The sequence below is a fragment of the Rhizobium giardinii bv. giardinii H152 genome, from assembly GCF_000379605.1.
In the GTDB taxonomy this organism is placed as follows: domain Bacteria; phylum Pseudomonadota; class Alphaproteobacteria; order Rhizobiales; family Rhizobiaceae; genus Pararhizobium; species Pararhizobium giardinii.
Window position 1 is genome coordinate 167,652 of sequence record NZ_KB902757.1, and the last position, 54,667, is coordinate 222,318.

The 54,667-nt window shown below is 61.9% G+C and carries 53 protein-coding genes and 1 pseudogene (1 of these 54 running past the window's edge); 25 read left to right on the forward strand and 29 right to left on the reverse strand.

All coding sequences use genetic code 11. The features are described 5' to 3' along the window. Positions 1-1,893 carry the 3' portion of a methyl-accepting chemotaxis protein McpU gene (gene mcpU / locus A3AY_RS0133900; protein ID WP_026204111.1) on the forward strand. Its footprint begins 213 nt before the window's first position, so only the last 1,893 of its 2,106 coding nucleotides appear in the window; the start codon falls outside the window, past its left edge; the stop codon is at positions 1,891-1,893. 119 nt (positions 1,894-2,012) lie between these two features. Here mcpU and A3AY_RS0133905 read toward each other — a convergent pair whose 3' ends face one another. Beyond that, positions 2,013-3,263, reverse strand: coding sequence for a class I SAM-dependent RNA methyltransferase (locus A3AY_RS0133905; RefSeq protein WP_018330114.1), 1,251 nt, complete (start codon positions 3,261-3,263; stop codon positions 2,013-2,015). Beyond that, the gene (locus A3AY_RS0133910) at positions 3,260-4,066 is read right to left on the reverse strand and encodes a TlyA family RNA methyltransferase (protein WP_018330115.1); all 807 of its coding nucleotides are present in this window, start codon (positions 4,064-4,066) and stop codon (positions 3,260-3,262) included. The genes A3AY_RS0133905 and A3AY_RS0133910 overlap by 4 nt, the downstream gene beginning before the upstream one ends. 457 nt (positions 4,067-4,523) lie before the next feature. Between A3AY_RS0133910 and A3AY_RS0133915 the strand changes: the two genes are divergently transcribed. Further along, the gene (locus A3AY_RS0133915; protein ID WP_026204112.1) at positions 4,524-6,626 is read left to right on the forward strand and encodes a methyl-accepting chemotaxis protein; all 2,103 of its coding nucleotides are present in this window, start codon (positions 4,524-4,526) and stop codon (positions 6,624-6,626) included. Between the two features lie 54 nt (positions 6,627-6,680). Here the strand turns inward: A3AY_RS0133915 and dxs are convergent, their stop codons facing one another. From dxs to A3AY_RS0133950, 7 genes are all read right to left on the reverse strand, one after another. After that, positions 6,681-8,591, reverse strand: a complete 1,911-nt coding sequence (gene dxs / locus A3AY_RS0133920) for a 1-deoxy-D-xylulose-5-phosphate synthase (RefSeq protein WP_018330117.1) — start codon at positions 8,589-8,591, stop codon at positions 6,681-6,683. A gap of 167 nt (positions 8,592-8,758) precedes the next feature. After that, positions 8,759-9,682: a pirin family protein gene (locus tag A3AY_RS0133925; protein ID WP_018330118.1), complete on the reverse strand. Its 924-nt coding sequence runs from the start codon at positions 9,680-9,682 to the stop codon at positions 8,759-8,761. Between the two features lie 117 nt (positions 9,683-9,799). Continuing rightward, a complete protein-coding gene (locus A3AY_RS0133930; RefSeq protein ID WP_085995090.1) occupies positions 9,800-10,060 on the reverse strand; it encodes an exodeoxyribonuclease VII small subunit in 261 nt (86 codons plus the stop codon). Positions 10,061-10,062: 2 nt separating this feature from the next. Beyond that, entirely contained in the window at positions 10,063-10,989 is a 927-nt protein-coding gene (locus A3AY_RS0133935) for a histone deacetylase family protein (protein ID WP_018330120.1), read from the reverse strand. Between the two features lie 122 nt (positions 10,990-11,111). Further along, the gene (locus A3AY_RS0133940) at positions 11,112-11,675 is read right to left on the reverse strand and encodes a biotin transporter BioY (protein ID WP_026204114.1); all 564 of its coding nucleotides are present in this window, start codon (positions 11,673-11,675) and stop codon (positions 11,112-11,114) included. An 84-nt stretch (positions 11,676-11,759) separates the two neighbouring features. Continuing rightward, positions 11,760-12,383 carry an energy-coupling factor transporter transmembrane component T family protein gene (locus tag A3AY_RS0133945; protein ID WP_018330122.1) on the reverse strand — a complete coding sequence of 208 codons (624 nt, stop codon included), beginning with the start codon at positions 12,381-12,383 and terminating at the stop codon, positions 11,760-11,762. Then, positions 12,377-13,057 carry an energy-coupling factor ABC transporter ATP-binding protein gene (locus A3AY_RS0133950; RefSeq protein ID WP_018330123.1) on the reverse strand — a complete coding sequence of 227 codons (681 nt, stop codon included), beginning with the start codon at positions 13,055-13,057 and terminating at the stop codon, positions 12,377-12,379. Before A3AY_RS0133950 ends, A3AY_RS0133945 begins: the two co-directional genes overlap by 7 nt. 115 nt (positions 13,058-13,172) lie before the next feature. Here A3AY_RS0133950 and A3AY_RS0133955 point away from each other — a divergent pair, with 115 nt between their 5' ends. Together A3AY_RS0133955 and A3AY_RS0133960 are read left to right on the forward strand one after the other, a co-directional pair. Further along, a complete protein-coding gene (locus A3AY_RS0133955; protein WP_018330124.1) occupies positions 13,173-14,372 on the forward strand; it encodes a winged helix-turn-helix domain-containing protein in 1,200 nt (399 codons plus the stop codon). A 370-nt stretch (positions 14,373-14,742) separates the two neighbouring features. Continuing rightward, positions 14,743-15,009 (forward strand): hypothetical protein, encoded by a 267-nt coding sequence (locus tag A3AY_RS0133960; protein ID WP_026204115.1) that lies wholly within the window; start codon positions 14,743-14,745, stop codon positions 15,007-15,009. 251 nt (positions 15,010-15,260) lie between these two features. Here A3AY_RS0133960 and ribB read toward each other — a convergent pair whose 3' ends face one another. From ribB to A3AY_RS0133975, 3 genes are all read right to left on the reverse strand, one after another. Further along, the gene (ribB, locus tag A3AY_RS0133965) at positions 15,261-16,361 is read right to left on the reverse strand and encodes a 3,4-dihydroxy-2-butanone-4-phosphate synthase (protein ID WP_018330126.1); all 1,101 of its coding nucleotides are present in this window, start codon (positions 16,359-16,361) and stop codon (positions 15,261-15,263) included. A gap of 16 nt (positions 16,362-16,377) precedes the next feature. Beyond that, a complete protein-coding gene (gene aroC / locus A3AY_RS0133970; RefSeq protein WP_018330127.1) occupies positions 16,378-17,475 on the reverse strand; it encodes a chorismate synthase in 1,098 nt (365 codons plus the stop codon). A 152-nt stretch (positions 17,476-17,627) separates the two neighbouring features. Beyond that, a complete protein-coding gene (locus A3AY_RS0133975; RefSeq protein WP_018330128.1) occupies positions 17,628-20,342 on the reverse strand; it encodes a bifunctional diguanylate cyclase/phosphodiesterase in 2,715 nt (904 codons plus the stop codon). Between the two features lie 241 nt (positions 20,343-20,583). On the opposite strand from A3AY_RS0133975, the gene A3AY_RS0133980 reads away from it, so the two are divergent. Beyond that, a complete protein-coding gene (locus A3AY_RS0133980) occupies positions 20,584-20,844 on the forward strand; it encodes a DUF1344 domain-containing protein (RefSeq protein ID WP_018330129.1) in 261 nt (86 codons plus the stop codon). Positions 20,845-20,898: 54 nt separating this feature from the next. Here the strand turns inward: A3AY_RS0133980 and A3AY_RS0133985 are convergent, their stop codons facing one another. The 4 genes from A3AY_RS0133985 to A3AY_RS0134000 all read right to left on the reverse strand — a co-directional run bounded on the left by A3AY_RS0133985 (position 20,899) and on the right by A3AY_RS0134000 (position 24,508). After that, entirely contained in the window at positions 20,899-21,483 is a 585-nt protein-coding gene (locus A3AY_RS0133985) for a histidine phosphatase family protein (protein ID WP_018330130.1), read from the reverse strand. 90 nt (positions 21,484-21,573) lie between these two features. Further along, positions 21,574-22,392, reverse strand: a complete 819-nt coding sequence (fabI, locus tag A3AY_RS0133990) for an enoyl-ACP reductase FabI (protein ID WP_018330131.1) — start codon at positions 22,390-22,392, stop codon at positions 21,574-21,576. Positions 22,393-22,620: 228 nt separating this feature from the next. Next, positions 22,621-23,736, reverse strand: a complete 1,116-nt coding sequence (locus A3AY_RS0133995; protein WP_018330132.1) for a DnaJ C-terminal domain-containing protein — start codon at positions 23,734-23,736, stop codon at positions 22,621-22,623. A gap of 319 nt (positions 23,737-24,055) precedes the next feature. After that, positions 24,056-24,508 (reverse strand): RT0821/Lpp0805 family surface protein, encoded by a 453-nt coding sequence (locus A3AY_RS0134000; RefSeq protein WP_026204117.1) that lies wholly within the window; start codon positions 24,506-24,508, stop codon positions 24,056-24,058. A gap of 116 nt (positions 24,509-24,624) precedes the next feature. Here A3AY_RS0134000 and pdxH point away from each other — a divergent pair, with 116 nt between their 5' ends. Next, complete coding sequence (gene pdxH, locus A3AY_RS0134005) at positions 24,625-25,257, forward strand: pyridoxamine 5'-phosphate oxidase (protein ID WP_268841590.1); 633 nt, start codon at positions 24,625-24,627, stop codon at positions 25,255-25,257. A 19-nt stretch (positions 25,258-25,276) separates the two neighbouring features. Here the strand turns inward: pdxH and A3AY_RS0134010 are convergent, their stop codons facing one another. From A3AY_RS0134010 to A3AY_RS0134025, 3 genes are all read right to left on the reverse strand, one after another. Beyond that, on the reverse strand, positions 25,277-26,308 hold the full coding sequence (locus tag A3AY_RS0134010) for a polysaccharide deacetylase family protein (protein WP_018330135.1): 1,032 nt from the start codon (positions 26,306-26,308) through the stop codon (positions 25,277-25,279). Positions 26,309-26,421: 113 nt separating this feature from the next. Beyond that, complete coding sequence (gene tldD / locus A3AY_RS0134020; RefSeq protein WP_018330136.1) at positions 26,422-27,837, reverse strand: metalloprotease TldD; 1,416 nt, start codon at positions 27,835-27,837, stop codon at positions 26,422-26,424. Positions 27,838-27,915: 78 nt separating this feature from the next. Further along, entirely contained in the window at positions 27,916-28,455 is a 540-nt protein-coding gene (locus tag A3AY_RS0134025) for an invasion associated locus B family protein (protein ID WP_018330137.1), read from the reverse strand. Between the two features lie 432 nt (positions 28,456-28,887). Here A3AY_RS0134025 and coxB point away from each other — a divergent pair, with 432 nt between their 5' ends. The 12 genes from coxB (at position 28,888) to rnhA (ending at position 38,580) form a co-directional block, all read left to right on the forward strand. Further along, a complete protein-coding gene (gene coxB / locus A3AY_RS0134030) occupies positions 28,888-29,772 on the forward strand; it encodes a cytochrome c oxidase subunit II (protein ID WP_026204118.1) in 885 nt (294 codons plus the stop codon). A gap of 20 nt (positions 29,773-29,792) precedes the next feature. Next, positions 29,793-31,487, forward strand: coding sequence for a cytochrome c oxidase subunit I (ctaD, locus tag A3AY_RS0134035; protein ID WP_018330139.1), 1,695 nt, complete (start codon positions 29,793-29,795; stop codon positions 31,485-31,487). A gap of 106 nt (positions 31,488-31,593) precedes the next feature. Then, a complete protein-coding gene (locus A3AY_RS0134040) occupies positions 31,594-32,550 on the forward strand; it encodes a heme o synthase (protein WP_018330140.1) in 957 nt (318 codons plus the stop codon). Further along, positions 32,550-32,690: a hypothetical protein gene (locus A3AY_RS38815; RefSeq protein ID WP_018330141.1), complete on the forward strand. Its 141-nt coding sequence runs from the start codon at positions 32,550-32,552 to the stop codon at positions 32,688-32,690. Before A3AY_RS0134040 ends, A3AY_RS38815 begins: the two co-directional genes overlap by 1 nt. A 12-nt stretch (positions 32,691-32,702) precedes the next feature. Further along, positions 32,703-33,311, forward strand: coding sequence for a cytochrome c oxidase assembly protein (locus tag A3AY_RS0134050; RefSeq protein ID WP_018330142.1), 609 nt, complete (start codon positions 32,703-32,705; stop codon positions 33,309-33,311). A gap of 62 nt (positions 33,312-33,373) precedes the next feature. Then, positions 33,374-34,252 (forward strand): cytochrome c oxidase subunit 3, encoded by an 879-nt coding sequence (locus A3AY_RS0134055; protein WP_018330143.1) that lies wholly within the window; start codon positions 33,374-33,376, stop codon positions 34,250-34,252. Positions 34,253-34,420: 168 nt separating this feature from the next. Continuing rightward, a complete protein-coding gene (locus A3AY_RS0134060) occupies positions 34,421-34,804 on the forward strand; it encodes a DUF983 domain-containing protein (RefSeq protein WP_018330144.1) in 384 nt (127 codons plus the stop codon). Then, positions 34,773-35,537 (forward strand): SURF1 family protein, encoded by a 765-nt coding sequence (locus A3AY_RS0134065; RefSeq protein ID WP_018330145.1) that lies wholly within the window; start codon positions 34,773-34,775, stop codon positions 35,535-35,537. Before A3AY_RS0134060 ends, A3AY_RS0134065 begins: the two co-directional genes overlap by 32 nt. A 45-nt stretch (positions 35,538-35,582) precedes the next feature. Next, positions 35,583-35,948, forward strand: coding sequence for a DUF1304 domain-containing protein (locus A3AY_RS0134070; RefSeq protein ID WP_018330146.1), 366 nt, complete (start codon positions 35,583-35,585; stop codon positions 35,946-35,948). 3 nt (positions 35,949-35,951) lie between these two features. Then, on the forward strand, positions 35,952-36,959 hold the full coding sequence (gene ispH / locus A3AY_RS0134075; RefSeq protein WP_018330147.1) for a 4-hydroxy-3-methylbut-2-enyl diphosphate reductase: 1,008 nt from the start codon (positions 35,952-35,954) through the stop codon (positions 36,957-36,959). 200 nt (positions 36,960-37,159) lie between these two features. Beyond that, a complete protein-coding gene (locus tag A3AY_RS0134080) occupies positions 37,160-38,140 on the forward strand; it encodes a homoserine kinase (RefSeq protein WP_018330148.1) in 981 nt (326 codons plus the stop codon). Next, entirely contained in the window at positions 38,137-38,580 is a 444-nt protein-coding gene (rnhA, locus tag A3AY_RS0134085) for a ribonuclease HI (RefSeq protein ID WP_018330149.1), read from the forward strand. Before A3AY_RS0134080 ends, rnhA begins: the two co-directional genes overlap by 4 nt. Positions 38,581-38,625: 45 nt before the next feature. Here the strand turns inward: rnhA and A3AY_RS0134090 are convergent, their stop codons facing one another. Further along, entirely contained in the window at positions 38,626-39,420 is a 795-nt protein-coding gene (locus tag A3AY_RS0134090; protein ID WP_018330150.1) for a DUF1194 domain-containing protein, read from the reverse strand. Between the two features lie 214 nt (positions 39,421-39,634). On the opposite strand from A3AY_RS0134090, the gene A3AY_RS0134095 reads away from it, so the two are divergent. Next, entirely contained in the window at positions 39,635-40,273 is a 639-nt protein-coding gene (locus tag A3AY_RS0134095) for a class I SAM-dependent methyltransferase (RefSeq protein ID WP_018330151.1), read from the forward strand. 34 nt (positions 40,274-40,307) lie between these two features. On the opposite strand, the gene A3AY_RS0134100 is transcribed toward A3AY_RS0134095, so the two are convergent. Both A3AY_RS0134100 and A3AY_RS0134105 read right to left on the reverse strand, forming a co-directional pair. After that, the gene (locus A3AY_RS0134100; RefSeq protein ID WP_018330152.1) at positions 40,308-41,345 is read right to left on the reverse strand and encodes an MBL fold metallo-hydrolase; all 1,038 of its coding nucleotides are present in this window, start codon (positions 41,343-41,345) and stop codon (positions 40,308-40,310) included. 46 nt (positions 41,346-41,391) lie between these two features. Continuing rightward, on the reverse strand, positions 41,392-42,054 hold the full coding sequence (locus A3AY_RS0134105; protein WP_018330153.1) for a peroxiredoxin: 663 nt from the start codon (positions 42,052-42,054) through the stop codon (positions 41,392-41,394). Positions 42,055-42,262: 208 nt separating this feature from the next. Here A3AY_RS0134105 and A3AY_RS0134110 point away from each other — a divergent pair, with 208 nt between their 5' ends. Then, the gene (locus tag A3AY_RS0134110) at positions 42,263-42,607 is read left to right on the forward strand and encodes an ArsR/SmtB family transcription factor (protein WP_026204119.1); all 345 of its coding nucleotides are present in this window, start codon (positions 42,263-42,265) and stop codon (positions 42,605-42,607) included. Further along, positions 42,604-43,083, forward strand: a complete 480-nt coding sequence (locus A3AY_RS0134115) for an SRPBCC family protein (protein ID WP_018330155.1) — start codon at positions 42,604-42,606, stop codon at positions 43,081-43,083. The genes A3AY_RS0134110 and A3AY_RS0134115 overlap by 4 nt, the downstream gene beginning before the upstream one ends. A gap of 71 nt (positions 43,084-43,154) precedes the next feature. On the opposite strand, the gene A3AY_RS0134120 is transcribed toward A3AY_RS0134115, so the two are convergent. Next, positions 43,155-43,640, reverse strand: coding sequence for a peroxiredoxin (locus A3AY_RS0134120; RefSeq protein WP_018330156.1), 486 nt, complete (start codon positions 43,638-43,640; stop codon positions 43,155-43,157). Between the two features lie 94 nt (positions 43,641-43,734). Beyond that, positions 43,735-44,541, reverse strand: coding sequence for a protein-disulfide reductase DsbD domain-containing protein (locus tag A3AY_RS0134125; protein ID WP_018330157.1), 807 nt, complete (start codon positions 44,539-44,541; stop codon positions 43,735-43,737). 198 nt (positions 44,542-44,739) lie between these two features. Here A3AY_RS0134125 and A3AY_RS0134130 point away from each other — a divergent pair, with 198 nt between their 5' ends. The 3 genes from A3AY_RS0134130 (at position 44,740) to A3AY_RS0134145 (ending at position 46,940) form a co-directional block, all read left to right on the forward strand. Then, positions 44,740-45,342, forward strand: coding sequence for a YqgE/AlgH family protein (locus tag A3AY_RS0134130; protein WP_414817373.1), 603 nt, complete (start codon positions 44,740-44,742; stop codon positions 45,340-45,342). A gap of 117 nt (positions 45,343-45,459) precedes the next feature. After that, positions 45,460-45,651, forward strand: a complete 192-nt coding sequence (locus A3AY_RS0134140) for a CsbD family protein (protein ID WP_018330160.1) — start codon at positions 45,460-45,462, stop codon at positions 45,649-45,651. A 212-nt stretch (positions 45,652-45,863) separates the two neighbouring features. Then, positions 45,864-46,940, forward strand: a complete 1,077-nt coding sequence (locus tag A3AY_RS0134145) for a zinc-binding metallopeptidase family protein (RefSeq protein WP_018330161.1) — start codon at positions 45,864-45,866, stop codon at positions 46,938-46,940. 110 nt (positions 46,941-47,050) lie between these two features. Here A3AY_RS0134145 and A3AY_RS0134150 read toward each other — a convergent pair whose 3' ends face one another. The 4 genes from A3AY_RS0134150 to thrC all read right to left on the reverse strand — a co-directional run bounded on the left by A3AY_RS0134150 (position 47,051) and on the right by thrC (position 53,377). Next, entirely contained in the window at positions 47,051-49,963 is a 2,913-nt protein-coding gene (locus tag A3AY_RS0134150) for an EAL domain-containing protein (protein WP_018330162.1), read from the reverse strand. Beyond that, a complete protein-coding gene (locus A3AY_RS0134155; protein ID WP_018330163.1) occupies positions 49,963-50,574 on the reverse strand; it encodes a GNAT family N-acetyltransferase in 612 nt (203 codons plus the stop codon). The genes A3AY_RS0134150 and A3AY_RS0134155 overlap by 1 nt, the downstream gene beginning before the upstream one ends. A gap of 77 nt (positions 50,575-50,651) precedes the next feature. After that, positions 50,652-51,953 carry a M16 family metallopeptidase gene (locus tag A3AY_RS0134160; RefSeq protein ID WP_018330164.1) on the reverse strand — a complete coding sequence of 434 codons (1,302 nt, stop codon included), beginning with the start codon at positions 51,951-51,953 and terminating at the stop codon, positions 50,652-50,654. Between the two features lie 17 nt (positions 51,954-51,970). Then, the gene (gene thrC / locus A3AY_RS0134165; RefSeq protein ID WP_018330165.1) at positions 51,971-53,377 is read right to left on the reverse strand and encodes a threonine synthase; all 1,407 of its coding nucleotides are present in this window, start codon (positions 53,375-53,377) and stop codon (positions 51,971-51,973) included. Between the two features lie 352 nt (positions 53,378-53,729). Between thrC and A3AY_RS0134175 the strand changes: the two genes are divergently transcribed. Then, positions 53,730-54,284: a hypothetical protein gene (locus A3AY_RS0134175; RefSeq protein ID WP_018330167.1), complete on the forward strand. Its 555-nt coding sequence runs from the start codon at positions 53,730-53,732 to the stop codon at positions 54,282-54,284. A 145-nt stretch (positions 54,285-54,429) separates the two neighbouring features. On the opposite strand, the pseudogene A3AY_RS41000 reads toward A3AY_RS0134175, so the two are convergent. Next, a pseudogene (locus A3AY_RS41000) lies at positions 54,430-54,667 on the reverse strand (IS4 family transposase); the annotation flags it as partial.

The following is a 54,667-nucleotide window of genomic DNA, read 5'->3' on the forward strand; positions in this document are numbered from 1 at the left end:
GCAAACGCGGCCGGCAGCGCCGCCGATCACGCGGGCCTCGTCGGCGCGCTCAAGAACGGTGTCCTGGAGAAGGAATTCCTCAGCACCTATGTCGGCGACGAGACCGGGAAATTCACCAGCTGGCCGGATTTGCCGCTGCCGGCGGATTATGACCCGCGCAAGCGCCCGTGGTATCAGCAGGCTGCCAAGGCCGATACCAGCGTACTCACCGATCCCTATATCGACGCGTCGAGCGGCGACCTGATCATCAGCGCGGCCGTTCCGGTCAAGCGCGATGGCAAGCTGTTCGGCATCGCAGGCAGCGATTTCTCGCTCAAGACCCTCGTCGACATGATCAAGTCCGTCGATGTCGGCGGCGGCACAGGTTTTGCCTTCCTCGTCAACAAGTCGGGCCAGATCCTCGTTCATCCGGACGCAAAGCTTGTCACCAAGACGCTCGCGGAGGCCTTCCCGGCAGCCACGCCGTCGATCTCCTCCTCGATCATGCCAACCGATCTTGGCGGCAAGCCGATGCTCGTCAGCTTCGTGCCGGTCGCCGGCCTGCCTTCGGTCGAATGGTATGTCGGCTTCGCAGTTGATGCCGATCTTGCCTATTCCGCCGTCGGCCAGTTCCGTATCGCCGCAACCATTGCCACGCTTCTCGCCGTCGGCGTGATGATCGCCTTCCTCGCGACATTGCTCAGCCGCCTCGTCATCCGCCCGGTCACCGATATGACGCGTGCGATGGAGCGGCTTGCCAGCGGCGACCTGAAGGCTGAAATTCCCGGCCAGGAACGCCGCGACCAGATCGGTTCCATGGCCGCCGCCGTCGCCGTCTTCCGCACTAATGCCATCGAGCGCGTGCGCCTCGAAGGTGAAGCCGACGCCGGTCGTTCGCTGTCGGAAAAGGAGCGCTGCGAGCGCGAAGCGCTGAAGGCGAAGGAAACCGCCGACATCCAGCAGGCCGTCGAAGCGCTGGCGACCGGTCTCGGCCGTCTTGCCGACGGTGACCTCGGTTACCGCATCTCCATTCCTTTCGTCGCGCATCTCGACCGCCTGCGCGCCGACTTCAACAACTCCGTCTCCAAGCTCCACGACGCGCTTCAGGCTGTCGGAACCAATGCCCGGGCAATCGATGCCGGCGCCAGCGAAATCCGCCATGCCGCCGACGACCTTGCCCGCCGCACCGAACAGCAGGCCGCCTCCGTCGAGGAGACCGCCGCAGCACTCGAGGAAATCACCACGACGGTCAAGGATTCGGCCCGCCGCGCCGAGGAAGTCGGCCAGCTGGTCGCCCGCACCCGCGCCGGGGCGGAAAAGTCTGGCGAAGTCGTCCGCGACGCCGTCAACGCCATGCAGGGCATCGAGAAGTCGTCCGGTGAGATCAGCAATATCATCGGCGTCATCGACGACATCGCCTTCCAGACCAACCTTCTGGCGCTGAATGCGGGCGTCGAGGCAGCACGCGCCGGTGACGCGGGCAAGGGTTTTGCCGTCGTTGCCCAGGAAGTGCGCGAACTCGCCCAGCGCTCGGCCAATGCGGCCAAGGAGATCAAGGCGCTGATCACCACGTCGGGCCAGCAAGTTCGCGCCGGCGTGGCGCTGGTCGGCGAAACCGGCCAGTCGTTGCAGAAGATCGTTGCGGAAGTCCAGGAGATCAACGCCCATATCGGCGCGATCGTGACGGCCACCCGCGAGCAGTCGACCGGCCTGCAGGAGATCAACACGGCCGTCAACACCATGGACCAGGGCACCCAGCAGAACGCCGCCATGGTCGAGGAACAGACGGCAGCCAGCCATGGCCTCGCTTCCGAAGCCGCGGCGCTGAACGAGTTGCTCTCGCAGTTCAACCTGGGTGGCAGCCAGGTGGCACCTGTTGCACGGCGGCCGGCTTACGGTCGCCGCGCAGCCTGATCGCCATCAGCTTAAACGTCCCCTCGAAGTGCGAAACTTCGAGGGGATATTGTTTTCACGACGCGCAACGCGACACAGCGGGATCGTTCCCTCTTGGCACGTTCTGAGACGTTCCCGGGTCATTTCTCCAGCGTCGCGACCACTTCCACATGCGATGACCACAGAAACTGATCGATCGGCGTCACCGACGTGATCCGGTAACCGGCATCGACCAGAATGCGCAGGTCGCGCACCAGCGTCACCGGATTGCAGGAGACGGCGATGATTTTCCTTGCGCCGCAGCGGGCGATTTCCTTCGTCTGGACTTCGGCGCCGGCCCGTGGCGGGTCGAAGACGATGGCGTCGTAGATCTTCAGCTCCGAGGCCATCATCGGGCGGCGGTAGAGGTCGCGTTTCTCGACAGTGACCGGCTTCAGGCCTTGTGTGTTGCGGGCGGCAAGATCGAGCGCCTTCAGCGCCTTGTCCTCGCCTTCGACGGCGTGGACGCGGGCTTTCCTGGCAATCCGCAGCGAGAAGGTGCCGGAACCTGCAAAGAGGTCGGCGACACGTTTGGCCTTGCCGAGATGCGCCATCACCAGCTCCGCCATCACGTCCTCGGCCGGCTTTGTCGCCTGGGTAAAGCTTCCCGGCGGCGGCGAGACGGAAACGCCGCCGAAATCGATGACGGGCTTGACCGGCTCGACCAGGATTTCGCCGTTGAGGCTGAGACGGGCCACACCCTTTTGGCCAAGAACGGTTTCGACCGCCATGCGCCGCTGCCGGTCGTCCATCTTGTTGATGCCCTCGAAAGCAAGGTCGAGGCCGGAGAGCGTTTCGAGCACGGTGATGCGGAACGGCTCGGCGCCGACGGCCATGACACTGGCGATCGTCCGGATGGTTGCAAGCCGAGACACGATGCCGGGGCTTGCGATGGGACATTCTGAGATCGAGACGATGTGGTGGCTTTCGGCCTGGTTGTAGCCGAGCAGCAGTTCCTTCTCGGTCCGCCGTGCGGTGAACACCGTGCGCCGGCGTTCACCGGGATGGGCAAGCACCAGCGGTGCAACCTCGGCCTGCAGCGCTTTCGATTTCAGCGCGTCAACGACCAATTGACGCTTGAAGTCCTGGTAGAGGCTGTCGCTCGCATGCTGCAGGCTGCAGCCGCCGCAGGCGCCGTTTTCGCCATCCGGTCCGAAATGCCGGCACTTCGGCTCGACGCGGTCCGGCGAAGGATCGGACATCGACATCACCGTGCCCCTGTCCCTGTTCACCGCCAGCGCCACCGTTTCGCCGGGCAGCGTGAAGGACACATAGACCGGCCCGAACGGGCCGCGGGCGATGCCGTCGCCGGACATGCCAAGCTTCTCGATGGTCAGCGTCTCGGTGCTCATGCGTCTTGGTCCAAGGGGGCGTCTTCGTCCAAGGGGGCGTCGTCGTCCAGCGGCTTGCGGCCGGCCAGAAGATATTCCTCGTTGCCGTCGCCGCCGGAGATCGGCGAGGGGATGAGGCCGAGGCTTTCCCAGCCCATGTCCTCGATGAGCCAGCGCTCCAGCTCGGCGGCAACGGCGGGCGCGCTGTCCGGATCCTTGAGCAGGCCCGCCTTGCTGACGGCCTCGCGGCCGGCCTCGAACTGCGGCTTGACCAGAAGGATGCAATGGGCGCCGGGCTCGGCAAGGTCCAGCGCCGGCGGCAGGGCGAGCTTTAGCGAGATGAAGGAGACGTCGGAGACGACGAATGAAATGGCATGGCCGTCGAGATGATCCTCGTCCAGCACCCGGGCATTCAGCCCCTCGATGTTGGTGACGCGCGGATCGGCTTCCAGCCGCGGGTGGAATTGGCCGTGGCCGACGTCGATCGAAATCACATGCGCTGCGCCGTTGTGAAGCAGGATTTCCGTAAAGCCGCCGGTCGAGGCGCCGATGTCGAGACAGTCCAGCCCCTCCGGCGACAGCTTGAAATGTTCCAGACCCGCCTTCAGCTTCAGGGCGGCGCGCGAAACATAGGCCTGGACCGGATCGTCGATGCCGATTGTCACATCCTCGGGAAAGGTGGAGCTTGGCTTGGTGACCGTGCGGCCATTGACGGTGACAGTGCCGCGCTGGATCGCATCGCGGGCGCGCGAACGGCTGGCGACAAGCCCCAGGTTCAAGAGCAGCTGGTCGAGGCGGACGGTGGTTTTCGGTTCGTTTGACATGGCCCGTCATGGCGCGTCGAGGCCCGTATGGCAAGGCTTATGGGCGGCTCCGGGTTAAATAATACCGCGTCGAGGGTGGGCCTTGCGGAGGCGAAAGGCGGAAACCGAGTTGTGCTGATGCCAGCCGATGGTCGTTCCGGTGCGGTGCGATGCGCGCATAAACGGCGAATTGACGTCCGCTGCAGTTGAAAGCGCTCCCACAATTCATGAGAATTTCTTTCATGATTCGTTAATTCGAAAATACTAACTTTAAAGAACTCAAGCCGTGCGCCGATGGCGTCCACGGTACCGGTCCATGCTGCTTCCGGTGAATCTGCCCAAAGCGATTGCTTCAGCGGCGCATTCTGAGTGCCTTCCGGCGACAGCCGAGATCCGGCGCAATGTCCCTGCAATTTTTTCTCACGTCCACACCGGCGACGCGGGGCTGCCGCGCATGCCTTGCGAATTGGAGTTTCACATGCGGTTCAAGTTGTCCCACAAGATCGGCCTCCTCGTCCCGATCGCCGTTGCCGGAATTTTGTCGATCGTCGCCATCTTCTCCGTCGAAAAAACGATGGAGCAGACATTCCGGGACAAGGAAAGGGCAATCCAGGCGTCCGGCAAGGCGCTGCTGGTGCTGGAAAACAAGCTGCTTGAGGAGCGCCGCGCCGAAAAGGATTTTCTCTTGCGCAAGGATGCCAAGTCCATTGCCCGTCATGCACAGTTCGCCGCCGAGGCCCATGCGCAGTTGGACGCGCTGAAGCAATCAGTCACCGACGCCTCCGTGCAACAAAAGCTGCTGGCGATTTCCGCAGGTTTTGATGCCTATCTCAACCAGTTCAAGGCGTTGGTCGATGCCAATTCCGCGCTGGGCCTCGACCCGTCGACGGGGCGCGAGGGGGAGATGCGCGCGGCCGTCCATTTGATCGAGGAACTGCTGAAAGCAGTCCGGGACACCGAACTCAAGGTCAGCATGCTGACGATGCGGCGGCATGAGAAGGATTTCATCATGCGTCGCGATGCCAAATACGTGGCAAAGCACGAGACGGAAGCGAAGGCCTTTTCTGCATTCGAGCCGGCCCGTTTCGGTTCGAAGGACGCGTATGACGCCATCATGAAAGCGCTCAACGCCTACCAGTCAGCCTTCAAGGACTATGTTGTGGTCGCCGAAACCGAGAGCGAGGCTCGCCAGAGCGTTTCCAAGGCATTTGCGGATATCGAGCCGATCTTCGAAGAGCTAACCGTGCAACTCGACGCTATCCGCAAGGCAGCCGAGGTGGAAAATGCCGAAATGGCTGCGCGCATCGGGACGCTTGCCGCTGCCGCGGTGCTCGCGGCGATCCTGGTTCTGGCGCTGACGGTCTATCTGGTCGGCCGCTCGATCTCCAAACCGATCATCGCGACGACGCGGTCCATGACCGGGCTTGCCGATGGCGATGTGACATCCGTGATTCCCTATGTGGGGCGCAAGGATGAGATCGGAGAAATGGCCGGCGCCGTCGAGGTTTTCCGGCAGGCAGCGATCACCAACCGCCGCCTCGAAGAAGAGGCTCAATCCGCCCGGGCACGGTCCGAAGCCGACGGCATCCGCTTGCGTGAAGAGGCGGAAGCTGCAGCGCAAGCGCGCCTGCAGCAGGCAACCTCCGGTCTTGCAGCCGGCCTGCGCCGGCTCGCCAGTGGTGACCTCTCGTTCCAGCTCGTCGAACCCTTTTCTCCCGATTTCGAAACGCTGCGCCACGATCTCAACGCCGCGGTCAATCAATTGGGCGGTACGCTTTCCGCCGTTGCCCTATCGGCGAGTGCGATCGACAACGGCACCCGTGAAATCAGTTCCAGCTCGGACGACCTGTCGCGTCGCACCGAGCAGCAGGCGGCTTCGCTCGAGGAGACCGCCGCAGCGCTCGACGAGGTAACCGTCAACGTCGCCAATTCCTCCAAGCGCGCCGATGAGGCCCGCACCGTCGCGATTCAGGCCAATACCAGTGCCGCCCAGTCGGGTGCTGTCGTTGCCGATGCTGTCGATGCCATGCGCCGTATCGAGGAATCCTCCAGCCAGATCTCCAACATCATCGGTGTCATCGATGAAATCGCGTTCCAGACCAATCTCCTGGCACTCAATGCCGGGGTGGAAGCGGCGCGCGCAGGGGATGCAGGCAAGGGCTTTGCGGTCGTCGCCCAGGAAGTGCGCGAACTGGCCCAGCGTTCCGCCAGGGCGGCGAAAGAAATCAAGGAACTGATCCGCAATTCGAGTGTCGAAGTCGAAGGTGGCGTCAAGCTGGTGCGCGAAACCGGGGACGCGCTGAAGACCATCGAAACCTATGTCGTGACGATCAACCAGCATATGGACGCGATCGCCACCTCGGCGCGCGAACAGTCGGTCGGCCTGGCTGAAGTCAACACCGCCGTCAACCAGATGGACCAGGTGACCCAGCAGAACGCAGCGATGGTGGAAGAGACGAATGCGGCGAGCGCAACGCTCGCCAACGAGGCAAGTCGCCTGCGCGACCTGATCTCCCAATTCGTCCTGGATACCGGCAGTTCAGCAAACACGCCCGCCCGCGACAAGCGCCGGGCCGCATGAGCGCTTGAAAAAGCTGCAGAACCAAAGGCCTGCGGCGAACGGCAAGCCGGCCAATTAGCCCGCCGCCTCGACGCCGATTTCCTTTTGGCCGAGAGCGCGGAACACCGTCGCGACGATGCCGGCGCGGTCGAGGCCGGCCTTGGCATACATGGCTTCGGGCTTGGCCTGTTCCATCCAGATATCCGGCAAAACCATCGGCCGGATTTTCAGGCCATTGTCGAGCAGACCCTCATGCGTGAGGAATTGCAGCACGTGACTGCCGAAGCCGCCGACAGCGCCTTCCTCGATGGTGATCAGCACTTCGTGATGGCGGGCAAGCTGGCGGATCAGGTCATGGTCGAGCGGCTTGGCGAAGCGGGCATCGACAACTGTCGTGGACAGTCCTGCCGCGTCGAGGTCTTCGGCGGCGAGCAGACAGTCGGCAAGGCGAGTGCCGAAGGAAAGCAGCGCGACCTTGGAGCCCTGCTTCATCACCCGGCCCTTGCCGATTTCCAGAATCTGGCCGCGCTCGGGCATCTCGACACCGATGCCTTCGCCGCGCGGATAGCGGAACGAGATCGGCCCCTGATCATAGGCGGCTGCCGTGCGCACCATGTGCTTCAGTTCCGCCTCGTCAGCGGCTGCCATGACGACGAAGCCGGGCAGGGTGGCAAGATAGGTTGTGTCGAACGAGCCTGCATGCGTCGGCCCGTCGGCGCCGACGAAACCGGCACGGTCGATCGGGAAGCGAACCGGCAAGCCCTGGATCGCCACGTCGTGAACGACCTGGTCGTAGCCGCGCTGCAGGAAGGTCGAGTAAAGCGCAGCAAACGGCTTGTAGCCTTCTGAGGCAAGACCGGCTGCAAAGGTCACTGCGTGCTGTTCGGCGATGCCCACATCGAAGCAGCGGGAGGGATGGGCCAGGGCGAATTTGTCGAGCCCCGTGCCGGAGGGCATGGCGGCGGTGATGGCGACGATCTTGTCGTCATAGCCTGCTTCCTGCGTCAGCGCCTCGGCGAAGACCGAGGTATAGGCAGGGGCATTCGGCTTGGCCTTGGCCTGCGCGCCGGTGATGACGTCGAAAGTGTTGACGCCGTGGTACTTGTCGGCGGCAGCCTCCGCCGGCGGATAACCCTTGCCCTTCTGCGTCACCACATGGATCAGCACCGGCCCCTTGGAGTTGTCGCGGACGTTGCGCAGCACCGGCAGCAGATGGTCGAAGGAATGACCGTCTATCGGCCCGATGTGATAGAAGCCCATCTCCTCGAACAGCGTGCCGCCGGTCACGTAACCGCGCGCGTGCTCGACGGCGCGGGTGATCGCCCGGTCCACCGACTTGCCGAGATAGGCCGTCAGTTTCTTGCCGAGTTCGCGGAAGCCCATATAGGTGCGGCCGGAGGCGAGGCGCGCCAGATAGGCACTCATCGCGCCTGTCGGCGGGGCGATCGACATGTCGTTGTCGTTGAGGATGACGATGAGGCGCGCATCGAGTGCGCCGGCATTGTTCAGCGCCTCATAGGCCATGCCGGCCGACATGGCGCCGTCGCCGATCACGGCGATGACGTTGCGCGCTTCGCCGGAGAGATCGGCTGCGACCGCCATGCCGAGGCCGGCGGAGATCGAGGTCGAGGAATGGGCGGCGCCGAAGGGGTCGTATTCGCTCTCTGCCCGGCGGGTGAAGCCGGAAAGGCCGTTTTCCTGGCGCAGCGTGCGGATGCGGTCGCGGCGGCCGGTGAGGATCTTGTGCGGATAACACTGGTGGCCGACATCGAAGATCAGCCGGTCATGCGGTGTGTCGAAGACCTTGTGGATGGCGATCGTCAGCTCGACCACGCCGAGGCCCGCGCCCAGATGCCCGCCGGTGCGCGATACCGCGTCGACCATTTCAGCGCGCAATTCGGTTGCCAGTTGCGGCAGATCCTTGTCGTCGATCTTCTTCAGATCGTCGGGATAGGTCACCTGATCGAGAAGGGGAGTTGCCGGCATGGGGTTGACTGGCAGTTGTGTCACGCTGAAAGGCCTTCGTTCCCGCGGCTCTTTCAGGAGCCGCGATATCAAATAGGGTGTCCGCAGGAACCCGCGTCTTTAAACGGAATCGATATGGATTGCAAAAGCGGGTTTTCTTGCGGCGCAAACAAGGAGTTTAACGAATATTACCGTTCCGGCAAAGGGATAAACTCCTGGCTGTCCCCGGGCACGATGTCGAAGCGGCCGGTACGCCACTCCTCCTTGGCCTGTTCGATCCGCTCCTTCGACGAGGAAACGAAGTTCCACCAGATATGCCGGGCCGAGCCCAGCGCCGCGCCGCCGAACAGCATGACGTGACAGCCCTTGGCACCAGCCGTGACGGTGATCCGGTCGCCGGCGCGGAACACCAGAAGCTGGTTGTCTGAGAAATGGTCGCCGGCGATGATCGCCTCGCCTTCGAGGATGTAGAGCGCGCGCTCCTCCCAGTCTGCCGCGAAGGGTGCGCTCTTGCCCGGCTCGATCTTCAGATCGACATAGATCGTGTCGGAAAACACCGAGACGGGCGACCGCATGCCTTCGAACCCGCCGATGACCACCCGGCCTTCCATGCCACCATAGTTGAAGGACGGCAGGTCACGCTTTTCGGTGTGGGTGAAGATCGGATCGATTTCCTCGTATTGATCGGGCAGCGCCAGCCATGTCTGCAGCCCGGAGATCGACTGCGGCAGCCCACGCAGGTTTTCCGGCGAGCGTTCCGAATGCACGATGCCGCGCCCGGCGGTCATCAGGTTGAGATCGCCGGGCTCGATGACCATTTCCGTGCCGAGGCTGTCGCGATGTTTGATCTCCCCGTCGAAGAGATAGGTAACGGTGGAGAGGCCGATATGCGGATGCGGCCGCACGTCGAGCGCCTCGCCGGCCTTGAGCAGCGCCGGGCCCATGCGGTCGAAGAAGATGAACGGCCCGACCAGCCGGCGCTTCGCCGTCGGCAAAGCACGGCGCACCTCAAGATTGCCGATGTCGCTGGTGCGCGGAATGATCAGATGCTCGATCGCATCGCACGCCGGCGCATCACCGGCGAGGGGGTCTGGTCCGGGAAAGAAGGACATGACAGCATCCTCTCTATGGCCGAGTGGGCGGAGTTCGTTTATCGCCGCGATGATCGGCCGCTATTGCGCCCTGGGTCAACTGTTTGTTTGCCGAAAATCAGCCTGCGATTTGATTCCTCACTCCCCGTCGAGCGGCTCAACCCCCTGCGGCTTGCCGGCGCGGTCGAGCCTGATCTTTTCGATGCGGTTTTCGGCGGCGCTGAGCAGCGCCTCGCAATGTTTCTTCAGCGCCTCGCCGCGTTCGTAGATTTCGATCGACCTGTCGAGGGCGACGTCGCCGCGTTCGAGCGCGGAGACGATCGCTTCCAGCTCCTCGACGGCCTTTTCGAAGGATAGGGAGGAAACGTCGATCGCAGCGGTTTGCGGGGCGGTGGTCATGGTCATCCTCTCATCAGGCGATAGATGTGGGTGCCGGCCGATTCGGCCAGGCCCTGGAGATCGTAGCCGCCTTCGAGCAGGCTGACGATGCGATTGTTGGCGGTCTTGCCGGCGGCGTCGAGCAGCCGCCCGGTCGCCCAGTCGAAATCGTCGGCGACGAGATTGATCTGTGCCAGCGGGTCGCGGTGATGGGCATCGAAGCCGGCGGAGATCAGGATGAAATCCGGGCGGAATTCTTCGAGTGCGGGAAGCACGCGCGACTTGAAGGCCTCGCGGAAATGGTCGCTGCCGGTGTCGGGCGACAGCGGTGCATTGACGATGTTGCCGGCACCCGTCTCGGACTTGGCGCCGGTACCGGGATAAAGGGGCATCTGATGGGTCGAACAGAACAGCACCGACGGATCGTCCCAGAAGATGTCCTGCGTGCCGTTGCCGTGATGCACGTCCCAGTCGACGATGGCGACCCGTTCGGCACCATGCCGTCGCTGTGCATGGCGGGCGGCGATGGCGATGGTGTTGAAGAAGCAAAAGCCCATCGCCTGGTTTTTCTCGGCATGGTGGCCGGGCGGGCGGGCGGCGACAAAGGCGTTGTCGGCCTTGCCGGAAAACACCGCATCGACTGCGGCGACCGCGCCGCCGATGCCGGTCAGTGCCGCCTGCAGGCTCGCAGGGCTCGCATAGGTATCGGCCTCGATGGCATTGATGCCTTCCTCGGGCATGGCCGACATCACGGTGCGCAGATGCTCTTCCGGATGGGCAAGCAGCACCAGATCCTCATTGCCCTGCGGCGCCTCAAGCCGCGATAGCGACGAAAACCGCTCGTGCTCCAGCGCCAGATTGAGCGCCTTCAGCCGGTCGGGCCGTTCCGGGTGACCTTCCGGAACCTGATGTTCCAGAAAGATCGGGTTTTCGAACAGGATCGTGGTCATGGCGCAAACCTATGGCTTCGTAGGGGCAAGGTCCATGGCATAGGTAGGGCGATTGCCGCGTTTTCAACAGCGGGGGCTCGGCAAATGCCTCGTCGCCCCGCTGGAGGATTTACAAAGGCAGGTCAGGCGCGGTGCGGCAGCAGCGGATAGCCAATGAGGACCGCTCGGGCGGCAAGCGCCGCGATGGCGGCTTTCAGGAGGTCGCCGGGAATGAAGGCAAGCGAGCCTGTCGCAACGTCGGTGAGCGGCGCGCCGGTCGTCATGCTGACCCACGGCATGCCGATGGCGTAGAGCACCACGATGCCGCCGACGACGGAGGCGATGAAAAAGGCAGCGAACTGCCTGATCTCGTTCTGCCCGTCCTTCACCAGCCGTTCGGCGATCAGGCCGGTGACGTAGGTGGCGACGATCCAGCCGAGGATGAAGCCGCCGGTCGGACCCTGGATGATGGCAAGGCCACCCCTGCCGCCGGAAAGGACGGGCAGGCCGGCTGCCACGAGCAGCACGAAGAGGACATAGGCGAGCGCGCCACGCTTGGCCCCGATGATGCAGCCGGCCAGCATCACGCCCATCGACTGGGCCGTAATCGGCACGGGAATGAAGCCGAGCGTGATGGGTGGGATTAACCCGAGAACCACGATGATCGCAGTGAAAAGAGCAACAAGCACAAGGTCTCTGGTGGTCATGACGGGTCCTTTGTCCATTAGTATCTCGGATCTAAAGCGGCTTTTCTCCCAAGGGAAGCCGGTAGCGCTACAAAAGCACGCAAATCACCTGTTCCGGTCGCTCCGGGGCCGGCGAAAGCCGCGCGCGTCGATCGCCATGGCGATCGTATCGGCATCCTTGAGCGTCAGGATGATCAGCGGTGCAAGGATCGTCAACGGCCGCACCTTCAGGCCGCGGGCCCGATGCGCCTCACGGATTGCCTGGTAGTGGTTGAAGATATCGGGCACGAAACGCAGCACGAGGCCGAAGGCGAGGCCGACATCCGCGGCGCGCACCAGGCCAAGCCGGTCGAGCGGCTGCAGCAGACGGGTGATCTCGTCGATGAAGTCGCCGGTTGTGGTCGTCGCGGTCACGGCGCCCGCAAACAGCACAAGCGCCATCAGCCGGAAGAAGGCCTCCGTCGCCTCGCGGATCGAGGCGAGGTAAGCCGTCGCGATGAGCAGGATCACGATGGTGAAAAGGACCGGCTTCAGGCGGCTGAGGCCATCGCGGACGGTGAGGCCGGTGGTGAAATAGATGCCGGCGGCGAGCACGAAGGCCGGGACAAGCACGAAAAGGGACGAAAAAAAATAGAGCGCGACGCCCAGAACGAGCAGGATGGCGAGCTTCGTGCGCACCGACATCCGGTGCAGCGGCGTGCTGCCCTCGACATTCAGCCCGTTCAGCATTCCGCCGCCTCGCGATAGGCACGGATGGTCTCCGGCGCCGGGCCGTCGCCAACGAGCTTGCCGTCGTGGAACCAAAGCACGCGCTCGAAACGCTCGATCAGCGGCAGGTCGTGGCTGATGACGATGGCGTGCTCGTCGAGACCGGCAATGGTGTTTTCGATCAGCCGGCGATTCCTGAGATCCAGTTGGTTGGTCGGTTCATCCAGGATGAGGATGCCGGGGCCGGTGACGACGATGCTGGAGATGGCGACGAGTTGCGTCTCGCCGCCCGAGAGTTCGTGGACCCGCCGCTTGGCCAGATGCGCAATGCCGAACCGGACGAGCACGGCGGCCACACGGCGTTCGATCTCGTCGGTCTTCAAGCCGCGATTCTTCAGGCCGAAAGCGATGTCCTCGTGCACGATCGGCATGATGATCTGGTGCTGCGGGTTCTGGAAGATGAAGCCGGCCGCCGCGAGGACCGCGCCCTCATCGCGCACCGTGTCGAGCCCATTGACGGAAACGCTGCCGGTCGTCGGCTTGACGAGGCCGTTGATCAGGCGCGCAAACGTGGTTTTGCCGGATCCGTTGAGGCCGATGATGCCGATGCGCCGCTCGGTGAGCGTCAGGGTCAGAGGCTGGAGAACCGTGCGCTCGCCAAAGCTGACGGATGCGCCGGAAAAGCGTATGTCCAATCCGCGTCCCCCGCTTGTCGATAGGCCAGGCTCTATAGGACGAATTCCTGTCCGTTGAAAAGAGGTGTTCGGTCAGGACTTGAACAAAGTGTGAACATTTGCCTACATTGTCTGCATGGCGATTCCCGTTTCAAACCGCGATGCGCGGCGCATTTTCCTGAACAAGCAGGGCCTGGCGGCGGCGCCGCACCGGGCGCTCGGCAAAAATGGCCTGCTCGATCTCATTCACGATATCGGCTTCGTCCAGGTGGACAGCATCTCGACCGTCGAGCGAGCCCATCACCAGATTCTTTTCTCGCGCAACCAGACCTACCGGCGCGAGCACCTGACAGAGCTTCTGGAGAAGGACGGAGCCCTGTTCGAGCACTGGACGCACGACGCCTCGATCATCCCCAGCCGCTTCTTCGTTTACTGGAAACACCGCTTCAGGCGCGAAAGCGAAACGATCATCGAACGCTGGCGCAAATGGCGCGAGGAAGGGTTTGAAGAGGCCTTCGACCAGACCTATGAGAAGATTTTACGCGACGGCGCCGTGATGGCCCGCGATTTCAAGTTCGAAGGCCGGGTCTCCGGCGGCTGGTGGAACTGGCATCCGTCGAAGACGGCGCTCGAATATCTCTGGCGCACGGGCAAGGTGGCGATCGCAAGGCGGGAGAATTTCCAGAAGGTCTACGACCTCACCGAGCGGGTCATTCCGGATCATCATCACGCGCCGGAGGTGAGCCATGAGGCTTTCGTCGACTGGTGCTGCCGCGCGGCCTTGGAGCGGCTTGGCTTTGCCACCCACGGCGAACTCGCTGCCTTCTTCGACCTGATTTCGCCGGAGGAAGCCAAGGCATGGGTCAGCGAGCATCGCGACGAACTTTGCGACGTGATGATCGAACCTGCCGACGGTGAGAAGGCGCGACTTTCCTATGCCTTCACCGGCTTTCCCGACAATCTCGGCGATCTCGCCGACCCGCCCGCGCGGCTGCGGGTGCTCAGCCCCTTCGATCCGCTGATCCGCGACCGCAATCGAACCGAACGCCTCTTCGGCTTCTACTATCGCATCGAAGTCTTCGTTCCAGAGCCCAAGCGGGAATACGGCTACTACGTCTTCCCGCTGCTCGAAGGCGACCGCCTCGTCGGCCGCATCGACATGAAGGCCGACCGTAAGGCGGGCACGCTCGACGTCAAGCGGATCTGGTGGGAAAAAGGTGTGCGGACGTCGTCGGGCCGGATGGAGCGGCTGGAGGCTGAGCTGGCACGGGTGGCGAAGTTCGCAGGCGTGGAGCGCGTTGTGTATCTCGATGGGTGGGACGGCGAGGCCCGCTGAGCCCGGATCGCAAATCACACGGAGGGGTGAACGGCCGTTTCGGCCCGCGCGCTCCGGAAATTATGCTGCCATTGCGATGGTACTAAACCATCCCGCCCAGATAACTAGTTCCCCGCCAACCGCGCGATTCCGTGATCTGCAGGTGACCCTGCCAGTCGTTGACCAACTGTTCGCACGCGCCAACCGGCCGCCGGACTCGCGGCTGTACTTCAAGGCGAGCGAGACCCGTCTGGGCTATCGTTGTTTCCAAACCGTTGCGCGCGTGACGCTGCTTGACAGTCCAAGCTATAGGGCGTTCCGTGAAGCGACGTGGCGGATTTCGGCACTCCTGGCGGATGCCGGACATTCACGTCGCAAGAGGGAGGATGCAATGCCGACAATTCTTGCCTACCACAACATCACAAAAGGCGCCGAACATTGGCTCAAATCGCCAAAGCGCAAAGAGTTCTTTGGTCCACTGGGCGTCACAAACATTCGAACATTCGTTGACCCGCAGGACCCGACACGGGTTGCCGTTCTGATGGATGTTCCGGACATGGACGTCGTCAAGAAAGCCCTGGAGAGCCCGGCAGCCGCTGAAGCGATGGCTTATGATGGCGTGGTGCCGGAGTCCCTCGTGATCCTCCTCGAATCGTGAGCTTGGTTGCTCGGCAAACCGATCTCGCAGGCGGTCAATTTTCGCAGGCCGGTTTCGGCCATTCTGGAAGAAACCAGAACCAGATAGATATTTCCGCTTGCCGATGCAGCAAGCGGTGCAGGTGAGTTCGCGCCTGCCCCGGACCGCCAGAAGTCCGAGCACCGACGCTACTCGCGAAAAAGGCCGCACAGAAGCGCGCCGTCGCGGTAAAAAGACACCGGCACGAACAACCGGTGTCTTTTGCCGCGCGCTTACAAAATCTCCGTCGCCGCGATCTGGATTCCAAAGCCCTCGAGGCCGACATAGTGGCGTTCGCGGGACGAGATCAGCTTGATCGAGGTGATGCCGAGATCTTTGAGGATCTGCGCGCCCAGCCCGATTTCCAGCCACTCGCTTTCGCGCGCCTGCGCCTCGTCATGGCCCTCGCGGTCGTGTTTTCCCTTGCGGGCGGTCTGCGAAGCGCCGACGCCGACGGAGCCCTCGCGCAGGTAGACGATGACGCCGCGGCCCTGTTCGGCCATGCGTTTCATGATCGCGTCGAGCTGGCAATCCCTGCCGAAGACATCCGCTGCCACGTTCTCCAGATGCAGTCGCACCGGAATGTCGACGCCGTCGCGGATGTCGCCGAAGACCACGGCGAGATGCTGCATCGGGTCCCACGGGAGCGAATAGGCATGCGCCTTGGCCTTGCCGTAGGGCGTATCGACATCGAAGCTCGCCTCGAGCTGGATCAGGGTTTCCTTGCGCTGGCGATAGGCGATGAGATCGGCAACGGAAACCAGCTTCAGGCCATGTTTTTCCGCAAATTCAGTGACCTGCGGGCCGCGCGTCACCGTGCCGTCGTCGTTGACCAGTTCGCAGATGACGCCGATCGGCGGCAGGCTGGCGAGCCTGCAGAGATCGACGGCCGCTTCCGTATGGCCGGAGCGCATGAGCACGCCACCTTCACGGGCAACGAGCGGGAAGATATGGCCGGGACGCGTGAAATCGGCCGCGCCGACATTCGGGTTGGCGAGGTTGCGCACCGTCAGCGTCCGGTCGTCGGCCGATATGCCGGTCGTCGTGCCATGCTTGAAGTCGATGGAGACGGTAAAGGCAGTGGTATGGGCCGAATCGTTTTCCGCCACCATGGCGTTGAGGTTGAGGCGCTTGGCCTCTTCCCTCGGCATCGGCGCGCAGACGATGCCGGAGGTGTGGCGGACGATGAAGGCCATCTTTTCCGGCGTGCAGTGAACGGCGGCAACGATCAGATCGCCTTCGTTCTCGCGGCCGTCATCGTCGATGACGACGACGATCTCGCCGGCCTCGAAGGCCCGGATGGCATCGGCAACGCGCTTCTGGTCAAAGGGCATGGCATTCTTCCTATGGTTACTTGAGGCGTCCGGTCTGGCCACGGTCGCGCAGGTAGTGATCGGCGATCGTGCAGGCAAGCATGGCCTCGCCGATCGGAACGGCGCGGATGCCGACGCAGGGGTCATGACGGCCCTTGGTGCGGACATCGACATTGTTGCCGTCCGCATCGATCGACTGGCGCTGGGTGAGAATCGACGAGGTCGGCTTGATGGCAAAACGGGCGACGACCGGCTGGCCGGTCGAAATGCCGCCGAGGATGCCGCCCGCATGGTTCGAAAGAAAGATCGGCTTGCCGTCATTGCCCATGCGCATCTCGTCGGCATTTTCCTCGCCGGTGATTTCTGCGGCACCGAAACCGTTGCCGATCTCGACGCCCTTGACGGCGTTGATCGACATCAGGTTGGCGGCGATGTCCTGGTCGAGCTTGGCATAGATCGGCGCGCCGATGCCGGCCGGAACGCCCTCGGCGATCACTTCGACGACGGCGCCGACCGAAGAGCCGGCCTTGCGGATACCGTCGAGGTATTCCTCCCAGACTGGTACGATAGCCGGGTCGGGTGCGAAGAAGGGGTTGTTGCCAACCTCGTTCCAGTCCCAGTTGTCGCGGCTGATCTTGTGCTTGCCGATCTGCACCAATGCGCCGCGCACCAGAAGCCCCGGCACCACCTTGCGTGCGAGCCCCCCGGCTGCGACGCGCGCCGCCGTTTCGCGGGCCGACGAGCGGCCGCCGCCGCGATAGTCGCGGATGCCGTATTTGAGGTCGTAGGTGTAGTCGGCGTGGCCCGGCCGATAGCTCTTGGCGATCTCGGAATAATCCTTGGAGCGCTGGTCGGTATTCTCGATCATCATCGAAACCGGCGTGCCGGTGGTGACCATCGTCTCGCCGTCGGCATCCAGCATCACGCCGGAGAGTACCTTGACCAGATCGTCCTCGCGGCGCTGGGTGACGAAGCGCGACTGGCCGGGCTTGCGCTTGTCGAGCCAGGCCTGCAGTTCGGAGAGCGTGAAGCGGATCCCGGGAGGGCAGCCGTCGACGACGCAGCCGAGCGCCGGCCCATGGCTCTCGCCCCAGGTGGTGACGCGGAAAAGGTGACCAAAAGTATTGTGCGACATGTGCAGAACCGATGTGTGAGCTGCCGGCGTTTCCGCGGCGACATTTCATTCGGCCGTGACTATTAGTGGGAAAATGCCCGAAAGGGAAAACCTTTCTGGCAGAATATGGCAATTGGCGAGGTGAACAGTGCGTCTTGCCATCGAATCGCTGGTCAGGAGGCCAGTTGCAGGGCCTCGTTGGTGGCAAAGGCGACGAATTTGTCGAAAGTCAGCGGCTTGGAGAAGGCATAGCCCTGCAAGAGATCGCAGCCGAGCAGGCCCAGCATCTCCGCATGCGCCATGGTTTCGACGCCTTCCGCCACCGTCTCGATGCCCAGCGAGCGACCGATCTCGATGATCGACCGGATCAGCGCCTGCTCCTTGCGTGCCGTCAGGATCGGGGCAACGAGCTGCCGGTCGATCTTCAGCCGCTTCGGCTTGATCTTCAAAAGGCTGACGATCGAGGTGTGGCCGGTGCCGAAATCGTCGATCTCGATGTCGATGCCGAGCTTCTTGATGCCCTCGATGTTGGCCGTAACGATGTCGTCGCTCTCGTCGAGGAAAATTGATTCCACCAGTTCAAAGGAGAGCTGGCCCGGCTTGAACGAAAGGCCCCGCAGCGAATTCAAGAGCGTGTCGTCGCTCAACCGCTTGGCCGAGACGTTGACTGAGATCTTCGGGACGTCGATGCCCGCCGCTGCCCAGCGCATGGCGTCGATCAGTGCCCTGTCAAGGACGATCCGGTCGAGCGTGGCGACGACGTTGAGCTCCTCGGCAATGCCAAGGAACTTGTCGGGGGTAAGCACGCCGTCACGCGGATGGTTCCAGCGGATCAGCGCTTCGACACCGGAAAGCCTCAGAGTGCCGGCCTCGAATTGGGGCTGGTACCAGGTAACAAACTGGTTCTTCTCGATGCCTTCGAGGATCTCGTCGGCGATGCGCTTGGTGGTGATGATTTCCGCCTGCAGCGCTTCGGTGAAGAATTCGCACCGGTTGCGGCCGTTTTCCTTGGCCCGGTAGAGCGCGATATCGGCGTTGACCAGAAGCTGGCGCTCGTCGATCGCCAGGTCGCCGGCCACTGCGATGCCGATCGAGACGCCGAAGCGGCAGGGGAAGCCGTTGTAATCGACCGGCTGGCGCATTTCCGCAATGATGCGCTCGGAAAGATGGGTGAGGGAGCTCTTGCCCGGCGGGTCGGTGACCAGCACGACGAACTCGTCGCCACCGATGCGGGCGACCATGTCGCCGGCGCGAACGTTGGAGCGCAGGATTTCCGAGGCATGCACCAGCATCGCATCGCCTGCCGCATGGCCGAGCGTGTCGTTGATCTGCTTGAAACGATCAAGATCGATATGCAGGATGGCGATGTTCCGCAGGCCGTCCTTGCGTGCTCCCGACAGCGTTTCCAGCGCCTTGTCGAGCATGCGGCGATTGCCGAGGCCGGTGAGTGGATCATGCAGCGCGTTGTGCTCGATGCGGTCCTTCGCCTCCGCGAGCTCGCCGTTCTTGGCTTCCGCCAATGCCTTGGCCGAGCGCAGCTGTTCGGTCATCAAGACGTCGTCCGTGACGTCCCAGCTGATGCCGGTGATCTTGGCCTTGCCGTCGGCGCCGGTATGGGTGGAGCCGACATTGCGCACATGGCGGACGCCGCCATCAGGCATAATGACGCGATACTGCGAGCGATATTCCTGATCCTCGTCCAGCGCCTTGAACAGGGTCAGCGAGGCTGCGGCGATGTCGTCGGGATGAACCGTCTGCCGCCAATCGGCGAAGCTTGGTCCGCCATCGCCGGGTCGCATGCCGTGCAGGTGATACATCCGCTTGTCCCAGGAACGCTGCTGCGTGTCGAGATCGATCTCCCAGATACCGATGTTGGAGGATTCGAGCGCCAGATTGAGCCGGTGCGACACGGTCAGAAGTTCCCGTTCGCGCGATCGCAACTTGGCAATGTTGCGCTGGCGCTCATTGACGAGGCCGCCAGTGAGCAGGATCGGAACGATGGCGATCGCGGCAGCGATGAGAACGGCAGCGTCCAGCCAACTACTGTTGCCCGGCTCCTGCGTCCAGCCACTGGCCGGGATGGCCGCAAGTTCCCAGGTGCCGCCGGGAAGGTCGAGCTGGCGGATGACCGGCTCCTTCTCGAAGATGGAAGTTTCGCCGAAAAAGGCATCCTGAATATTATTTTTCACCGAGACGTCGCGGATTGCCAGCTGGATATCCGTATGCCGGTGCCCGCGACTGGCTTCGTCTTCGTGGTTCCCGTCATGAAAGAGCCGCGCGTTGCGATAGATCTCCTTCTCGTCGATGACGGCTTCCATGAAACCCCAGAAGGCCACCGTTTCATTGCTCTTCGTGAAGACGGGAGAGAAGAGGTTGAAGCCTGTGCGACCGCTCGGCAGCCTCACCGGGCCGGCAATGATCGGCTTCGCCTTCGATTGAGCGCGATCGACGGCGACCCTGGAGGAGCGGAATTTCTTGAAATCCGTACCGATCATCCGCTCATTTCCGACGAGCGGGAATGTCATCCGGATGACGGCGTCGGGCGCGGCGCTGACACGCACCATCTGGGGATTCTGCAGGAGCAGCTTGGTCGCCAATTGGTCGAAAACCGGTTGCGGCATGTCGGGGGAAACGGAGATGTTATTGGCAAAGCCGCGAAGGGCGGTGATGTTGTTGTTGATCTCGCTCTGCAGGCGGGTGGCGATCAGGTTGAGCTCGCTCTCGACGTTGCTCTTCAGTTCGCTTTGGAAGTTTTGACGATTCTGCTCTTTGAAGAAATAGCCGCCCGTGAAGACGACGGCAGCAGCGATGACGGCGGGAAAGAGCGACGGCCTCGCCAGCCTCGCAAGCGTCCAGGCGCGGTGACGGATTGTTGCACTATTGGTCAACGTTCAAGAACCCCATATTCCCCGGGGCACACGGTAGCCATGGAGTCTTAAGATTGGCTTTAGGTGCTGATCCTGCTATCAAATCGCCCATTGGCGGATAAGTGGGGTACGTTGATCGGATCTGGTCGATCGAGACCGGGTAAACTTTTCAAAGTCACGATAGCGGGCAATTTTCGCCACAATCAGGGATCAGATAAGGGGGAATACGAAATTGAGTGAATCACTGAAGAGGGCAAGACCGATGCGTTTCATCGTTGCTACATTGATGGCCGCAGCCAGCTTCCTTTCGCCGCTCGCCGCGTTTGCCGAAAGTGCGGATGTCGAAGCCGTGATCACCAGCGTCGATACCGATAAGCTGAGCCTTTCCCTGGATGACGGCAAGAGCTACCAGGCGCCTGAGGAATTCAATTTCGATGGTCTGAAAGAAGGCGTCAAGGTTCTGGTGTTCTACACCGAGGTGGATGGCAAGCGCGTCATCAACGATCTGGAAATTGTTCAGTAGTTTCCGTTGCTGCCGCCGTGATCCGACCCCTTCGCCGCAAGAGCTGAGGCCTCCTCACAGCCAGCCGATCGAACCGTTCTCGATCTTCAAAATCCTGTCCTGTGGAATGGCGCCAAGGGCAGCTTCCTCGGCGTCCATGGCACCACACAGCTTGAACAGTGTGCGGATCACGCCGCCATGGCTGACGCAGATCGTCGGGGCCGAAACGCTGGAAAGCCAGGCGCCGACGCGCCAGGAGAGGATCTCGTAGCTCTCGGCGTCCGGGCCTGGTGGAATGAAATCCCATTTCGACAGTTCGCGCTCGGCGACGCGCTCAGGCATTTCCCGCTCCAGCTCTGCCAGCGTATAGCCTTCCCAGTCGCCGAAGGAGACTTCTTTCAGCCTGTCGTCCGTGCGATAGCCGGAACGGGGAAGGCCCATGGCTTCCCGCGCCAGTTCCATGGTTTCGCGGGTGCGATGGAGCGGGCTTGCGACGAAATCGAAATTGCCGGCGTCCTTGCCCAGAAGCGCCAGAAGCGCACGGCCATTGCCGCTCGCCTGCCGCCTGCCTGTGTCGTTGAGGGGAATGTCCTTCTGGCCCTGGAGGCGGATCTGCGCATTCCAGTCGGTTTGTCCGTGACGGATCATGTAGATGAGCACGGATCAGCTCCGGGGCAGGGGTATGCAACCTTGTTCTGGGTAGCCGGGGCTCGATGTTCATGCAGAGCCCCGGAATTCCTTCGCGTCGCGTCAGTCCTTGATGACGGAGATGTCAGGCGCATCGACGGCCTTCATGCCCACGACGTGATAGCCGCTGTCGGCGTGATGCACTTCGCCGGTCACCGAACGGGAAAGATCGGAAAGCATGTAGAGACCGACGTCGCCCACTTCCTCGATGGTGACGGTACGGCGCAGCGGTGCGTTGTACTCGTTCCACTTGAGGATGTAGCGGAAGTCGCCAATGCCCGAAGCGGCCAGCGTCTTGATCGGGCCTGCGGAAATCGCGTTGACGCGGATGTTCTTCGGGCCGAGGTCGACGGCGAGGTACTTGACGCTCGCCTCGAGCGCTGCCTTGGCAACGCCCATGACGTTGTAGTTCGGCATGACCTTCTCGGCGCCGTAGTAGGTCAGCGTCAGCATCGAGCCGCCATCCGTCATCAGCTTTTCGGCGCGGCGGGCGACCGAGGTGAACGAATAGACGGAGATCTGCATCGTCTTGGCGAAGTTTTCAGCGGACGTGTCGACGTAGCGGCCCGTCAGTTCGTCCTTGTCGGAAAAACCGATCGCGTGAACGAGAAAGTCGATCTTGCCCCAGGTCTTTTCGAGTTCGTCGAAGACGGCGTCGATGGTGGCTTCGTCGCTCACGTCGCAATGGCCCGCCAGGATGCCGCCGACTTCGGCGACAAGCGGCTCCACCCGCTTCTTCAGCGCTTCGCCCTGATAGGTGAACGCGATCTCGCCGCCCTGGGCGTGGATTGCCCTTGCGATGCCCCATGCGATCGACCGGTTGTTTGCGACACCCATGATAAGGCCGCGTTTACCCTTCATCAGACCGGATGCTTGCGACATGATGTTAATGTCCCCAATATTGCCTCTGTTTCCGCCAGCCGTTGCTGGTTGGAAATTCCGCATCGTTAAACCTGCCGGAACCGCGCGCCGCTTCGTGATCGCGCCGGTCCTGAATTTTCGAGCATTGGCTATGGCATAGCCGCCATTGTGGTTCAAGCGTGGTGCGGATCAGGAACTGTTAGTCCCGGTAATAATGGGTCAGCGTCCACCGGGATAGTCGTAAAAGCGTTACAAATACAGTCCGTTGCGCAGGCTGCGCATGAGGTCGGTGACTTTTTCGTCTGGCTTTTCCCACAACATAAGCCGCAGCTCGACCAGCAAGTCGCCGCGTTTTCCATCGGCAGACGGCAGTCCATGGCCTTCGAGGCGGATGACATGGTCGGAGCCGGACCAGGCCGGAACGGTCACCTTGACCGGCCCCGTCAGCGTTTCCACCGTGGTCTCGCAGCCGAGCACGGCGTCCTGGATGTTTACCGGCAGCGTCGTGCGCAGGTCGATGCCATCCGGGCGGAAGGCGGCATCCCGGGCAATGCGGACGGTCACGACGACGTCACCGCGCAGCATGCCGTTCAGGCGGTAGCCCTGTTCCTTGAGGCGAATGACTGCGCCATCGGTGGTGCCGACCGGCAGCGTGACCTTCAGAGTCTGGCCGTCAGGCAGCGTTGCCGTCGCCTTTTCGCGGCGAAAAATATCCTCGGCAGAAACGGTGACGTCGCAAAAGATTTCCGGCACCTTGTCGGCGGTCTTGTTCGCCACGCCGCGAATGCGCCGGACGATGGCCGAGACCAGTTCGGCGGCAGGCGCCGCAGCGCGCGGAAAACCGCCGAAGCCTGCCGGTTTTTCCGTCGTTTCTTCTTTCGCTTCCGGCCTGCTGTCTGGTTCCGATGCAGCCTCGACTTTTGGCTCCGCTTTCGCTTCCGGCTTCGGCTCGACCTTGGATTGCGGTGCAGCCGCGGCCGGCTTCCGCTCCTGGGACCGCGGTTCCTGCGGCTTGGCGGTCTCCTGCGGCTTGACGCGATTGTCAGCGCCGAAGATTCGCGAAATCATGTCTTCGGCCGTTTCCGGATCGACGGTTTCGTCCTCGGTGGCGCCGCGGCTCTTGCGCTTCATCTCTTCCATGCGGCGCAGTTCCGCCTCGCGGCGCGCATAGTCGTAGCGGTTGCGCAGTTTGGGATCCTTCAGCACCTCGTAGGCGCGGCCGGCTTCGGCAAAGCGCTGGGTGGCCAGCGGATCGTCCTTGTTCTGGTCGGGATGCACGGCCTTCGCCACCGCCCGCCAGGCGGCCTTGATCTCGTCCGGTCCGGCATTGCGTCTGACGCCGAGCACTGAATAGGGATCACGCATGCATGTCACCGTTCTTGAGGGCCGAGGCACCGCATCCAGCGGTTCGTTTTCAGCCTGTTGAAACAACGAGGAACCGCGTCGCACCGGGCGCGCTCCTGATGGTTGCGATGATGAGAAGCCGCTGCTTAAATATCGGTTAGCCGGCCGGTCGGAATGACGATACGCATGCCCGGTGGAACGGCTTTGTCGAAGCGTGGTTAATGGCAGGTAGCGGAAAATCGGCGTTCTGGCTTAGCGCGTCGTCGTAAAGTGCAACGGCCTAAGCAGGTTTCGGAAAAGTGTTCCACGGTTTTCCGATCAAAACCTGCGACAAGTCTGCTTAGCTGCGCGGGCCGAAACTGGTGAGATACCATTCGCCGGTTCCAAGCATGCAGGTCTGGCCGTTGAAATTGGCGATGCCCTGGTAGGAGTGACGGGTCGTGGTGAAACTGCGGCAGATGGTGCCGTTCACCTCTTCCTCGGCAATATTGCTGATGACGCCGGCGCTGCCGGAGCTCGAGTTCGCCCAAGGGATCGGGTTTCCGGTCATCTTCGTCACATCGGCGGAGGAGACGGCATTGCGCACGGTAATGGCATCGACGTTATCCTCCTCATTGCTCGGCTGAGGCACGGAACCGGTGGCAACGGTCCTGTCGACATCGGAGGAGCTGGCAAGGCCAAGGCCGGCACCCATGCATCCCGACAAGGCGCCGGCGGCGAGACACAGGGCGGCCAATCCCGTCAACCGGGAGAAAACCTTTGTGTCCTTGATCGACTTTGCTATGTCTTGCACGGCATACCTGTCAGACTCGAAAGAGCAGCTTCGAGGTCCAAGGACACATCGGCAGGCTCTGACATTTTTCTTGGCGGGCGGGACCATCGGGCTCTGTCCGCGCCCACATCACGGCATTGGACGACAATATGAGCGAGACTGGGTTAACAACTGGTGACTTCACGGAAGAGAATGAACCCTTTTCCCTGTTCGGCACGTGGCTGAAAGAGGCCGAGGCGTCGGAGATCAACGATCCCACTGCCGTGGCGCTGGCAACGGTCGATGCGGACGGGCTGCCGGATGTGCGCATGGTCCTGCTGAAGGATTTCGATCAGCGCGGCTTCGTGTTCTACACCAACTTCGAGAGCCGCAAGGGCCAGGAAATCCTCGGCAGCATGAAGGCCGCGATGTGTTTCCACTGGAAGACCCTGCGCCGCCAGGTGCGCGTGCGCGGTCCCGTCGAGATCGTCAGCAACGAAGAGGCGGACGAATATTTCAAGAGCCGCGCCCGCGGCAGCCGCATCGGCGCCTGGGCGTCGAAACAGTCGCGGCCGCTCGAAAGCCGCTTCGCGCTGGAAAAGGCCGTGGCTGAATATACCGCGCGCTATGTCATTGGTGAAATCCCACGCCCGGACTATTGGTCCGGCTTCCGGATCAAGCCGACGTCGATCGAATTCTGGAAGGACGGCGCCTTCCGCCTGCACGACCGCATCGAATTCCGTCGCGAGACGCCGGATGGCAACTGGAGCAAGGTCAGGATGTATCCCTGACCGGTGCCGGTTCCGTGGGCTAGCTGCCGGCCATCAGCCTGAAGGGAATGCCCGATGCGAGCGCGCTGACATGGCCCGCCTTCTGGAAATGGCCGTTCAGCGAGATGCGGGGAAGGGCGGTCCGTTCCTGGCCATTGGCCAGAGTGCCCGGCTGCGTGGTAACGGCAGTCGTGAAGCCGAGGTCGCTCGCGATCGCGTGATCGCGCGGCGAAACGGTGCCGCTATAGCCATAGGGATAGGCAAACGAGGCGGGCCTGCGGCCGGTGATCCGCTCGACACGCATGGCCGAGCGGTCCATCTCGCTTCGGGCGGCGTCGTCTGTCAGACGCGCCAGCGCCCGATGCGTGATCGTGTGGGCGCCAAGGCTCGCCAGTGGATTTTCAATGAGTTTCCGCAGGCCGGCTTCGTCCAGCGTCAGATCGGTCGTCAGCTTCAATGCATCGACGCCCTGAAGATCGGCCATGGCCTTCAGCCGGTCCACCGCTGTCGTTTCGTCGATGGCATGGATGAAGGCGGCGACACGATCAAAGGCCGCCTGCTTTTGCAACAGCGTCGCGGCCGGCAGCGTCTCCATGTCCTTGTCGAATTGGAACCTGAGGCTCCTCTGTCGCTCCAGCAGGTCGGCAAGGACCTCCCACCAGAGGACTGCGGTCCTATCGACGAACCCGCCGGCAACGAAGACGGTGAAGGGCACGCGATGATGGGAAAAGACCGGGGCGGCGTATTCGAGATTGTTGCGGTAGCCGTCATCGAGCGTGAACGCAGCGACGGGCTGTGGATCGCTCGAGGCAAGATGAGCGGGCAGGGCGTCGAGCGCAATGAACCGGTAGCCGTCGCGCTTCAGCCGGGTGATCGCGGTATCGAGAAACTCCGGCGTAATCTCCAGATGCGCATTGGGATGGAAGGCACGCGGCGCTTTTGGCCGGACGTGATGGAGCGTGAAGATCGCACCGCGCCCGCGTGCGCGGCGCAAAAGGCCGGTCGAACTGACGATACGCGCGACGTTGAGGCCGCCGGTTATCGCGGCGCGCCTGGCGGCCTTTCGCAGCATGGCTTTCACGGCTGTTGCCACCCTTCGGGCTGAGGTTTCGAGGGCCCGACTTTAATGGCGGCGGCGTTAACACCTGTTGAATCGGCCGTTTGATACCGTCGCGACGGCTGTGCTCAGGCTTGCGTCCCGCCGACGGTCATCTCGTTCATTCTGAGATGCGGCTGGCCGACCCCGACGGGCACCCATTGACCGCCCTTGCCGCAATTGCCCATGCCGGTGTCGAGCTTCATGTCGTTGCCGATCATGGTGATGCGCTGCATCGCGTCCGGGCCGTTGCCGATCAGCATGGCGCCTTTCACCGGCGCGCCGATCTTGCCGTTCTCGATCAGATAGGCCTCGGTGCAGCCGAAGACGAATTTGCCCGAGGTGATATCGACCTGGCCGCCGCCGAAGGAGACGGCATAGATGCCCTTCTTCACAGACGCGATGATCTCTTCGGGCGTCTTGTCGCCGGCAAGCATATAGGTGTTGGTCATGCGCGGCATCGGCACATGCGCGTAGGATTCGCGCCGCCCGTTGCCGGTCGGCTTCATGCCCATCAGCCGGGCGTTCTGGCGGTCCTGCATGTAACCGACGAGCTTGCCGTCGTCGATCAGCACGTTGTAACCGGACGGAGTGCCCTCGTCGTCGATGGTCAGCGACCCGCGGCGCGCCTCGATCGTGCCGTCGTCGACCACGGTGACGCCCTTGGCGGCGACCGTCTGGCCCATCAGCCCGGCGAAGGCCGACGTCTTCTTGCGATTGAAATCGCCCTCGAGCCCGTGGCCGACGGCTTCATGCAGCATCACCCCCGGCCAGCCGGAGGAAAGCACCACATCCATGGTTCCGGCCGGCGCGTCGATGGCAGTCAGATTGACCAGCGCCTGCCGCAACGCCTCGTCGGCCCCGCGCTGCCAGTTGTCGGTGGCAACGAAATCGCCGAAGCCGCGCCGGCCGCCGACACCGTACGTCCCGGATTCCTGCCGGTCGCCTTCGCCGACGACCACGGAAATGTTGAGCCGAGTCATCGGCCGGATGTCGTGCATGCGCTCGCCGTCGGCGCGCAGGATGTCCACCACCTGCCAGCTGGCGGCAATCGAGGCGGTGACCTGCCTTACCTTCGGATCCTTGGCCCGAAGATAAGCGTCGATCTCGGCAAGCAGCGACACCTTGGCCTCGAAGCTCGGTTCACCGATCGGGTTCTCGTCGCCGTAGAGGCGTCTGTTGGTGCGCTGCGGTGCTGCCGCATAGCTGCCGGAATAGCCGCGGGTCACCGCGCCGACCGCATCGGCGGCCCGCTTCAAGGCAGAGAGCGAGAGATCGCCCGCATGCGCATAGCCGACCGCTTCTCCGGCGACTGCGCGCAGGCCAAACCCCTGGTCCGTGTTGAAACTGCCGCCCTTTAGGCGGCCATTGTCGAAGGACAAGGTCTCCGACTGGCTGTGCTCGATGAACAACTCGCCGTCATCGGCGCCCGACAGCGTCTTGGCCAGCACCTCGCGCACGACCGCCTCGTCGCTGTCGAACAGTTTGATGAGATCGGTGTCCATGGCGAAGCTCCATATGCTGAGGATATGGTGCACTATGTAGGGAGAGGTTAGGAGAGGGGCAAGCGGAGATGTCGCCGTTCAAGGCAGCGCGTCATATCCGTCGCCGAAGCCCTTGAGGTCGACAGGGATACCGATGCCTTCTTCCGGCGACTGGAAGACGATGAACGTGGCGGTCGCTCCGCTGCGGAAGGTTTTCAACAGTTCCTCTTCCAGAACCACCTCGGCGTAGCAGCCATCCGAGAAGCAGCGGACGAAATAGGCGCGGCCGATATCCTTGCCATCGACATTGAGACCGAGGCCGTTGGGCAGCAGGACGCCGAGCGGTGCAAGCACGCGCAGGATCTTCGCCTTGCGATCGGCCGTCTTCAGGACCACCACCGACAACCCGACTTCCGGACGATCTTCGGCAATGACGTTCTGCATCAGGGCGCATTGCTCGGCACTTGCCCCCGCCGGCTGGTCGCAGACGATCGACCAGGCGCCGTGGTTCGACTTCACCGTACCCGGTGTGCCTGGCTGTTGCGCTCCGGGCTGCTGGGCCGCTGCCGTATAGGAAAGAAGAGTGGCGGCAAGCCCGAGCGCCGCGATCGGCAGCCGGGAAAGGAGGGGCAGGCCCATGTAAACCTCAAACTTAAGAATCAGTCCGGCTATTCTTGAAGTGCGTGCACGCAAATGAAAAGCCCCGCGGCGGTACATTCCAGCCCGGTGTGGCGGAAATGGGGCTCCCGCAGCAGGCGCAGGCGGCAAAGCAAGCCGTAAAGTCGCGAAGGAGCGGCTATCGCCGTAGTGTTGGCAGTCTTAAGTATGGTATAGCCTGCGGCATCGACATGACATGCCGGATGGTGCCGGTGCGGTCTTCTTCGCCGCGCGCCTACGGAAGACCGCATCGCTCAAGAGCCTGTGCGAAAAGCACGGTTTGCGCAAAAATGCCGCATGGGCTGGTAGGGACAGATGTTGCGGCGCTGATCAAACTGTGGTTTGAAGCGCTTCAGTATCGCAGGGATTCTGCGTTTCGGTTTGATCCTGATCAAGCGCCCAGGGAGACATATTGTGAAAAACAAGGCTTATGCAGTTCTGGCATCGATTGCCTGTCTGCTTTTTGCTACGAACGCCTTTGCCGACAAGCCGGTCGCTTGGCAGACCAATTTTCAGCCGGCAGCAACCGGAATCATGGAAGAAATCACATGGTTCGAGCACTATACGCTGTGGTTCATCATCCCGATCACGCTGTTCGTCCTGGCTCTGTTGATCTGGATCGTGATCCGGTTCCGCGAAAAGGCCAATCCGGTTCCTTCCAAGACCAGCCACAACACGATGATCGAGATCATCTGGACGGTCGGCCCGGTCCTCATTCTGCTCTTCCTGGCCATTCCCTCCTTCCAGCTCCTGACAGCGCAGCTCACGCCGCCGGCAAATCCTGACCTGACGGTGAAGGCGACCGGCAACCAGTGGTACTGGTCCTATGAATATGAAGTCGGCGAAAGCCCGCTGACCTTCGACAGCCTGATGATGAAGGAAGAAGATCGCGCTTCCCTCGGCAAGGAAGACAAGACGGAATATCCGCGTCTTCTCGCCGTCGACAACGAAGTCGTCGTTCCCGTCGGCAAGACCGTCCGCGTTCTCGTGACCGCCGCAGACGTCATTCACGCCTTCGCCATGCCGGCGTTCGGTGTGAAGATTGATGCCGTTCCCGGCCGCCTCAACGAAACCTGGTTCAAGGCCGACCGTGAGGGGCTCTACTATGGCCAGTGTTCCGAGCTTTGCGGCAAGGACCATGCCTACATGCCGATCGCCATCCGCGTGGTCAGCGAAGACAAGTACAACACTTGGCTTGCTGCCGCCGCCACCAATATCGGTGATGCGAACAAGGCCCTCATGGCTTCCATCGACGGCGCGGAAAAGACCGTCGACGTCGCTGCAAACGCCGCACAGTAATTCGAAGGGGAACTCGACCCATGGCCGGAACAACCGCGCAACACGATCACCGTCATGATCACGCCCATGATCATGGGCACGACCATGACCACGCCCACAAGCCGCTGACCTTCTTCCAGCGTTGGTTTCTGTCGACCAACCACAAGGATATCGGCACGCTCTACCTGATCTTCGCGATCTTCGCCGGCATCGTCGGCGGCACCCTGTCGGTCTTCATGCGCGCCGAGCTGCAGGAGCCGGGCATCCAGATCTTCCACGGCCTGGCGTCCATGGTCTACGGCTTCGAGGGCGATGCTGCCATCGACGGCGGCAAGCACATGTTCAACGTGTTCACGACGGCGCACGCGCTGATCATGATCTTCTTCATGGTCATGCCGGCGCTGATCGGCGGTTTCGCCAACTGGATGGTGCCGATCATGATCGGCGCGCCGGACATGGCCTTCCCGCGCATGAACAACATCTCCTTCTGGCTGATCATTCCGGCCTTCCTGCTCGTGCTCCTGTCGATGTTCGTCGAAGGCCCGGCGGGCGCCTATGGGTCGGGCGGCGGCTGGACGGTCTATCCGCCCTATTCGACATCGGGGCAGCCCGGTCCCTCCATGGACTTGGTGATCCTCGGCCTTCACATCGCCGGCGCCTCGTCGATCCTCGGCGCGATCAACTTCATCACCACCATCCTCAACATGCGCGCTCCGGGCATGACGCTGCACAAGATGCCGCTGTTTGCCTGGTCGGTGCTGATCACCGCCTTCCTGCTCTTGCTCTCGCTGCCGGTCCTGGCAGGCGGCATCACCATGCTGCTCACCGACCGCAACTTCGGCACGGCCTTCTTCGCGCCGGAAGGCGGCGGCGACCCGATCCTGTTCCAGCACCTGTTCTGGTTCTTCGGCCACCCGGAAGTCTACATCCTGATCCTGCCCGGCTTCGGAATCGTCAGCCACATCGTCTCGACCTTCTCCAGGAAGCCGATCTTCGGTTACCTCGGCATGGCCTATGCCATGGTCGCCATCGGCGCCGTCGGCTTCATCGTCTGGGCGCACCACATGTACACGGTCGGCATGTCGCTCGACACGCAGCGCTACTTCGTCTTCGCGACGATGGTCATCGCGGTTCCGACCGGCGTGAAGATCTTCTCGTGGATCGCGACGATGTGGGGCGGCTCGATCCGCTTCACCACGCCGATGGTCTGGGCGATCGGCTTCATCTTCCTGTTCACCGTCGGCGGCGTCACGGGCGTCCAGCTCGCCAATGCCGGCCTCGACCGTTCGCTGCACGACACCTACTACGTGGTTGCCCACTTCCACTACGTTCTGTCGCTCGGCGCCGTCTTTGCGATCTTCGCCGCCTGGTACTACTGGTTCCCGAAGATGACCGGCTACATGTATTCGGAATTCCTCGGCAAGCTGCACTTCTGGGTGATGTTCGTCGGCGTCAACCTGGTGTTCTTCCCGCAGCACTTCCTCGGCCTTGCCGGCATGCCGCGCCGCTACATCGACTATCCGGATGCCTATGCCGGCTGGAACATGGTATCGTCCTACGGCTCCTACATCTCGGCCGTCGGCGTCCTGATCTTCCTCTTCTGCGTCTTCGAAGCCTTCGCCAAGAAGCGCGTTGCCGGCGACAATCCGTGGGGCGAGGGTGCCAACACGCTGGAGTGGCAGCTGACATCGCCGCCGCCGTTCCACCAGTGGGAACAGCTGCCGCGCATCAAGTAAGCGCCGCTTTCACTCCGAAGCCGCCGGTAACGGCGGCTTCGCTCCACGTCGGGGAAAACCGGCAAGACGGCGCGCGATAAGTGCCGAAACGATCCAAGGACGAGATATGACGGTCATCGAAAATCACGAAGCAATGGGTCCGGAGGGCGGCGCTCGTCTCTCGGAAGCCTCTGCGCGCGATTTCTTTGAGCTGCTGAAGCCGCGCGTCATGTCGCTGGTGGTGTTCACAGCACTTGCCGGCATGGTGCTGGCGCCGGGCCACATCCATCCCTTCATCGGCTTCATCGCGATCCTCTGTATCGCCGTTGGCGCCGGAGCCTCCGGTGCGCTCAACATGTGGTACGACGCCGATATCGATGCGGTGATGACCCGCACGGCGAGGCGGCCGATCCCGGCGGGAAAGATCCTGCCGAAGGAAGCGCTCGCCTTCGGCCTGACGCTCTCTGCCTTCTCGGTCTGCATTCTCGGCATCGTCGTCAACTGGCTGTCGGCCGGGCTGCTCGCCTTCACGATCTTCTTCTATGTCGTCATCTACACGATGTGGCTGAAGCGCTCGACGCCGCAGAACATCGTCATCGGCGGTGCCGCCGGCGCTTTCCCGCCGATGATCGGCTGGGCCTGCGTGACGAATGGAATTTCGATCGAAAGCATCGTGCTTTTCCTGATCACCTTCCTGTGGACGCCCGCCCATTTCTGGGCGCTCGCGCTGTTCAAGATGCGCGATTATGGCGCAGTCGGCGTGCCGATGATGCCGAATGTCTGCGGCGAGGCGACAACCAAGAACCAGATCGTCATCTATGCCGTGCTGACCGCCATGATCGGCGTCGTGCCGACGGCCCTTGGCTTCGCCAGCACCGCCTATGGCACGATTGCGCTCTGTCTTGGTCTCGGCTTCATCTGGTACTCGATCGGCGTTCACCGCATGCCGGAAGGTGACGAGAGGATGATCCCCGCCAAGAAACTCTTTGCCTTCTCGATCCTCTATCTCTTCGCGATCTTCTCCGCGTTGATGGTCGATCATCTGATTGCCACGCTGTGGCTCACCGTCGGAAAGGTTGCCTGATGGAACTCGTGTCGCTTACGGACGCCCAGAAGAAGTCGCGCCGCGGCCGCAACATCGCGCTCGGCGTCGTGCTCTTCGGCCTCGTTGCCGTCTTCTATGTCGTGACGCTGATCAAGTTCAGCAGCGGCATGGTGCAGTAGGATCAACAGCGCATGTCAACGGCGAACAATGCAGACCGGAAGAAGGACCGCGCAAACGGCGTCATCGTCGCGTCCTGCGTAGCCTTCGTGTTCGGCATGGTCGGCATGGCCTATGCCGCCGTTCCGCTTTACGACATGTTCTGCAAGGTCACCGGCTACAACGGCACGACGAAGCGCGTCGAGCAGGCGTCCGACGTCATCCTCGACAAGACCATCAAGGTGACCTTTGACGCCAATACGGCACCGGGCCTGCCTTGGGATTTCAAGCCGGTTCAGCGCGACATCGAACTGAAGATCGGCGAGACCGTGCAGGTCGCGTTCGAAGCGACGAACATGTCGAAGAAGCCGACGACGGGGCAGGCTGTGTTCAACGTGACGCCAATGGCGGCCGGTGCCTATTTCAACAAGGTGCAATGCTTCTGCTTCACCGAGACGACGCTGCAACCCGGCGAAAAGATGGAGATGCCGGTGGTGTTCTTCGTCGATCCGGAGATCGTCAATACGGTCGAGACCAAAGGTATCAACACGCTGACGCTTTCCTACACCTTCTACGCCCGCGAACCGTCGAAGCCGATTGCCGGCCTGACGGTGAAGCCGGGAGAGACTGACAACAAGCTTTGACAGATCACCGTTTTCGGCTAAGCCGGAGGCGATACGAGACAGACTTATCGGGGATTATTCATATGGCCGGTGCGCATCAGAAAAACCACGACTACCACATCATCGACCCGAGCCCCTGGCCGCTTCTGGCATCGATCGGCGCCTTCATCATGGCCTTCGGCGGCGTTGCCTACATGCGCTACCTGGCCGGCGGTTCGTTCAAGATGTTCGGTCTCGAACTTGCCAATCCGTGGGTGTTCTTCATCGGCCTCGTCGTCGTGCTCTACACGATGTTCGGCTGGTGGTCGGACACGATCAAGGAAGCGCATGAGGGCCACCACACCCGCGTCGTGTCGCTGCACCTGCGCTATGGCATGATCATGTTCATCGCCTCGGAAGTGATGTTCTTCGTCGCCTGGTTCTGGGCCTTCTTCGATGCAAGTCTCTTTTCCGGCGAAGCCATCCAGGCAACACGCTCCGCGTTTACCGGCGGCGTCTGGCCGCCCAAGGGCATCGAGGTCCTCGACCCCTGGCACTTGCCGCTCTACAACACCGTGATCCTGCTGCTCTCCGGCACCTGCGTGACCTGGGCGCACCATGCGCTGCTGCACAACGACCGCAAGGGCCTCGTCAACGGCCTGACGCTGACCGTGCTGCTCGGCATCCTGTTTTCGAGCGTCCAGGCTTACGAATATGCCCACGCCCCGTTCGCCTTCAAGGATTCGATCTACGGCGCGACCTTCTTCATGGCGACCGGCTTCCACGGTTTCCACGTTCTGGTCGGCACGATCTTCCTGCTCGTCTGCCTGCTGCGTGCGGTCAAGGGCGATTTCACCCCGAAACACCATTTCGGCTTCGAAGCCGCCGCCTGGTACTGGCACTTCGTCGACGTGGTCTGGCTCTTCCTGTTCTTCTCGATCTACGTCTGGGGCGGCTGGGGCGCACCGCTCGCCCACGGCTGATCGGGTCCTTATCCCAGAAATCTAAAAAGGCGGGTGCCAAGGCGCCCGCCTTTTTCATTGTTGGCAATGCTGCCTTGCGGCGAATGAGCCCAAAGGTCGCGGTGGCCCATATATCGCTTGCGCGACGAATGCGTTATGGAAATTGGACGGCAAATAGGACGTGAAACCATGAACGAAGACAGCGCACATTTCCCCCCAGTCGATCCGGTCAAGGCCGGGGTCAAGGGGCTTTGCCCGCGCTGCGGCCAGGGCAAGCTGTTCGACGGGTTCCTGAAGGTGAAGCCGGCCTGCGCCAGTTGCGGTCTCGATTACAAGTTCGCCGATTCCGGCGACGGTCCCGTGGTGTTCGTCATCCTGATCGTCGGCTTCATCGTCGTTGGCGCGGCGCTTTGGACGGAGGTCAACGTAAACCCTCCGCTTTGGCTGCACTTCCTGCTCTGGATTCCCCTTGCCAGTATCTTCAGCCTCGTCCTGATGCGCATGCTGAAGGGCATCCTGGTCAACCTGCAGTACCGGAACAATGCGCGGCAGGGCGAGATCGATCGTGGTTGACGCTGCAAGCGGGAGCGGCGTGCCGTTCGGCCGCGCCGCCGGCATTGTTCTTGTCCTCATCGCGCTCGCCATTCTTTTGTCGCTCGGCACATGGCAGGTGCAGCGGCTCCATTGGAAAGAGGGTCTGCTCGCGGCAATCACTGAGCGCCGCGCAGCACCGCCGGTCGATCTGGCCGCGATCGAGGCGATGGCCAAGGCCGGCGAGGATGTCGACTACCGCACGATGCGCGTCACCGGCACCTATCTCAACGACAAGGAACGGCACTTCTTCGCCACCTATGAGGGCCGGACAGGCTATTACGTCTACACGCCGCTGCAGCTAGCCGACGGTCGTTTCCTTCTCGTCAACCGCGGCTTCGTCCCCTTCGAGCGCAAGGAAGCCGAGACGCGCAAGCAGGGGCAGCTCAGCGGAGCGCAGACCGTCACCGGCCTTGCGCGCGTCAAACTCACGGAAAAGCCGTCCTGGGTCGTGCCGGACAATGATGTCGCCAAGAACATCTTCTACTGGAAGGACCTCGACGTCATGGCGTCGAGCGTCGGGCTCAATGCTGCGGAGGTCGTGCCGTTCTTCGTCGATGCGGACACAACGCCCAATTCGGGCGGCTTGCCGATCGGCGGCGTCACGCAATTGGACCTGCCGAACAACCATCTGCAATATGCCTTGACATGGTATGGCCTGGCCGCGGCGCTGGTTGCCGTCAGCGGCGTGTTCATCCTGCGGCGAAAGAGATAATCGGGCGCGCTGCCTGCAGAACATGGAACGACTGCCGGGGGACTTATGACCATCATCGCCAACATGCTGATTGCCGCAACAGCCTTGCTGCATGTCGGCTTTCTCGTGCTTGAAATGTTTCTCTGGACAGCACCGCAGGGGCGAAAGGTGTTCCGCATGTCGCAGGAGCGCGCGCAAGCGACGAAGGTGCTGGCGGCCAATCAAGGGCTCTACAACGGCTTTCTCGCCGCCGGCCTTGTCTGGTCGCTGATTGCCTCGCCGCCGGAATTTGCCTTTCAGTTGAAGCTGTTCTTCCTTGTGTGCGTGATCGTTGCCGCTATATATGGCGCATGGTCGGTCAAGCCGCGCATCTTTCTGGTGCAGGGCAGCCCGGCGATCCTCGCACTTCTGTTCACTGTTTTGGCACCCTGATCCATGGCATCTTTCTCGGCAAGGAAACCGATCACCATCCGCCTCTGCGGCCCGCGCGGCTTTTGCGCCGGCGTCGACCGGGCGATCCAGATCGTCGTTCTGGCGCTGAAGGAATATGGCGCCCCGGTCTATGTCCGCCACGAGATCGTTCACAACCGCTATGTGGTCGAGGGGCTTGAGGCCAAGGGCGCGATCTTCGTCGAGGAACTCGACGAGATTCCCGAGGAACATCGCAAGCAGCCGGTGGTCTTCTCCGCTCATGGCGTGCCGAAGTCGGTGCCCGCCGATGCAGAGACCCGCAATCTGTTTTATCTCGATGCGACCTGCCCGCTGGTCTCCAAGGTTCACAAGCAGGCCATGCGCCACCAGCGCCTCGGCCGCCATGTCGTGCTGATCGGCCATGCCGGCCATCCGGAAGTCATCGGCACCATGGGGCAATTGCCGGAAGGTGCCGTATCGCTCATCGAGACCGTCGAGGACGCGGACAATTACGTGCCGCCGGATCCCGACAATCTCGGCTTCGTCACCCAGACGACGCTGTCGGTCGATGACACGGCCGGCGTCATCAAGCGGTTGCATGAGCGCTTTCCCAACCTGACCGCACCGGCAGCCGATTCGATCTGCTATGCCACGACCAACCGCCAGGAGGCCGTGAAGCAGGCGGCACCCGGCTGCGATCTCTTTCTTGTCGTCGGTGCGCCGAATTCGTCCAATTCCAAGCGGCTGGTCGAGGTTGCGCTTCGCGCCGGTGCAAGGAAATCCGTGCTTGTCCAGCGCGCGTCGGAAATCGACTGGGACGGCATTGGCGATATCGCCACCGTAGGGCTGTCGGCCGGCGCGTCGGCCCCGGAAGTCATCGTCAACGAGATCATCGAGGCCTTTCGCGAGCGCTACGACGCGTCGGTGGAGCTTGCCGACACGGTCGAGGAGACCGAGAATTTCCTCGTCAACCGCGAGCTTCGCCACGTGCCGCTGACCGTGCAGGACATGGCGTTCGTGAACGGAGATTAGAGGTATCGCTGGGTCGATATTTTCGGTCTGGCGAGCGTTTACCCCCCTCTGTCCCTCCGGGACATCTCCCCCTCAAGGGGGGAGATCGGCCTTGAACCTTTTGCCCGCCTACCGGGAAGCCGCTAAAGATGTCCCGGAGGGACAGAGGGGTGTAAACCTCCGCGCAACGAAACGCTAATTGCAGAACGCAGGACAATCTCGTGGCAGTTTATACCGACATCACGGAAGACGATCTCGCCGATTTTCTGACCGCCTATGACGTCGGCACGCTGACGTCCTACAAGGGCATTGCCGAGGGTGTGGAAAATACCAATTTCCTGCTGCACACCACCAAGGGCTCCTACATCCTGACGCTTTACGAAAAGCGGGTGGACCAGAACGACCTGCCGTTCTTCCTCGGGCTGATGCATCATCTGGCCGACAAGGGCCTTTCCTGCCCGCTTCCGCTGCCGCGTGCCGACGGCAAATTGCTCGGCGAGCTTTCCGGCCGGCCGGCCGCCGTCATCTCGTTCCTCGAAGGCATGTGGCTGCGCAAGCCAAATGCCAATCATTGCCGCGAGGTCGGCAAGGCCTTAGCGGCAATGCACGTGGCAGGCGAGGGCTTCGAGATCCGCCGTCGCAACGCGTTGTCCGTCGACAGCTGGCGCCCGCTCTGGAACAATTCCCGTGACCGTGCCGACGAGGTGCAGGCGGGCCTCAAGGCCGAGATCGCCGCTGAACTCGATTTCCTCAAAGCCAATTGGCCGAAGGACCTGCCGGAAGGCGTCATCCACGCCGATCTTTTTCCGGACAACGTCTTCTTCCTCGGCGACGGACTTTCCGGCCTGATCGACTTCTATTTTGCCTGCAACGACTTCCTTGCCTATGACGTCTCGGTCTGCCTGAACGCCTGGTGCTTCGAAAAGGACGGCGCCTTCAACATGACCAAGGGCATGGCGCTCTTGTCCGGTTACCAGAGCGTGCGGCCGCTGACCGCAGCCGAGGTCGAGGCGCTGCCGCTTCTGGCGCGCGGCTCGGCGCTGCGCTTTTTCCTCACGCGTCTCTACGACTGGCTGACGACGCCGCCGGGCGCGCTGGTGGTCAAGAAGGACCCGCTCGAATATCTGAAGAAGCTGCAGTTTCATCGCTCCGTCGCAACTGCCGCTGAATATGGCCTGACCCACGAGACAAAGCCCGCATGAAACATGTCGATATCTTCACCGATGGCGCCTGCTCCGGAAACCCCGGACCCGGCGGATGGGGCGCCGTGCTGCGCTACGGCGACGTGGAAAAGGACCTGTGCGGCGGCGAGCCCGAAACCACCAACAACCGCATGGAGCTTCTGGCTGCGATCTCTGCGCTCAATACGCTGAAGCAGCCCTGTGAGGTGGATCTCTACACCGACAGCAAATATGTCATGGACGGCATCAGCAAATGGATCCATGGCTGGAAGCGCAACGGCTGGAAGACGGGCGAGAAGAAGCCGGTGAAAAACGGCGAACTCTGGCAGGCGCTCGACGCCGCCAACCAGCGCCACAAGGTCACCTGGCACTGGGTGAAGGGGCACGCCGGCCACGTGGAAAACGAACGGGCCGACGAGCTCGCCCGCAAGGGCATGGAGCCGTTCAAGAAGAAGCGGTGAGGGAAGGGTGGAATTTCACCGTCTCGCCAGGGGGCGGAGACGGCGCTATTTCCCAATGGAACGCTCCTGCATTTCTTCGCCGATAAAACAGTTATAGGGCCTGGGGTATTGAACCCGCACCACCCCCGTTTGGCGCTGCGGAGTGCCGCTGACCTCGACCCCTGAAATCTCGATGACGAGCTTGCGCAGGATCGTTTCGGCGAATTGGGACACATTCGTGACCTTCAACAGAAATGCCCCGTCTCCGCCGATGACGCATTCCCGATAATAGACATCGAGATCCGGTATCGATGCCGAATCCGGCGTGGTCTTCAACATAATGGGAAGACCGTCAATGACGATGCCCTGAGCGACGGTCGTGTTCCTGCCGACCGGAGCCGGGACCCCGGCATTGTTGGGGCCGTCGCCGGATACATCGATCACGCGCCGGCTCCCTCGAAATGGGCTGGTTTGAAAGAGCTTTCGTGCAAATGCAAGCGCGTTGGAGATCGATGTGAAGGAGATGCGCCTGATCGGCTGTCGGCGCAGCACGTCGGAAAACTGGGCCGCGGTCGCCCGACCGTCGATCAGCGTCCAGGGCACGATCTGGACAGCCGAACCGCCCCACTCGATATAGGTCACCGCAATTCTGCCGAGCGGTCCGCGCTGCAAGGCTTCGGCGATCTCGGGCCTGCGGAACGCATCAACGTAGCCTTGACGTTGCAGATGCTGCTCATCGATTTCCATGGAATAGGAGACGTCAACGGCAATGACCAGTTCCAGATCTACCGTATATTGTTCGGCAGACGTCGTTCCCCCCAGAAGACAGAAGGAAACAAGAAGCGCCCATAGCGGTTTCATAGCGGCAATCCACCATTCAGTCGCGACGGCGAGGCGTCCGTCACACGCGGGCACCAGGGCATCACTCCCGGTCGTCTTTGCCCTGAGGCTAACGCATGGGCCGAGGTTTAGCCATAATGCCGCAGAACTCCCGCCCGCACTGGCGCGACGCACCGGTCATAAATTCCCGTTACTATGGGCCGGTATCTGATAAACTTGTCCAAGGGGTGATTTCATGACCGCGGCTGACCGACAAACGCATTGGGAAGGTGTTTACACGACCAAGGCAGAGACCGAAGTGAGCTGGTATGAGGACACCCCTGAGCTGTCGTTGGCGCTGCTGCATGAAGCCGGGCTGACACCAGACATGTCCGTCATCGACGTCGGCGGCGGCACGTCGAGATTGGTGGATGCCTTGGAGGCCCTTGGCCAGGCCCATGTAACGGTTCTCGATCTGTCTGCCGCCGCCCTTGAAACTGCGAAGGCTCGCCTGGCAAATGCCGATCTGGTGCGGTGGATCGCAGCGGATGTGACGGCATGGATACCCGATCGCCAGTATGACCTCTGGCATGACCGCGCCGCCTTTCACTTCCTGACGACCGCAGAGGAGCAGGAAGCCTATGTTCGCGTGCTGGTGCATGCCCTCAAGGATGGCGGAAAGGCCGTGATTGGCACCTTTGCACCGGACGGCCCTGAGACATGCAGCGGCTTGCCCGTTGCTCGATACGACGCGGAAAGCCTGCAGGCCGTTCTCGGTGCCCGGTTCAAGCTTGCCGCAACGCGGCGGTATCAGCACATTACGCCGTGGGGTTCAGTGCAGAACTTCCAGTTCAGCACGTTCGAGAAGGTCGGGGGCGCAAACGCCCTGGCGTGAGTCGATCATTGGAGCCGGCAGCCTTTGGGGCGGTTTATTTGGCCACCGGGCCGTTCGCTTTCTTCCAGGCATCGATGCCGCCCTCGATGTGGCAGGCGCTCGTGAGGCCGGCGTCCTGTGCCGCCTCGACCGCCATAGCCGAACGCTCGCCAAAGGCGCAATAGAAGACGATCCGCTTGCCGGTGGCTGCCGCCAGCTCATGCAGGATGCCGCCAGCACTGATGTGCTCCTGCAATTCCGGATAGGGCGCGTGCAGCGCGCCGGGAATGGTTCCGTGCTTTTCGCGCTCTGCCTTCTCGCGCAGATCGACGATCGCGATGTCGGAGCGGCCGCTAAGTGCCATTGCTTCGGCAGCCGAAACGGCCCAGCCCTTGCGCGCGATCTCCTCCTGGTGAAGGCCGACATGGATATTGGCCGGTACGGCCACATCCATCATCTTCGGGTTGGGCAGGTTGAGATTGTTCATGATGTCGACGTATTCGTCGACCGATCGGACCCTGAGCCGCGGGTTAAAGCGTTTCTCCTCGCCGATGGTCGAAACGGTATCGCCCTTGTAGTCATGGGCCGGAAAGACCAGCGTCTCGTCCGGCAGTTTGAGCAGCTTGTTGAAGATGGAATCATATTGCTGGCGCGGATCACCGTTCTGGAAGTCGGTACGCCCGGTGCCGCGAATGAGCAGCGTGTCGCCGGTGAACACACGCCCGCCCATGAGGAAGGAATAGGAATCATCCGTATGGCCGGGCGTGTAGAGCACGTCGAGGCTGAGGCCCTCGATCGCGACGCGGTCGCCTTCCGCCACACGCATCGAGACCACGTCGGCCAGCGTCTGCTCGCCCATCACCGTGATGCAGTGCGTCCGATCACGCAGGGCGCCGAGCCCGGTGATGTGATCGGCGTGCAGATGCGTATCGACGGCCTTGACCAGCTTGAGATCGAGCTCCCGCACGAGCTGCAGGTAGCGGTCGACCTTTTCCAGCACCGGGTCGATGATCAGCGCTTCTCCCCCATGCCGGCTGGCGATGAGGTAGGTGTAGGTGCCGGAAACGCTGTCGAACAGCTGACGGAAGATCATCGGTGGCTCCGTTGCGCGTCTCTACGGTCGGCGCTGGACATCGATGCTATCCCTGCGGCTGCGGCACGATCCGGATATAGGGTTTTGGTGCGCGCCAGCCTTGCGGGTATTGCTTGCGCGCGTCGTCGTCCGTCACCGAGCCGGCGATGATCACGTCGTCGCCCTGCTTCCAGTTCACCGGCGTGGCCACCTTGTGCTTGGCGGTGAGCTGCAGCGAGTCGATGACGCGCAGCACCTCGTCGAAATTGCGGCCGGTGGTCATCGGATAGACGAGGATCAGCTTGATCTTCTTGTCAGGACCGATGACGAAGACATTGCGCACGGTCTGATTGTCGGCCGGCGTACGCTGGGTCGGGTCGCCCGACACCGCGGCCGGCAGCATGCCGTAGAGCTTCGACACGGTGTAATCTGTGTCGGCGATCATCGGGAAGTTCGGGGCGAACCCCTGTGTTTCCTCGATGTCCTTCACCCAGCCGGAATGACGGTCCAGCGGATCGACCGAGAGGCCGATGATCTTGACACCGCGCCTGTCGAAGTCGGGCTTGATCCGGGCCATGTATCCGAGCTCGGTGGTGCACACCGGCGTAAAATCCTTCGGATGCGAGAAAAGCACTACCCAGGAATCGCCGATCCAGTCGTGGAACCGGATGTCGCCTTCGGTGGTGGTTGCCGTGAAATCCGGCGCGAGATCATTGATTGCAAGTGTCATGATACCCCCCATAGCCTTGAGGAGATGCTCACCAAAAGCACCCACGCCGCGCAGTTTGCTCCTTTTGATAAATTAGGCAAAGCGAAATTTAGGACAGGGCGCCTGACCTTTCCGGTCGCTGATGCGGTTCGCCCAGCTGCTGCTCCAACGATGCCGTGGCAAAACACTTAGCTATTGCGCTAAGTGTTTTGCGGTGATACTTAGCCTTATGGAACAGTATTCACGGCAACTGGACGGCATTTTTCAGGCGCTGGCCGATCCCACCCGTCGGGCCGTTCTGGCTCGGTTGGGCACGGGCCCGGCGAGCATCAGCGATCTCGCAAAGCCCTTCGACATGGCCCTGCCCTCGTTCATGAAGCACATCCGCTTTCTCGAAGGCAGCGGCTTGATCCGGACACGCAAGGAAGGCCGCGTCCGGACCTGCGTCATCCAGGAGGGCCAATTGGCTGCGGTCGAAGCGTGGCTATCCCAACAACGCGCCCTCTGGGAGGGCCGCACCGACAGGCTAGAGCAGTTTGTCGTCACCGCTCAAAAGAAAGGAGAAGCGCAATGATCCGTTCTTCAAATCCGGAGCTCGACCTGACGATTTCCCGCGTCATCCGGGCACCGCGCTCGCTCGTGTGGAGCGCCTGGACCGACCCTGCCAGCCTCGAACAATGGTGGATACCGGCACCAGCCAGATGCAAGGTCGTGGAGATGGAACTGCGCCCCGGGGGCTCTTTCATCACCCGGATGAGCGAGAATGGCGGCGATTTCGAACCCCACCTGAACGCCTGCTTCCTCGATATCGCCGATGGCGAGCGGATCGTCTTTACAAACGCGCTGGTCGGCGGATGGCGGCCCGCCGAACAGCCGTTCATGACCGCGATCATCACCTTGAAGGACCATTCGGACGGCACGGATTATACCGCCTATGTGATGCACAAGAACAATGCAGACCGCAACATGCACGCGGAAATGGGCTTTTATGACGGGTGGGGCACCGTTGTCGAGCAACTGGCCAACCTCGTCGAACAACGCGTGGGCTGAACAGCCTGCCGGAATTTGCCGTCCCTCCGCAATGGTCGGAGAGGGACGGCAGATCACCTACAAACCGGCCCTTAAATCTGGTCCAGCATGGCGGCGGCAGCCGAAACGGTTGCCTGGCCCGGGTTTTCCTCGACGTTCAGGGTCTTGACGACGCCATTCTCCACCAGCATCGAATAACGCTTCGAACGCACGCCGAGCGTGCCGGCCGAGAGGTCGATGTCCATGCCGAGCGCCTTGGTGAAGGCGGCGTTCCAGTCCGAGAGGAAGTGGATCTTGCCCATGCCGCCGGATGCGGTTGCCCAGGCGCCCATGACATGCAGGTCGTTGACGGCGACGACGGCGATGTCGTCGACGCCGCGCGCCAGGATCGCGTCGCGGTTTTCCAGATAGCCGGGCAGGTGATTGAGCGAGCAGGTCGGCGTGAAGGCGCCGGGAACCGCAAACAGCACGACCGTCTTGCCGGAAAACAGCTGATCGGTGGTGATTTCGACTGGGCCGTCGGCGGTCTTTTCCTTGAAGGTGGCGGCAGGCAGCTTGTCTCCGACAGAAATGGTCACGGTCTTACTCCTTGAGGCTTTTCGGAAAGGCAAAAAGCGCAGTCGCTCATTGGGGCGGGCGCTGCGATGGGTCGCGAAGGAATATAGAATTGCCTCAGTCAAAGGCAAGCGGGGTTTCCATGCTGCGCTTGCCGGATCGCACGACGAGCAGGACCGATCCGCTCTTCAGCGCGCCGCCCTTTGCCGGAACCCGCACCGGCACGTCTGCGGTCAATGCACCATTCGCTACGCTGATGATTTCCGGCTTGCCGAAGCTGTAGCCGGGCGGACCGGCGAGGAAAAGCTCGGGCGGTTTTTCGGCTGACGCATCGGGCGTCACCAGCGATAGGCGAAGACGAGCCGCATCGAAGGACGCGGCCTTGACCTTGAACGTCTCGGACGGTTGCGCCGGCAAGGCGGCAACGGCATCGTCAATCCGCGCCCTGTCGAGCGGGTTTTCTGCCGTACCTTCGGGCAACGAAAGGCTGAGATTAGCCTGGACAGGGATGCAGATGTCCTTGCAGATGCCGAGGAAGACCGAGAAATTGAGGGACAGATCGCCGCTCTTCCTCTCGCTCTTCAACAGAAGCGGAAAAGCCACGGATTTGTCGTAACCGGTGTAGTGATCCACACCTTCGCCAAAGCGCTTCGGTGGCGGAAAGCGCATTCCCAGAACGGAGACGCCATCCTTCGGATCGATGCTCACCTGTGGCGGTATGCCGCTTGCTCCGGGCTCCAGCCAATAGGTCTTCCAGCCGGGTTCCAGGCGGATGTCGAGGATGGCCGGAATCGTCCCGTCTGGCTGCGGCCTGTCGGCGACGATGCGGATCGCGCCGCCCTCGGAATGCGCCCACTCGCTCTGCGCGGCCTGCACAGTGGGGACAATAAAAAAATATGCGGCAAGGCTTGCCAGCGCCGCCAAATGAGTCGCATTCTCTAGGAGACGATGATCTTTCATGAGGATGAGGCTTATCGGTTTTGGGGCATGGTTGAAAGATGCCCGCTTTCACCTCCGGATCATTTTCTCTTGATGGAGGCGAGCCGAGGAAACCCAAGAAAAGCCTCAAAACCAAAAGACGAGGGGTGGAAACGCTTTTCATTGACCCAGAAGGCTGACACCATGATGGCGACATTTCAGAAGAAGCGCGAGCGCGGTTTGCTAGACGGTCAGTTCCTGATCGCCATGCCCGGCATGTTCGACAGCAATTTCGCCCGCACGGTCATCTTCATCTGCGCCCATTCCAGTGACGGTGCCATGGGTTTCGTGCTCAACCGTCCGCAGCAATTGACCTTTCCGGATGTGCTTCTTCACCTGCAGATCATCGATCAGGCAGAAGCGATCCGCTTGCCGACCATCACCCGCAATTTCCAGATCCAGACGGGGGGGCCGGTCGAAACCGGTCGTGGCTTCGTGCTGCATTCCGACGACTACCTGAGCGAATCCAGCATTCCGGTCAGCGATGACATCTGCCTGACGGCGACGCTCGATATCGTGCGGGCGATTTCCCGCGGCGAGGGGCCTTCCAAGGCGATGATGATGCTCGGCTATGCCGGCTGGGGTGCCGGCCAGCTGGAAAGTGAGATCGCCAGCAATGGCTGGCTGAATTGCCCGGCGAGCGAGGAACTGATCTTCGACCGCGATCTCGGCGACAAATATGACCGGGCTCTGGCGCTGATGGGCGTTTCTCCGGCGATGCTGTCCATGGATGCCGGTCACGCCTGACCGACGGATTTTTCCTCCGTTACGGCTTTTTGCCGGAACAATTTCACCTGCCTTCCGTTTTCCGAACGCAAGGACAGGGCGCTTGGTCCTGTCCTCAACCTTTCAAGGAGACTGATCATGGGCAGCACTTCCGACAAGATTTCCGGCGCAGCCAATCAGGCGGCAGGCAAGGCCAAGCAGGCGGCCGGCAAGGCAACCGGCAGCAGGAAACTGCAGGCTGAAGGAAAAGGTCAGGAAGTGAAGGGCAAGGTCCAGTCAGCGACTGGCAAGGCCAAGAGTGCCGTAAAAGGCACCATTGACCGCATGTAATGCAAGAATTGCTGTCCCCTGTTTTTATGGGTGGACAGCTACAAGGTGCGCGAATCGACTGTCCTGACGGGTTCAACTGGATGGGAGATTTCTAGCGCCGGTGCCCGCTGTGCTTCTCGCCGGCGGGCATTCCTCTGCCGGAGCATATGCTGTCGCTTGATGCATTGTATTTATGCGATATTCCATGCTGACCATTGGGCGGATGATTTTTCATGAGACTTTACGAATGCGGCAATTGCGGAACCCCGGTCCATTTTGACAACCGCGTTTGCATCAATTGCGGCTCACGGCTTGGCTTCCTGCCGGAAGCCATGGCGATGCAGGCGGTGATGCCGGCCGGTGATGACCTCTGGCGGGTATCCTCGCGTCAGGAGGGGGATGTCCGTTTCTGTGCCAATGCCGCGCATGACATATGCAACTGGCTGATCTCGGTGAACGACGAGCATACCTATTGTCAGGCGTGCCGCTACAATCGCATGGTACCTGTCACCGACAACCCGGAGGGGCTGGCGCGCTGGCAGAAGATCGGCCAGGCGCAGCGGCATCTGTTCTATTCGCTGTTGCGCTGGAATCTGCCGCGGCCCGGGCGTGACGTCGATCCGCAGGGCGGGCTTGTCTTCGATTTTCTCGCCGACGAGGTCGATAGCTACGGCAACCTCGTGCCGGCCATGACCGGTCATGAAGACGGCCTGATCAGCCTGCGTGCGGCTGAAGCCGATGACGCCACGCGCGAAAGCGTGCGTGTGTCGATGAACGAGCCCTACCGCACGCTGATCGGCCATTTCCGCCACGAGATCGGTCACTTCTACTGGGGCCAGCTTGTCCGCGACGACCAGACCCTGAACGAGGCGCGATCGCTGTTCGGCGACGAACGGGCGGATTATGCCGAGGCGCTTCGCCGCAATTACGAGCAGGGACCTCCCGCCGACTGGCAGACACGGTTCATCAGCACCTATGCCAGCACGCATCCGGCAGAGGATTTCGCCGAATGCTGGGCACACTTTTTCCATATCGTCGATGCGCTGGAAACGGCGCATTCCTTCGGACTTTCGACCGAACCGCGCCGCCACGAGGGCATGGCGGCGGAAGTCGATTTCGACCCCTATCGGGCGACCGATGCGCAGACGCTGGTCGACGCCTGGATCCCCCTGAGCGTGGCGCTGAACAGCATTCAGCGCAGCATGGGCCAGCCAGACAGCTATCCGTTCGTGCTTTCGCCGCCAGTCGTGCAGAAGCTGGACTTTATCAACCGGCTGATAAGGCGGGCGGGAGCTGGCTATAGCCAATAGCCAATAGGCAATAGGCAATAGGCAATAGCTGTCGCCTTCCAGGCCCAAGGCAGAGAATATTTCTACTGCCTACTGCCTACTGCCTACTGCCTAACCTTCCTACTGCCGTGCTACGCCCGCTTCATCAGCGGAAAGCGTTCCTTCAGGAGCCGCAGGATCGATTCCGAGCCGATCGGCGGACCGAACAGGAAGCTCTGGCCGAAATCGCAGCCCAGCTGGGCCAGCTGGATGGCATCCTCCTCGGATTCGATGCCTTCGGCGACGACCTGCATGTCGAGTTCGCGTGCCATGGTGATGACGGAGCGGAGCAGGATCGTGCGCTTGTCGCTCGGATCCTTGACCAGCGCCTTGTCGATCTTGATCGTATCGAAGGGGAAGCGGGTGAGGTAGGCGAGCGAGGAATGGCCGGTGCCGAAGTCGTCGAGCGCCAGCTTCAGGCCGGCATCCTTCAGCTTTTCCAGCACCAGGCGGGCCTGTTCCGGGTTTTCCATGACCAGCGATTCGGTGAGCTCCACCTTCACCTTCTGCGGATCGCAGTGGTTCTTGTTCAGAATCGCCCGGACATCGTCATGGAGGTCATTGTTGAGCAACTGGGCGCTCGAGAGGTTGATGGAGACGAAGATCGGCAGGTCGCCGGTCTGGAGCTGCCAGTCCGTGAGGTCGCTGGTCGCCTTCTCGAAAGCGAACATGCCAAGCTGGTTGATGAGATCGGTGCCTTCCGCGATCGGGATGAACTCTGACGGCGAGATGCTGCCGCGTTTCGGATGCTCCCAGCGCATGAGGGCTTCGAAACCGGCGATCTCGGCGTCCACCAGGCGCACGATCGGCTGATAGACGAGGCTCAATTCCTTGCGTTCGATGGCGCGGCGCAGGTCGTTTTCCAGTTGCAGGCGGTCGGTGCCGGAGGTGCGGAAGGCCGGGCGGAAGGGCTCGACACGGTTACCGCCCGCCTTCTTGGCGCGGTACATCGCGAGCTCGGCGTCATCGAGCAGCCCGGCGGCATTTTCCTGCTGATCGACCCAGGAGACGAGGCCGATCGAGGCGGTGAGATTGATTTCGCGGTTGCCGAAATTGAGCGGCACCATGATCGCCTTGGAAACGGCATCGGCAAAGTCGGCGACCTTGGCGGGGTCGCGCTCCGACATCAGGATCAGGCCGAACTCGTCTCCGACCAGGCGGGCCAGCGTGTCTTGCGGCTTCAGGAGCCGGCGCAGGCGGCGGGTCAGCGCAATCAGGATATTGTCGCCGGCGGCAATGCCGAGCGCCTCGTTGACCTGCTTGAAGCGATCAATATCGATTGTCAGCACGGTCGGCCGCACGGCATTTGAGCCCGGCGCCAGCGACAGGATGGACTGCAGCCGGTCAAGGAAGATCTGCCGGTTCGGCAAACCCGTCAGATTGTCGTGAAGCGCGTTGTGCAGCAGGCGGTCGAGAGAGGTCTTCTGTTCGGTGATGTCGACGATGGTGCCGACGCAGCGGATGATTTCGCCATTGGCGCCAAGCACCGGCCGCGCGCGGATCGAGAGCCAGTGGTAGTGACCGTCCTCGGCGCGCACGCGGAATTCGTGGTTCAGCCGCCCCTTGCGATGCTCCAGCAGCACGTCGAGCGTCGCGCGAAACCGGTCGCGGTCGTCGGGATGCAGGCGCGGCAGCCAGTTGCGCGCAGGCCCGTGCATGGTGCCGGGCGAAAGGCCGAGTTGCGCCGAGATGTCGGGGATGGTGACGACGCGATCGCGTGCCACGTCCCAGTCCCAGACGGTATCCCCGGAGCCCGTCAGGGCCAGCGACTGACGTTCGAGATCGGAGAACAGGCCCTGGCTGTAGGCACCGCCGGCAAACGCGTGCTGCATGACCGTAAAGCCGATCAGCAGCACGATCAGGACGAGACCGCCGCCGAGCGCGGGCTGGACGATGTCATTGGCAAGCTGGCCGGTGACCGTCAGCCATGCGCCGAACAGCCAGACGAGGATCAAGAGCCAGGCGGGCACCAAAAGGATGGCCCGGTCGTAACGGTTGAAGCCGAGATAGGCGATCAGAAATATGCCGCAGGTGCCGGTCAGCGCGAAGGAGAGGCGGGCGATGCCCGATGCAATCGCCGGGTCGTAGATGGCGACGCCGAACAAGAGGCCGAGGCCGAGGATCCAGGCAAGCGTCGCATAGCTCAGATGCTGGTGCCAGCGGTTGAGGTTGAGATAGGTGAACAGGAAGATCACAAGGCCGGCGGCCAGGAACACTTCGGTTCCGGCGCGCCATATGCGTTCGTCACCTGCGGTAATGCTGATTAGCTTCGACAGGAATCCGAAATCGACGCAGATATAGGCAAGCACCGCCCAGGCGAGCGCAGCCGTCGCCGGCAGCATCGAGGTTCCCTTGACGACGAAGAGAATGGTCAGGAACACCGCAAGCAGGCCGGCAATGCCGAGGACGATGCCGCGATAGAGGGTGAAGGCGTTGACCGTGTCCTTGTAGGCATCGGGCTGCCAGAGGTAGATCTGCGGCAGGTCGGGCCCCGCCAGTTCGGCCACGAAGGTAATGACCGAGCCGGGGTTTAATGTGATGCGAAACACGTCGGCTTCGTCGCTCGGCTGCCGGTCGAGCGCAAAGCCTTCGCTCGGCGTGATCGAGAGAATGCGCTGCGAGCCGAGGTCCGGCCAGAACAGTTTGGAATTCACCAGGCGGAAATGCGGGGCGACGATGACGCGCTCCAGCTGCTCTTCCGAAACATTGGCGAGCGCGAAAACGGCCCAGTCGCCCTGGTGGTTCTCGGCGCTCGATCGCACCTCGATGCGGCGCACGATGCCGTCGGTGCCCGGGGCAGTCGAGACCTGGAAGGCTTCGCCGCGGCCGGTATAGATTTCCGTCGTCGCGGTCAGGTCGAGTGCGGTGTCCTCGCGCGAAATCTTGACGGGTTCCGTGGCAAATGCTGCGCCGCTACCCAGCAGGCAGACCATGGTCATCATGGCGGTGAGAAGCGCCAGGAGCCGTCGTGCTGAGGCATAGAGAGGCAGGCAATTCAAAGACATCAATCACTCAAATTCTTGGGTTGCACGCTGTCCTGCGAGAGAAGGGAGAACATGAGGTGATCGCGCCATTGCCCGTTGATTTTCAGATATTCCCGCAAGTAGCCTTCACGCTGAAACCCGGCCTTTTCAAGGAGCCGGATACTTCTCTGGTTCTCGGGAATACAGGCTGCTTCGATACGGTGCAACTGAAGGCTCGAAAAGATGTAGGGAATGGCTAGCTTGACGGCCTCGGCCATATGGCCCTTGCCGGCGTGCCGCTCGCCCATCCAGTAGCCGATCATGCAGCATTGGGCGGCTCCCCGGCGGATGTAGCCGATGGTCAGGCCACCGACCAGCTGGTCCTGCGCGCGCAGGAAAATGAACAATGGCACGGCCTGGCCGGAGGCAAATTCCTGCTCGTTGCGGATGACGCGGCTGCGAAAGGCACTCTCGGTCATTTCGTCGGCGCGCCAGGTCGGCTCCCAGGGCTCGAGGAAGGCGCGGCTTTCGCTACGCAGTTGATACCATTGCCGATAATCGGATGCCTTGGGCAGGCGCAGCAAATACGTAGCATTGGCAATCTCGACCGGATCCGGCTGCCGTGACAGAAACCGAAAGACCGATCGTGTCATATAAGCCTCCGCGGCGCGTGGGATGCGAGGCGCCGGGCGCTCGAAGAACGCCCGCAGGTCGCCCTTCAAAATAAGTATTAACCGTTGGCGGCGCGAGCTTGAACGGCCTTGTTGGACAATGCACCGAGGATATCGTTCATCGGCGCCAGCTTCTCGAGCGGTCCGATTGCCGAAAGTGTCGGGGTCGTGTCGAAGAACAAGCGCCCGGCAAGATCGGTCAGGCGCTCGATGGTAATGCCGGACAGGCGCTCCATCAGTTCCTCGTTGGGGATCGGTCGGCCGTAGAGCATCATCTGTCGGGCGATCTGGCCGGCGCGGGCGGCGGGGCTTTCCTGGCCCATCAGCAACTGGGCGCGGATCTGGGCGCGGGCGCGGTCGATTTCCTGCTGCTCTATGGTCATCGACGACTTGCGCAGTTCATCGATGATGACGGGCATCAGTTCCGGCAGGTTCTCGCCGCCGGTTGCCGCATGAACGCCGAAGATGCCGGTATCGGAAAAACCCCAGTGGAAGGCATAGACCGAATAACAGAGGCCGCGATGCTCGCGGACTTCCTGGAACAGCCGCGACGACATGCCGCCGCCGAGGATATTGGCGAGAATCTGCGAACAGTAGAAATCGCGGGCGTGGTAGGCCTTGCCCTCGAAACCGAGCAGGACCTGTGCGTCCATCAGGTCGCGGTCCTCCCGCACGTCGCCACCGGTATAGCGGGCGGCGTCGGCAATCGGCGCTGTGGCCGGCTTTTGCGGAAGGCTGGCAAAGCGGTCTTCAACCTGTCGCACAAAGCTATCATGATCAATGGCGCCTGCACCGACCACGAACATGCGGTCGGTGGTGTAGTTGCGGCCGAGATAGGCGCGGATCTGCTCGGGCGTGAACGAAAGAACCGTGTCCGGCGTGCCGAGGATAGGCCGTCCCACCGTCTGGTTGGCAAAGGCGGTTTCGGCGAACTTGTCGAAGACGACATCGTCGGGCGTGTCGTTGGCGGCGCCGATCTCCTGCAGGATGACGTGCTTTTCCCGCTGCAGTTCGTCTTCGTCGAAGGAGGATTCCGTCAGGATGTCGGCGAGAATGTCGACGGCGAGCGGAACGTCGTCCTGAAGGATGCGGGCGTAATAGGACGTTGTTTCGGTTGAGGTGGCGGCATTGACTTCGCCACCGACATTTTCGATCTGCTCGGCAATGTCGCGGGCGGTTCGCCGCGCTGTGCCCTTGAACGCCATATGTTCCAGCAGATGGGCAATTCCGTGCTCGTCCGTGGTTTCATCGCGTGAACCGGATTTGATCCAGACACCGAGGGCGACGCTTTCAAGATGCGGCATGTTCTCGGTGACGACGGTCAACCCGGATTGGAGCCGGGTGCACTCAACTTTCATCATACGTCTTTCTGCGTCCTTTAGCTCAGGATGCGGGCGTGCTCGCTGATAAAGTTTTCAACGATCTTCAGCTCCGGCTCCAGAATATCGAAACGCTCCTCCCTGACCATCAGATCAGCAAGCCACGTTGGAAGCGCCGGGTCAATACCACTGGCCGATTTTACTGCGGCCGGGAATTTCGCCGGATGGGCGGTGGAAAGCGTCACCATCGGCGTATTCGGCTTTTCATGCTTGCCGGCCACGAAAACGCCGATCGCCGTATGCGGGTCGAGCAGATAGCCGGTCGCCTCCAGCGTCGAGCGGATGGTCTTGGCGACCTCCTTTTCGGTCGCACGGCCGGCGCGGAACACCTTGCGGATGGACTTCAGCGCCTTCTCCTCGATCTCGAAGGCGCCGGATTGCTGCAGGCTCGCCATGGCGCCGCGCACCTTCGAGGCGTCGCGATCATAGGCCTCGAACAGCAGCCGCTCGAAATTCGAGGAGATCTGGATGTCCATCGATGGCGAGGTCGTCGCCTTGACGTCGCGCATCTCGTAGCGGCCGGTCTTCAGGGTGCGGGCGAGAATGTCGTTCTCATTGGTGGCGACGATCAGCTTGTCGATCGGCAGCCCCATCTGCATCGCGACGTAGCCGGCAAAGATATCGCCGAAATTGCCGGTCGGGACCGTGAAGGAGATCTTCCGGTCCGGCCCGCCCAGCACAAGCGCGGTGGTGAAGTAGTAGACGATCTGGGCCATGATGCGCGCCCAGTTGATCGAGTTGACGCCGGACAGCGCCACGCGGTCGCGGAAGGCGACGTCGTTGAACATCGCCTTGACGAGGCTCTGGCAGTCGTCGAAATTGCCCTTGATCGCCAGCGCATGGACGTTGCCTGCCTTGGAGGTCGTCATCTGGTGCTGCTGCACCGGCGAGACCTTGCCGTGCGGGAAAAGGATGAAGATGTCGGTCCGGTCGCGCCCGGCAAAGGCGTCGATCGCAGCTCCCCCCGTGTCGCCGGACGTGGCGCCGACGATGGTGGCGCGCTGGTCGCGCTCGGCAAGCACATGATCCATCAGCCGCCCCAGCAGCTGCATGGCGACGTCCTTGAAGGCCAGCGTCGAGCCGTGGAACAGTTCCATGATGAAGGTGTTCGCACCGGTCTGGACGAGCGGAGCGATCGCCGGATGGCGGAAGGTGGCGTAGGCCTCGTCGATCATCGTCCGGAACTTGTCTTCCGGAATTTCACCGTCAACGAAAGGCGAAAGAACCGTGAAGGCGATCTCCTGATAGGATTTCCCGCGCAGCGCCCGGATTTCCTTCTTGGAAAGCCGCGGCCATTCCTTCGGCACGTAGAGACCGCCGTCGCGGGCAAGACCCGCCAGAAGCGCATCGCAAAAATTGAGCGAAGGGGCTTCGCCCCGCGTCGAGACATACTTCACCGTGACCATCCTTCGTCGTCTGGCTGCCGCGGAGGTTGCGGCGAGAATTGATCGGCACTCTATGCAAAACCGGATGGAAATCGCGGTTCATTTTGCGTCGGCCCTTGGCCAGGCCGACGGAAATATCGTCTTGCAGCTCCGTCGTTGGTCTTTCCAGCCGCCTTCCGTCGCGTTTTGACGGGGGCCGAAAAATTGACCTTGCGCCTTGAGACTCCAATCGATTTTTCGATGCGTCGCTGCTATAGACCATCGCCAAGGGTCTTGAAAGGCCCAGTTGCAGGGGGATCAAACCGAAAAATTCCTTATTTTCCGGTCAGTCCATCCCGCGACATCAATTGTGCAAGGCAGAGGGTCAACTCAGGTGTTTGGTAAAATCTCCAGCCGTCTTCTCGGAATCTCACTTCTCGTCGTCATAGCGGGCTGCAACAAAACGGATACCGGCGGAGCGATCGATGCTGGCGGCGGCGCAACGGCGCCAACCCCCGCCGTCATCCAGGGCACCTGCCCGCAGGTCTATCTGCTCGACGGAACGGCGAACTACCGCACCTATGCCAAGGGCGCCAAGGACGATCCGACCAAGATCGTCTACCAGGCCGCGCTGGCCGACACGACGCGCCAGTGCGTCCAGAACGAAAGCCAACTGGTGATGACCGTGGTCGTCCAAGGCCGCGTCGTTTCCGGCCCGGCCGGCGGCGCCGGCAGCGTCAACCTGCCGATCCGCGTCGCCGCGACCGATGGCAAGAACACGCTCTATTCCGAACTGACGCAATACCCGGTCGAAGTCCCGGCCGGCGTCGGCACCACCCAGTTCATCTTCACCAAGACCAACGTCGCGCTGCCCGGCGGCGCCGGCGACTTCGCCAAGGTCTATGTCGGCTTCGACGAAGGCCCGGTGGCGGGCAAGAAGAAGAAATAGGCAGGTATTTCTGCTGCTGAATTAAGAGAGCCGGCGCACAGGTTTTGTGTGCCGGCTTTCTGTTGTCAGCGTCGCACGAAGCTCACTTTTCGGGAGCCGCACTCCTAATCCCGTCATCCTCGGGCTTGACCCACTGCTGTCCGGTTTAAATTTCCACGATTGGCAGAGGCAATTGTCGTGGGTCGGATCTCGGTGATGGGGGAGTTTGCCTGAGCGCGTTGATCGGTCTGCGGTGCATGATGTTGAGGCGGACGAGGCGGGTGAAGGCGAGCGNTTGGGAAATCGCGGTCTGGCAGGCTTGGGCCATGCGCAGCAGAATGTAGGCGATCAGTGCAACGTAGACCTGGATGCGCACGGCGTTCTCCGAGGTGCCGAGGAAATGA

Bases quoted from the DNA above. Each gene is read 5' to 3' on its own strand.
- A3AY_RS0133915 (WP_026204112.1), top strand. From the start codon at position 4,524: ATGCGGTTCAAGTTGTCCCACAAGATCGGCCTCCTCGTCCCGATCGCC.
- rnhA (WP_018330149.1), top strand. From the start codon at position 38,137: ATGAAACATGTCGATATCTTCACCGATGGCGCCTGCTCCGGAAACCCC.
- A3AY_RS0133960 (WP_026204115.1), top strand. From the start codon at position 14,743: ATGCCGACAATTCTTGCCTACCACAACATCACAAAAGGCGCCGAACAT.
- aroC (WP_018330127.1), bottom strand. From the start codon at position 17,475: ATGTCGCACAATACTTTTGGTCACCTTTTCCGCGTCACCACCTGGGGC.
- A3AY_RS0134065 (WP_018330145.1), top strand. From the start codon at position 34,773: ATGCGCGGCAGGGCGAGATCGATCGTGGTTGACGCTGCAAGCGGGAGC.
- A3AY_RS0133995 (WP_018330132.1), bottom strand. From the start codon at position 23,736: ATGCGTGATCCCTATTCAGTGCTCGGCGTCAGACGCAATGCCGGACCG.
- A3AY_RS0134155 (WP_018330163.1), bottom strand. From the start codon at position 50,574: ATGACACGATCGGTCTTTCGGTTTCTGTCACGGCAGCCGGATCCGGTC.
- A3AY_RS0134025 (WP_018330137.1), bottom strand. From the start codon at position 28,455: ATGGGCCTGCCCCTCCTTTCCCGGCTGCCGATCGCGGCGCTCGGGCTT.
- A3AY_RS0133930 (WP_085995090.1), bottom strand. From the start codon at position 10,060: ATGACCACCGCCCCGCAAACCGCTGCGATCGACGTTTCCTCCCTATCC.
- A3AY_RS0133925 (WP_018330118.1), bottom strand. From the start codon at position 9,682: ATGTCCTTCTTTCCCGGACCAGACCCCCTCGCCGGTGATGCGCCGGCG.
- A3AY_RS0134115 (WP_018330155.1), top strand. From the start codon at position 42,604: ATGATCCGTTCTTCAAATCCGGAGCTCGACCTGACGATTTCCCGCGTC.
- A3AY_RS0134060 (WP_018330144.1), top strand. From the start codon at position 34,421: ATGAACGAAGACAGCGCACATTTCCCCCCAGTCGATCCGGTCAAGGCC.
- A3AY_RS0134090 (WP_018330150.1), bottom strand. From the start codon at position 39,420: ATGAAACCGCTATGGGCGCTTCTTGTTTCCTTCTGTCTTCTGGGGGGA.
- ispH (WP_018330147.1), top strand. From the start codon at position 35,952: ATGGCATCTTTCTCGGCAAGGAAACCGATCACCATCCGCCTCTGCGGC.
- ctaD (WP_018330139.1), top strand. From the start codon at position 29,793: ATGGCCGGAACAACCGCGCAACACGATCACCGTCATGATCACGCCCAT.
- ribB (WP_018330126.1), bottom strand. From the start codon at position 16,361: ATGCCCTTTGACCAGAAGCGCGTTGCCGATGCCATCCGGGCCTTCGAG.
- A3AY_RS0133935 (WP_018330120.1), bottom strand. From the start codon at position 10,989: ATGACCACGATCCTGTTCGAAAACCCGATCTTTCTGGAACATCAGGTT.
- A3AY_RS0134100 (WP_018330152.1), bottom strand. From the start codon at position 41,345: ATGATCTTCCGTCAGCTGTTCGACAGCGTTTCCGGCACCTACACCTAC.
- A3AY_RS0134150 (WP_018330162.1), bottom strand. From the start codon at position 49,963: ATGTCTTTGAATTGCCTGCCTCTCTATGCCTCAGCACGACGGCTCCTG.
- dxs (WP_018330117.1), bottom strand. From the start codon at position 8,591: ATGCCGGCAACTCCCCTTCTCGATCAGGTGACCTATCCCGACGATCTG.
- A3AY_RS0134010 (WP_018330135.1), bottom strand. From the start codon at position 26,308: ATGCTGCGAAAGGCCGCCAGGCGCGCCGCGATAACCGGCGGCCTCAAC.
- A3AY_RS0133905 (WP_018330114.1), bottom strand. From the start codon at position 3,263: ATGAGCACCGAGACGCTGACCATCGAGAAGCTTGGCATGTCCGGCGAC.
- A3AY_RS0134095 (WP_018330151.1), top strand. From the start codon at position 39,635: ATGACCGCGGCTGACCGACAAACGCATTGGGAAGGTGTTTACACGACC.
- thrC (WP_018330165.1), bottom strand. From the start codon at position 53,377: ATGGTCACGGTGAAGTATGTCTCGACGCGGGGCGAAGCCCCTTCGCTC.
- A3AY_RS0134105 (WP_018330153.1), bottom strand. From the start codon at position 42,054: ATGACACTTGCAATCAATGATCTCGCGCCGGATTTCACGGCAACCACC.
- A3AY_RS0134110 (WP_026204119.1), top strand. From the start codon at position 42,263: ATGGAACAGTATTCACGGCAACTGGACGGCATTTTTCAGGCGCTGGCC.
- A3AY_RS0133980 (WP_018330129.1), top strand. From the start codon at position 20,584: ATGCGTTTCATCGTTGCTACATTGATGGCCGCAGCCAGCTTCCTTTCG.
- fabI (WP_018330131.1), bottom strand. From the start codon at position 22,392: ATGTCGCAAGCATCCGGTCTGATGAAGGGTAAACGCGGCCTTATCATG.
- A3AY_RS0134055 (WP_018330143.1), top strand. From the start codon at position 33,374: ATGGCCGGTGCGCATCAGAAAAACCACGACTACCACATCATCGACCCG.
- A3AY_RS0133940 (WP_026204114.1), bottom strand. From the start codon at position 11,675: ATGACCACCAGAGACCTTGTGCTTGTTGCTCTTTTCACTGCGATCATC.
- A3AY_RS0134130 (WP_414817373.1), top strand. From the start codon at position 44,740: ATGATGGCGACATTTCAGAAGAAGCGCGAGCGCGGTTTGCTAGACGGT.
- A3AY_RS0134160 (WP_018330164.1), bottom strand. From the start codon at position 51,953: ATGATGAAAGTTGAGTGCACCCGGCTCCAATCCGGGTTGACCGTCGTC.
- A3AY_RS0133955 (WP_018330124.1), top strand. From the start codon at position 13,173: ATGGCGATTCCCGTTTCAAACCGCGATGCGCGGCGCATTTTCCTGAAC.
- A3AY_RS0134070 (WP_018330146.1), top strand. From the start codon at position 35,583: ATGACCATCATCGCCAACATGCTGATTGCCGCAACAGCCTTGCTGCAT.
- A3AY_RS0134050 (WP_018330142.1), top strand. From the start codon at position 32,703: ATGTCAACGGCGAACAATGCAGACCGGAAGAAGGACCGCGCAAACGGC.
- A3AY_RS0134040 (WP_018330140.1), top strand. From the start codon at position 31,594: ATGACGGTCATCGAAAATCACGAAGCAATGGGTCCGGAGGGCGGCGCT.
- A3AY_RS38815 (WP_018330141.1), top strand. From the start codon at position 32,550: ATGGAACTCGTGTCGCTTACGGACGCCCAGAAGAAGTCGCGCCGCGGC.
- tldD (WP_018330136.1), bottom strand. From the start codon at position 27,837: ATGGACACCGATCTCATCAAACTGTTCGACAGCGACGAGGCGGTCGTG.
- A3AY_RS0134145 (WP_018330161.1), top strand. From the start codon at position 45,864: ATGAGACTTTACGAATGCGGCAATTGCGGAACCCCGGTCCATTTTGAC.
- A3AY_RS0133945 (WP_018330122.1), bottom strand. From the start codon at position 12,383: ATGCTGAACGGGCTGAATGTCGAGGGCAGCACGCCGCTGCACCGGATG.
- A3AY_RS0133910 (WP_018330115.1), bottom strand. From the start codon at position 4,066: ATGTCAAACGAACCGAAAACCACCGTCCGCCTCGACCAGCTGCTCTTG.
- A3AY_RS0134140 (WP_018330160.1), top strand. From the start codon at position 45,460: ATGGGCAGCACTTCCGACAAGATTTCCGGCGCAGCCAATCAGGCGGCA.